The organism is Nocardia arthritidis, assembly GCF_011801145.1.
Taxonomy (GTDB): domain Bacteria; phylum Actinomycetota; class Actinomycetes; order Mycobacteriales; family Mycobacteriaceae; genus Nocardia; species Nocardia arthritidis_A.
Genome location: NZ_CP046172.1, coordinates 1,267,580 through 1,325,250 on the forward strand (window position 1 = coordinate 1,267,580; position 57,671 = coordinate 1,325,250).

General features: G+C 67.3%; 53 protein-coding genes (2 of these 53 running past the window's edge). 39 read left to right on the plus strand and 14 right to left on the minus strand.

Features of this window, described 5'->3' with window-relative positions:
• From F5544_RS05465 to F5544_RS05515, 11 genes are all read left to right on the plus strand, one after another.
• On the plus strand, positions 1–1,024 hold the 3' portion of the coding sequence (locus tag F5544_RS05465; protein WP_167472163.1) for a hypothetical protein. The gene continues 776 nt to the left of window position 1, outside the view; only the last 1,024 of its 1,800 coding nucleotides appear in the window; the start codon falls outside the window, past its left edge; the stop codon is at positions 1,022–1,024.
• Entirely contained in the window at positions 1,021–1,812 is a 792-nt protein-coding gene (locus tag F5544_RS05470) for an ESX secretion-associated protein EspG (protein WP_167472164.1), read from the plus strand. The genes F5544_RS05465 and F5544_RS05470 overlap by 4 nt, the downstream gene beginning before the upstream one ends.
• Before the next feature lie 98 nt (positions 1,813–1,910).
• The gene (locus F5544_RS05475) at positions 1,911–2,252 is read left to right on the plus strand and encodes a hypothetical protein (protein WP_167472165.1); all 342 of its coding nucleotides are present in this window, start codon (positions 1,911–1,913) and stop codon (positions 2,250–2,252) included.
• A 17-nt stretch (positions 2,253–2,269) separates the two neighbouring features.
• Positions 2,270–2,569 (plus strand): YbaB/EbfC family nucleoid-associated protein, encoded by a 300-nt coding sequence (locus F5544_RS05480; RefSeq protein ID WP_167472166.1) that lies wholly within the window; start codon positions 2,270–2,272, stop codon positions 2,567–2,569.
• Between the two features lie 159 nt (positions 2,570–2,728).
• A complete protein-coding gene (locus F5544_RS05485; protein WP_167472167.1) occupies positions 2,729–3,049 on the plus strand; it encodes a type VII secretion target in 321 nt (106 codons plus the stop codon).
• Positions 3,046–4,344 carry a hypothetical protein gene (locus F5544_RS05490; RefSeq protein WP_167472168.1) on the plus strand — a complete coding sequence of 433 codons (1,299 nt, stop codon included), beginning with the start codon at positions 3,046–3,048 and terminating at the stop codon, positions 4,342–4,344. Before F5544_RS05485 ends, F5544_RS05490 begins: the two co-directional genes overlap by 4 nt.
• A 10-nt stretch (positions 4,345–4,354) precedes the next feature.
• The gene (locus F5544_RS05495) at positions 4,355–4,672 is read left to right on the plus strand and encodes a PE family protein (RefSeq protein WP_167472169.1); all 318 of its coding nucleotides are present in this window, start codon (positions 4,355–4,357) and stop codon (positions 4,670–4,672) included.
• Positions 4,673–4,698: 26 nt separating this feature from the next.
• A complete protein-coding gene (locus F5544_RS05500; protein WP_167472170.1) occupies positions 4,699–5,694 on the plus strand; it encodes a PPE domain-containing protein in 996 nt (331 codons plus the stop codon).
• Positions 5,691–6,482 (plus strand): ESX secretion-associated protein EspG, encoded by a 792-nt coding sequence (locus tag F5544_RS05505; protein ID WP_167472171.1) that lies wholly within the window; start codon positions 5,691–5,693, stop codon positions 6,480–6,482. Before F5544_RS05500 ends, F5544_RS05505 begins: the two co-directional genes overlap by 4 nt.
• Positions 6,483–6,579: 97 nt before the next feature.
• Positions 6,580–6,891, plus strand: coding sequence for a WXG100 family type VII secretion target (locus F5544_RS05510; protein ID WP_167472172.1), 312 nt, complete (start codon positions 6,580–6,582; stop codon positions 6,889–6,891).
• Between the two features lie 41 nt (positions 6,892–6,932).
• On the plus strand, positions 6,933–7,235 hold the full coding sequence (locus tag F5544_RS05515) for a WXG100 family type VII secretion target (RefSeq protein WP_167472173.1): 303 nt from the start codon (positions 6,933–6,935) through the stop codon (positions 7,233–7,235).
• A 170-nt stretch (positions 7,236–7,405) separates the two neighbouring features.
• Here the strand turns inward: F5544_RS05515 and eccE (F5544_RS05520) are convergent, their stop codons facing one another.
• Positions 7,406–9,166 carry a type VII secretion protein EccE gene (gene eccE, locus F5544_RS05520; protein WP_238847100.1) on the minus strand — a complete coding sequence of 587 codons (1,761 nt, stop codon included), beginning with the start codon at positions 9,164–9,166 and terminating at the stop codon, positions 7,406–7,408.
• A 238-nt stretch (positions 9,167–9,404) separates the two neighbouring features.
• On the opposite strand from eccE (F5544_RS05520), the gene eccB (F5544_RS05525) reads away from it, so the two are divergent.
• The gene (gene eccB, locus F5544_RS05525) at positions 9,405–10,898 is read left to right on the plus strand and encodes a type VII secretion protein EccB (RefSeq protein ID WP_167472175.1); all 1,494 of its coding nucleotides are present in this window, start codon (positions 9,405–9,407) and stop codon (positions 10,896–10,898) included.
• Positions 10,899–10,943: 45 nt separating this feature from the next.
• On the opposite strand, the gene eccA is transcribed toward eccB (F5544_RS05525), so the two are convergent.
• On the minus strand, positions 10,944–12,761 hold the full coding sequence (gene eccA / locus F5544_RS05530) for a type VII secretion AAA-ATPase EccA (protein ID WP_167472176.1): 1,818 nt from the start codon (positions 12,759–12,761) through the stop codon (positions 10,944–10,946).
• Between the two features lie 355 nt (positions 12,762–13,116).
• On the opposite strand from eccA, the gene eccD (F5544_RS05535) reads away from it, so the two are divergent.
• From eccD (F5544_RS05535) to eccCa (F5544_RS05545), 3 genes are read left to right on the plus strand one after another with little or no spacing between them, the layout of a single operon-like run.
• Complete coding sequence (gene eccD / locus F5544_RS05535) at positions 13,117–14,568, plus strand: type VII secretion integral membrane protein EccD (RefSeq protein WP_238847101.1); 1,452 nt, start codon at positions 13,117–13,119, stop codon at positions 14,566–14,568.
• Positions 14,565–16,004: a type VII secretion-associated serine protease mycosin gene (mycP, locus tag F5544_RS05540; RefSeq protein WP_167472178.1), complete on the plus strand. Its 1,440-nt coding sequence runs from the start codon at positions 14,565–14,567 to the stop codon at positions 16,002–16,004. Before eccD (F5544_RS05535) ends, mycP (F5544_RS05540) begins: the two co-directional genes overlap by 4 nt.
• A gap of 7 nt (positions 16,005–16,011) precedes the next feature.
• Positions 16,012–20,070, plus strand: coding sequence for a type VII secretion protein EccCa (eccCa, locus tag F5544_RS05545; RefSeq protein WP_167472179.1), 4,059 nt, complete (start codon positions 16,012–16,014; stop codon positions 20,068–20,070).
• Here eccCa (F5544_RS05545) and F5544_RS05550 read toward each other — a convergent pair.
• Together F5544_RS05550 and F5544_RS05555 are read right to left on the minus strand one after the other, a co-directional pair.
• Positions 20,012–20,650 (minus strand): GNAT family N-acetyltransferase, encoded by a 639-nt coding sequence (locus F5544_RS05550; protein WP_167472180.1) that lies wholly within the window; start codon positions 20,648–20,650, stop codon positions 20,012–20,014. The genes eccCa (F5544_RS05545) and F5544_RS05550 overlap by 59 nt on opposite strands.
• Complete coding sequence (locus F5544_RS05555; RefSeq protein ID WP_167472181.1) at positions 20,647–21,456, minus strand: GntR family transcriptional regulator; 810 nt, start codon at positions 21,454–21,456, stop codon at positions 20,647–20,649. The genes F5544_RS05550 and F5544_RS05555 overlap by 4 nt, the downstream gene beginning before the upstream one ends.
• A gap of 359 nt (positions 21,457–21,815) precedes the next feature.
• On the opposite strand from F5544_RS05555, the gene F5544_RS46190 reads away from it, so the two are divergent.
• On the plus strand, positions 21,816–22,127 hold the full coding sequence (locus F5544_RS46190; protein WP_225729867.1) for a DUF4254 domain-containing protein: 312 nt from the start codon (positions 21,816–21,818) through the stop codon (positions 22,125–22,127).
• A 274-nt stretch (positions 22,128–22,401) separates the two neighbouring features.
• On the opposite strand, the gene F5544_RS47425 is transcribed toward F5544_RS46190, so the two are convergent.
• Positions 22,402–23,892: an AAA family ATPase gene (locus F5544_RS47425; RefSeq protein WP_428847164.1), complete on the minus strand. Its 1,491-nt coding sequence runs from the start codon at positions 23,890–23,892 to the stop codon at positions 22,402–22,404.
• A 2,937-nt stretch (positions 23,893–26,829) separates the two neighbouring features.
• On the opposite strand from F5544_RS47425, the gene infA reads away from it, so the two are divergent.
• The 8 genes from infA (at position 26,830) to truA (ending at position 31,689) form a co-directional block, all read left to right on the plus strand.
• Entirely contained in the window at positions 26,830–27,051 is a 222-nt protein-coding gene (gene infA / locus F5544_RS05570; RefSeq protein WP_003418601.1) for a translation initiation factor IF-1, read from the plus strand.
• Positions 27,052–27,222: 171 nt separating this feature from the next.
• Positions 27,223–27,336 carry a 50S ribosomal protein L36 gene (gene rpmJ, locus F5544_RS05575; protein WP_011207363.1) on the plus strand — a complete coding sequence of 38 codons (114 nt, stop codon included), beginning with the start codon at positions 27,223–27,225 and terminating at the stop codon, positions 27,334–27,336.
• 206 nt (positions 27,337–27,542) lie between these two features.
• Positions 27,543–27,914 (plus strand): 30S ribosomal protein S13, encoded by a 372-nt coding sequence (rpsM, locus tag F5544_RS05580; RefSeq protein ID WP_167472183.1) that lies wholly within the window; start codon positions 27,543–27,545, stop codon positions 27,912–27,914.
• A 10-nt stretch (positions 27,915–27,924) separates the two neighbouring features.
• The gene (gene rpsK, locus F5544_RS05585; RefSeq protein WP_167472184.1) at positions 27,925–28,338 is read left to right on the plus strand and encodes a 30S ribosomal protein S11; all 414 of its coding nucleotides are present in this window, start codon (positions 27,925–27,927) and stop codon (positions 28,336–28,338) included.
• Positions 28,339–28,358: 20 nt separating this feature from the next.
• On the plus strand, positions 28,359–28,964 hold the full coding sequence (gene rpsD, locus F5544_RS05590) for a 30S ribosomal protein S4 (protein ID WP_167472185.1): 606 nt from the start codon (positions 28,359–28,361) through the stop codon (positions 28,962–28,964).
• A gap of 131 nt (positions 28,965–29,095) precedes the next feature.
• Positions 29,096–30,154, plus strand: a complete 1,059-nt coding sequence (locus F5544_RS05595; RefSeq protein ID WP_067785162.1) for a DNA-directed RNA polymerase subunit alpha — start codon at positions 29,096–29,098, stop codon at positions 30,152–30,154.
• 49 nt (positions 30,155–30,203) lie between these two features.
• Positions 30,204–30,704 (plus strand): 50S ribosomal protein L17, encoded by a 501-nt coding sequence (rplQ, locus tag F5544_RS05600; RefSeq protein WP_167472186.1) that lies wholly within the window; start codon positions 30,204–30,206, stop codon positions 30,702–30,704.
• Positions 30,705–30,771: 67 nt separating this feature from the next.
• Positions 30,772–31,689 (plus strand): tRNA pseudouridine(38-40) synthase TruA, encoded by a 918-nt coding sequence (truA, locus tag F5544_RS05605; protein WP_167472187.1) that lies wholly within the window; start codon positions 30,772–30,774, stop codon positions 31,687–31,689.
• Between the two features lie 58 nt (positions 31,690–31,747).
• Here truA and F5544_RS05610 read toward each other — a convergent pair whose 3' ends face one another.
• Positions 31,748–32,197 (minus strand): Hsp20/alpha crystallin family protein, encoded by a 450-nt coding sequence (locus F5544_RS05610; RefSeq protein WP_167472188.1) that lies wholly within the window; start codon positions 32,195–32,197, stop codon positions 31,748–31,750.
• A gap of 156 nt (positions 32,198–32,353) precedes the next feature.
• Here F5544_RS05610 and F5544_RS05615 point away from each other — a divergent pair, with 156 nt between their 5' ends.
• The 5 genes from F5544_RS05615 (at position 32,354) to F5544_RS05635 (ending at position 37,801) form a co-directional block, all read left to right on the plus strand.
• Positions 32,354–33,184, plus strand: a complete 831-nt coding sequence (locus tag F5544_RS05615) for an LLM class F420-dependent oxidoreductase (protein ID WP_167472189.1) — start codon at positions 32,354–32,356, stop codon at positions 33,182–33,184.
• A gap of 119 nt (positions 33,185–33,303) precedes the next feature.
• Positions 33,304–34,710: an MFS transporter gene (locus F5544_RS05620; RefSeq protein ID WP_167472190.1), complete on the plus strand. Its 1,407-nt coding sequence runs from the start codon at positions 33,304–33,306 to the stop codon at positions 34,708–34,710.
• A 55-nt stretch (positions 34,711–34,765) separates the two neighbouring features.
• On the plus strand, positions 34,766–35,425 hold the full coding sequence (locus F5544_RS05625) for a response regulator transcription factor (RefSeq protein WP_167472191.1): 660 nt from the start codon (positions 34,766–34,768) through the stop codon (positions 35,423–35,425).
• Between the two features lie 46 nt (positions 35,426–35,471).
• Positions 35,472–36,896, plus strand: a complete 1,425-nt coding sequence (locus tag F5544_RS05630; RefSeq protein WP_167472192.1) for a sensor histidine kinase — start codon at positions 35,472–35,474, stop codon at positions 36,894–36,896.
• The gene (locus F5544_RS05635; RefSeq protein WP_167472193.1) at positions 36,893–37,801 is read left to right on the plus strand and encodes a TAXI family TRAP transporter solute-binding subunit; all 909 of its coding nucleotides are present in this window, start codon (positions 36,893–36,895) and stop codon (positions 37,799–37,801) included. The genes F5544_RS05630 and F5544_RS05635 overlap by 4 nt, the downstream gene beginning before the upstream one ends.
• Before the next feature lie 36 nt (positions 37,802–37,837).
• On the opposite strand, the gene F5544_RS05640 is transcribed toward F5544_RS05635, so the two are convergent.
• Positions 37,838–39,016: an FAD-dependent monooxygenase gene (locus F5544_RS05640; protein WP_167472194.1), complete on the minus strand. Its 1,179-nt coding sequence runs from the start codon at positions 39,014–39,016 to the stop codon at positions 37,838–37,840.
• Between the two features lie 93 nt (positions 39,017–39,109).
• Between F5544_RS05640 and F5544_RS05645 the strand changes: the two genes are divergently transcribed.
• Complete coding sequence (locus F5544_RS05645) at positions 39,110–40,000, plus strand: LysR family transcriptional regulator (RefSeq protein ID WP_167472195.1); 891 nt, start codon at positions 39,110–39,112, stop codon at positions 39,998–40,000.
• A 121-nt stretch (positions 40,001–40,121) separates the two neighbouring features.
• Here F5544_RS05645 and F5544_RS05650 read toward each other — a convergent pair whose 3' ends face one another.
• Together F5544_RS05650 and F5544_RS05655 are read right to left on the minus strand one after the other, a co-directional pair.
• On the minus strand, positions 40,122–41,123 hold the full coding sequence (locus tag F5544_RS05650; protein ID WP_167472196.1) for an NAD-dependent epimerase/dehydratase family protein: 1,002 nt from the start codon (positions 41,121–41,123) through the stop codon (positions 40,122–40,124).
• Between the two features lie 4 nt (positions 41,124–41,127).
• On the minus strand, positions 41,128–41,937 hold the full coding sequence (locus tag F5544_RS05655; protein ID WP_167472197.1) for an S-methyl-5'-thioadenosine phosphorylase: 810 nt from the start codon (positions 41,935–41,937) through the stop codon (positions 41,128–41,130).
• 119 nt (positions 41,938–42,056) lie between these two features.
• Between F5544_RS05655 and F5544_RS05660 the strand changes: the two genes are divergently transcribed.
• Entirely contained in the window at positions 42,057–42,380 is a 324-nt protein-coding gene (locus F5544_RS05660) for a metal-sensitive transcriptional regulator (RefSeq protein ID WP_167472198.1), read from the plus strand.
• A gap of 30 nt (positions 42,381–42,410) precedes the next feature.
• Here the strand turns inward: F5544_RS05660 and F5544_RS05665 are convergent, their stop codons facing one another.
• A complete protein-coding gene (locus F5544_RS05665; RefSeq protein WP_167472199.1) occupies positions 42,411–43,421 on the minus strand; it encodes a GAF domain-containing protein in 1,011 nt (336 codons plus the stop codon).
• A 167-nt stretch (positions 43,422–43,588) separates the two neighbouring features.
• On the opposite strand from F5544_RS05665, the gene F5544_RS05670 reads away from it, so the two are divergent.
• On the plus strand, positions 43,589–44,149 hold the full coding sequence (locus tag F5544_RS05670) for an NADPH-dependent FMN reductase (protein ID WP_167472200.1): 561 nt from the start codon (positions 43,589–43,591) through the stop codon (positions 44,147–44,149).
• A gap of 3 nt (positions 44,150–44,152) precedes the next feature.
• Here F5544_RS05670 and eccE (F5544_RS05675) read toward each other — a convergent pair whose 3' ends face one another.
• The gene (gene eccE, locus F5544_RS05675; RefSeq protein WP_167472201.1) at positions 44,153–45,802 is read right to left on the minus strand and encodes a type VII secretion protein EccE; all 1,650 of its coding nucleotides are present in this window, start codon (positions 45,800–45,802) and stop codon (positions 44,153–44,155) included.
• Positions 45,803–45,914: 112 nt separating this feature from the next.
• Here eccE (F5544_RS05675) and eccB (F5544_RS05680) point away from each other — a divergent pair, with 112 nt between their 5' ends.
• The 4 genes from eccB (F5544_RS05680) to F5544_RS05695 all read left to right on the plus strand — a co-directional run bounded on the left by eccB (F5544_RS05680) (position 45,915) and on the right by F5544_RS05695 (position 50,210).
• The gene (gene eccB, locus F5544_RS05680; protein ID WP_167472202.1) at positions 45,915–47,399 is read left to right on the plus strand and encodes a type VII secretion protein EccB; all 1,485 of its coding nucleotides are present in this window, start codon (positions 45,915–45,917) and stop codon (positions 47,397–47,399) included.
• A gap of 503 nt (positions 47,400–47,902) precedes the next feature.
• Positions 47,903–48,232, plus strand: coding sequence for a hypothetical protein (locus tag F5544_RS05685; RefSeq protein WP_167472203.1), 330 nt, complete (start codon positions 47,903–47,905; stop codon positions 48,230–48,232).
• Between the two features lie 13 nt (positions 48,233–48,245).
• Positions 48,246–48,581, plus strand: coding sequence for a DUF4288 domain-containing protein (locus F5544_RS05690; RefSeq protein ID WP_167472204.1), 336 nt, complete (start codon positions 48,246–48,248; stop codon positions 48,579–48,581).
• Positions 48,582–48,698: 117 nt separating this feature from the next.
• A complete protein-coding gene (locus tag F5544_RS05695) occupies positions 48,699–50,210 on the plus strand; it encodes a bis-aminopropyl spermidine synthase family protein (RefSeq protein WP_167472205.1) in 1,512 nt (503 codons plus the stop codon).
• Positions 50,211–50,442: 232 nt separating this feature from the next.
• Here the strand turns inward: F5544_RS05695 and F5544_RS05700 are convergent, their stop codons facing one another.
• A complete protein-coding gene (locus tag F5544_RS05700) occupies positions 50,443–51,078 on the minus strand; it encodes a hypothetical protein (RefSeq protein ID WP_167472206.1) in 636 nt (211 codons plus the stop codon).
• A 188-nt stretch (positions 51,079–51,266) separates the two neighbouring features.
• On the opposite strand from F5544_RS05700, the gene istA reads away from it, so the two are divergent.
• Both istA and F5544_RS05710 read left to right on the plus strand, forming a co-directional pair.
• Positions 51,267–52,814 carry an IS21 family transposase gene (istA, locus tag F5544_RS05705; protein ID WP_167472022.1) on the plus strand — a complete coding sequence of 516 codons (1,548 nt, stop codon included), beginning with the start codon at positions 51,267–51,269 and terminating at the stop codon, positions 52,812–52,814.
• On the plus strand, positions 52,811–53,626 hold the full coding sequence (locus F5544_RS05710; protein ID WP_167472021.1) for an ATP-binding protein: 816 nt from the start codon (positions 52,811–52,813) through the stop codon (positions 53,624–53,626). The genes istA and F5544_RS05710 overlap by 4 nt, the downstream gene beginning before the upstream one ends.
• A 687-nt stretch (positions 53,627–54,313) precedes the next feature.
• Here the strand turns inward: F5544_RS05710 and mycP (F5544_RS05715) are convergent.
• Complete coding sequence (gene mycP / locus F5544_RS05715; protein ID WP_167472207.1) at positions 54,314–55,666, minus strand: type VII secretion-associated serine protease mycosin; 1,353 nt, start codon at positions 55,664–55,666, stop codon at positions 54,314–54,316.
• A 41-nt stretch (positions 55,667–55,707) separates the two neighbouring features.
• Positions 55,708–57,186, minus strand: coding sequence for a type VII secretion integral membrane protein EccD (gene eccD, locus F5544_RS05720; protein ID WP_167472208.1), 1,479 nt, complete (start codon positions 57,184–57,186; stop codon positions 55,708–55,710).
• A 265-nt stretch (positions 57,187–57,451) separates the two neighbouring features.
• Between eccD (F5544_RS05720) and eccCa (F5544_RS05725) the strand changes: the two genes are divergently transcribed.
• Positions 57,452–57,671: the start of a type VII secretion protein EccCa gene (eccCa, locus tag F5544_RS05725; protein WP_167472209.1), read on the plus strand. The gene runs 3,815 nt beyond the window's last position; only the first 220 of its 4,035 coding nucleotides appear in the window; the start codon lies at positions 57,452–57,454; the stop codon falls past the right edge of the window.

Here is a 57,671-nt window from a genome sequence, read left to right on the forward strand (position 1 = left end):
TCTCGGCTACGGCATGCAGAGCATCGGCGACGTCCTCAACTACACGGGCGGCTGGCTGTCGGGCTTCAGCACCGAGATGAGTTCGGGTATCGACCGGATCGACCCGCACCCCAGCGAGACGCCCGCGCACTACCAGGCGCGCTTCTACGAGGCGATGAAGTCATCGGGCATCGGCGCGATGAACAGCGTTTATCTGCCGGGACTTTCGCACACCGACTCCAAGATCGCGGTGTTGAACGATCCGTTCTCACCGGTCAACCAGGATCCGGGTCCGCCCGGCCCACCCGGTCCCCCCGGACCAGGGGCGTTCGGTCCCGGGCCGGGCGGTCCCGGACTCAGCCCGGCGGCGCAGGCCGAGGCGGACCGGCTGCGCAAGCAGGCCGCGGATCTGCAAGCCCAGAACGCCGCGGAGCAAAAGGCTTGGGAGGAGGCGCGAAACGCGCAGGATCCGACGAAGCAGGGCGCGCCGGGCCCCGGGACGGACGGCAATCCCGCCAATCCGCACGATCCGAACGGCGGCCCGAACACCGTTCCGGCCGGCCCGGGCCTGGATGCGGCGAAGCAGGGCCTGGATCAGGCGATGCAGGGATTGAACCAGGGCCTGAACGCGGCCAAACAGCAGTACGACAAGGGCCTGATGGATCAGGCGAAAAACCTTGCGGCCGGGGTGCCTTCGACGCTCGACCCCAGCAAGCTGAGCAAGCTCGGCGGCCCGGGGCCCGGCCCGGGCAAGGGCATACCGAGCCTGACCCCGCTGTCCCGCGAGGCGCAGCAGGCCGCCAAGCTGTTCCCGCGCGCCACCATCAACGGCGTCAACGGCACGGCTCAGGGGGCGATCACGCGGGCCGGGCTCGCGGGCACCGCGCAGGGCGCACCGGGCGCCTCGGGCGCGCCGGGCGCGGCGGGCCGCGGCAGTGGCCAGGAGAAGGATCACAAGACGCCCGACTACCTCAAGCACCACGACCACCTCGAGGAGGCGCTCGGCCAGCCGCCGGTAGTCGCGAAACCCGTTGTGGAGAAATGACTCAGAGCTTGCAGAGGTTCCGCCTGACCGGACTCGAGTTCATGGCCGCCTGGACCGAGCTGAACGAGGAGTACGTCCCGCCGCCGCTCTCCTATACGGCACGCGCCCAGTACAAGGACGATCACGACCGTGAACTGCGTGCGGCGCGATCGGAGCTGCGGCGGCGTTGGGGGAATTGGCTGACGCCGGTCCTGGAGGACATCGCCCGGCCGGATATCCGCATCCTGGTGCGCGGATTGGACGGGGTGCGGCCGGACAATCCGCGGCGCTGCATCAGGATGCTCGGCGCCCGCAAGGGCGACCGGGCCTTCCTGATCAATCAGGAGATCGGTGAAACCACTTGGCACGCCAATGCTTTCACCATCACCGAACACACCGCGGTGGGATTGGCCGACGCGATCGTCGATGCGCTGCCGAAGGCCGAGCCGGGCAAGCAGCCCGATGTGGTGCTCGCCGCGCCGCGCACCGACGAAATCGATTACGAGTACGGCCAATCCGCCGTACTCGACTCCTTCGAGGACACCGTCGGCACGCGGGCGGCCTGGTTCGAGAACGCGCAGACCACCCTGACCGGAACCATCGAACTCGAACAGGCCTACTCCCGATTCGGGCCGCGCGGCAAGGTGCGCAGGTTCCTGCAATGGCGCGACCTCACCGACGACGGCCGGTACGCGCTGGTGCCCGGCAATCCGGTGACGGCCGTCGGCGCCGACGCCCGGCGCATGGTCGCACTGATCAATACCGAACTGGTCGAGATGGTTCGGGCCATCAAGGATGAGCGGGTGTAGCCCGCATCATCGATGCGTCATCGCCGTCAATAGCAGGATTGAGGGCGTGCCGACGCGCCGGTGATGCGCGAAGATGAAGGGTGCGGAAGGGAGTCGCGATGACTGAGGAACAGCCAGGCCCGGTCGAGTGGACCGCGGCGTCGCGCACCGGCGCCATCTCCGTGCGCACCACGGAACAGGGACTGCCTCTTGGCGTTTCGATCGAGCCGACGGAGCTGAAGGGCGATCCGCGGCAATTGGCGTCGGAAATCCTGCGCCTGTGCAAGCAAGCGGCCAACCGGGCGGGCATCGCGCGCCGCACGGAACTGGCGGCGGCGGGGGTGCCCGCGAGTTCGCTCGCGCTGATGGGCCTGCCGACCCCAGAAGAGGTGGCTCGCCAAGAGATCGCGCAGGAAGCAGAATACGAAACCGAGCCACAGAGTTGGCTGCGCTCGGTTTAGGGAGGAGCTGAGTCGCCTTGTACGAAACCATGGACGAGTTGATGGCGAGCGTCCAGAAACGGCTGTACCGGCTGCGCGATCTCGCGGACGACATGGGCGGCGTCGTGAGCAAGGAAACGGCGGAGGACGGTTCGATCACCGCCACCGTCGACGGTAATGGCGCTCTCGTGGATCTCGAGTTCTCGCAGGCGGTTTCGCGTATGTCGCCGGAGGTGTTCGAGCGGACGCTGGTGCAGACCGCCCATGCGGCGGCGCGGCGGGCGTTCACCGAGCGCGCCGAGCTGATCACCGCGTTCAACGAGGAGATGGCCGAATAAGTACCGCCTGTTCATCGATAGACATCGCGCGTTCACCGCGGGGTCCGTCACTTTTTTGTCAGCGAACCTTAAGTTTGTGCAAATTTCCTTCCGACGCTCGCGGCGCGGTTGGTATCTTCCCAATTGTTGGTGAAATGTATTACAGGATCGGGGAATTCGATGAGCGAAGTCGTAGCACACACTGATGCGATTCGCGCATACGGCGGCGCCTCCGCCGCCATGGCAGCCGGTGTCGCCACCGCGGGCGCCTTCGATCAGACCGCGACCATGGCCGCGGCCGTTCCGGTGTTCGGCCTCATCGGTCAGGAGTTCCTGGCCTCCTTCGCCTACGCGCAGGCGAACCATGTGAGCTCCGTGATGGAGCTGGCGCACGTCTACGCGGGCACCGCGAAGGCCGCGTTCGAGGGCGCCGCGGCGTACGACGGTTCCGAGGCCGTCCAGTCCGGCGAATTCGATTCGATCGGCACCCGAATCGTATGACGGCGCCACTGGACCACTCGATCCTCGAGTTGCTGCGCGGCAGCTCGCTCGCGCCGCTCATCGATCGTCCGGTCAACGACATCCTGCGGGATATGGGGCTCGGCCCGCTTCCGCAAATTCAAGGGCTGCCGCCACTTCCGGATATGCCCCCGATGCCGACCATCGACCTGAGCGCGCTCACCCGCCCGTTCACCGACCTGCAGAGCGCCTTCGGCACCGGCGTGCTCAACGCGACGGGCGGCAAGGGCATCGATCCGACCCAGGCGCTCACCGGCATCACCCAAGGCCTGCAGACCGCGACGCAATTGGGCATGCAGGCGTTGCAGATGGTCATGCAGCTCTGGCAGGGTATGGCGGCGCAGCAGGCCGCCGCCAAGGCCGGGCAGGCGGCGGACAACAGCGCCGACGTCGCGGAGCAGGGCATCGACCAGAAGGCTGTGCTCGGCGAGGCCGCCGGCTCCGTCGCGGTCGGCGGCGCACTGCTGGCGGCGATCATCGCGAAATACATCGCCACCATGATCGCGGCGTCCCCGTTGCTGGGAACACCTGGCGGACAATACTTTTTGATCGCGCAGACCGCGGAGAGCCTGGCCGAGGCCACCGCGACGGTGGCCAAGACCAAACTCGAGATGCTCGGGCACTCGGCGAATATGACCCGGGCGGGCCGCAAGCGGATGATCACCAACGCGCCCAGCGGAGTCGGCTCGTCGGCGCAGGATATTCAGCAGCTCATGCAGATGGTGCAGCCGCTGATGCAGTTCGCGCAGAGCGGAATGCAGAGCGCCACTCAGCTGGCGCCGCTGCTCGCGCCGAAGGTCGACCCGACCAAGGACAAGGACGCCGAAGCGGCGAAAATCAAAGAGGACAAGCTGCGGGCGGGCGATATCGCAGCGCATGCGGGCGGCCCCGGTCCCGGTGCGGTCAAATTCGGTGGCGGCCCCGGTATCGCGCCGGTGGCCGCGCCGCTGGCCCCGTGGGGCACCAACGCCGCGGGTTCCCTGCCCAGCGGACTCGGAAGCTCTTCGCCCGCAGTGGAATCCGCGGCCATGCGGGCTCCGGTGATCAATCCGCAGACGGCGGCGGCGTCGGGCTCGCCGGGCTATATGCCGATGGGCGGCGCGGCCGGTGCGGCGGCGGCCGCGCGCGGCGGCGACGCGGGCACGGTGCCGACCCACCTCATCACCGCACAGCACGGCGACGAGGTCGTCGGCAACATCGACGGGGTCTCGCTGCCGGTGGTCGGTGCGGCCGAGCACGTCACCGAACCACCGCCCGACAAGGAACTGACGCTCTGAGGAGGCCGTCATGGCAACTACCGGTGTGCGTTTCGACGCGACGGCGGCGCGCGACGCCGCGTTCCGGCTCGACGGGCTGGCCGATCGGCTGGAGAACGATCTGAAGGATGGTGTGCAGACGCTGCACGTCGCGCCGTCCGGCATCGACGAGGTGTCGCTGCGTGCGGCCCAGACCATGAACGACGTTGCCGGGTCGTACACCGACAGCGCCACCGCGGGCGTGCACGAACTGCGCAAGCTGGCCGCGACGCTGCGGGCGCAGGCGGACAGCTTCGGCCGCGCGGAAACCGAGAGCGCCGAGGCGCTCGGCGGCACGGAAGCCGTTTGAACCTGGAAGGCGAATACGGAGCCGCGATGATCGAACCACCGCAACCGGGTTTCACCGGCGTCGTCTGGGAGGCGCGTGAGCCCGACCGGCTCACCCGCGAACTGACCACCGGTCCGGGTGCGATTCCGATGGCCGAGGCCGGGGCCACCTGGACCCGGCTGGCCGCGAGCTTCGCCGCGGCGGGGGTCGAGTACGACCAGATCATCAACACCCTGCAGGGCGCCTGGGATTCCGGTACCAGTGGCGTTGTGCTGGACAAGATTTCGACGCTGCGCGACTGGCTGCACGATGCCGCGCGGTCGGCGGGCGAGAATGCGCTGCATGCCGAAAAGCAGGCCGCCGCATACCAACTCGCCCGGCTCACCATGCCGAACGCCCTCGACATCGAGGCCATCCAGCAGGCGCAGCGGGCACTGGAATCCATCGGCGCCGCGCTCGGCGCGCCGATCAGAGCCGTTGCCGCACAGACCGATTCGGACGCGGACCTGGCCAAGGCGGCCGCGTCGCGGGTGATGCGCACCTACGAGGCGGCCACCGAACCGCTCGCGACACCGTGGCACCAGGAGCAGCCGCCGACGGTGGCGACGCCGGTCGCGCTGGCGGCCGAACAGGCCGGTGCGCAACCACAGCCCACGGTGCCGACCGGGACCATGCCGGTCGGCCTGGTCGGCGGGTTCGCCCCACCGCAGATCACGCTGCCGCCACGGACGCTCACCGCATATCGCGCGCCGGTGTACGCGCAGGCCGCGCACACCACCGAAGAGACCGAGCACCATACGGTTCCGATCACGAGTCAGGCGGCGGCCACGACGGCGGCCACCCTGCCGCCCGGTGCGATGGTCCCCGGCGCGGCGGGCGTGCTGTCGGCGGCGCACGAGGAGGACTACGAGCCGCGCGCCTCGGCGGTCGAGCGCACCGATGCCATCGGCGCCGAACTCGGCATCGTCTCGGCCCCGTCGGTACTCGGCGCGCCGGAACCGCCGACGCAGACCGGGCAGGCCACCGCCGGGGGTGGCGCGTGACCACCGTGACCAACGACGGCCTGCTCGCCCTCGCCGACCGGCTCGGCGTGCAGACCCTGCCGCTGGTGCTTTCCGTTGGCCCGCAACAGGATTCGTTCGAGGCCTGGACCGAGGCGCAGCGCGATGCGGAAACGCGGCTGAAGGCCGCGGGCCTGATCGACGGGTACGGCGAGGTCACGCCCGAACTCGCCGACGCGCTGTTCACCCTGGCCCAGCCGGATACCGAGCTGATCGCCAGGGTCTTCACCGGTGCCGCACCGGTCCGGATCTGCGTGGCCCGGCGCGGCGAACAGCATGCGCTCGCCGTGCGCACCGGCGACGACTTCGACATCCGGACCGTGTGGGCCGACGGGTCCGGCGCGGTGCTCATCCGCCCGCTGCTGGACGCGCTCGGCCCCGGAAAGCCCGCCGACGTGGTGAATTTCAGCGCACCGTCGGACGAGTTGAGCGAGCGCCTTTCAGCGGCGCGTACCTCCGCCGACTTCACCGACGCGGTCTACGCGCTCGGCGTCGCTGAAAGAGACGCTCCCGCATACGGACTCGCCTTCGCGTCCTGCCATGCCTACGCCGAAATCGTGGCCTGTATCCACGAGGACGGCGTAATCACCCGGCCGCCCGGTGCGGTCGCGGTGTACGACACCGAGCGGGGCCGCATCGTCGCCGCGCCCGGTATCGCCCAGGACCAGCAGGTCTGGTCCACCGTCACACCGGGCACCGATCACCGGATCGCGCAGGCGATTTCGGCGCTGATCGAGCTCCTGCCCGGGGGGAGGTGGCTGCCGCAGTAATCCAAGAGGGGTGGAACAAAGCAGTTATCTCGCACTCGGGTGATGCCGCTCGGCGTCACCTTCCACGTAAACAACTTTCAGAAGGAAGGTGTGAACCATGGCTGGAGTAAGCCACAATCATGAGGCCCTGGTCGCCGGCAAGCTGATGCTGGACTCGGTCACCAATATGAAGACCATTCTCACTCGGCTCCAGGACGCCGTCGACGCGGCCCGGCCGGGTTGGAAGGGTCAGGCCGCGATCGCGTTCAACAATGCCGCCGACAACTGGGACAAAAAGGCCGAGGAAATGCGGCAGAAGCTCGACCGGATTTCCGAGCAGGTCGTGAACGGCAGCCACCAGTACGGAAATATGGACGAGGTCAGCGAAACCGAGCTGCAGCAAGTCGGCGGCGGCCTGCTCAACCTCTGATCGCTAATTAGCCAACAACCGTTCACGAGCAAGGAAGAATTATGAGCGACGGCGAAATGCTGTATGACCCGGCCTACATCAACCCGTTGGCCGATGCCCTCGGCAAGGGCCATGCCGATTTGATCACCGAAGAGGGCCACCTCGATCAGTACGGCTCCAAGCTGCAGTCCGCCTGGCAGGAAAACAAGGGTTTCATCGACGGTTTCCACCCCGTCATGAACGACTGGAAGAACCACCAGGACGAGATCAAGCAGGTGCTCAACCAGGTTGCCCGTCAGGTAGAGAACGCGCTGCACCGCGCCCTGTCGACCGACCACAAGGTCGGCGACGGCTTCGCGCAGTAATCGCGACTCGATCACACAACTGAATACCGATTGGCCGGCTGGGAGTTTCCCGGTCGGCCAATCGGCTTTTCCCGTAAACCCTTTCGTAAGGCAGCCGAGCGTCGCGGCGAGCAGTCACCTGGCAAACGCGGCCGATCAGGAACGACAAGCCCGGCCCGGCCGCGCGCGAATCAGCGTGCCGCGGCCAGCGATTCGCCGATGTACCACATCTCATCCGGCGTGGTGACCATATTCACCGTCGCCGCCGCGGTCGAGGTGCGCACCGTGATCAGGTTCGGCGCGGCCGAATCCTGAATCAGCACGATATCGGCGTCGAACGGCCCCGGCGGAGCCTCGGGCGCGCGGATGTGCACGATGGTGGCGCCGCCGGTGAGCGTGGTCGGCGCGATGCCGTCGAAGACCACGACGGTCGGCGTGCGTCCACCGCCGCCCGGCTGCGATGCGGGCGCCTGGTACTGGCCCGCGCCGCCCGCGTACCTGGGCGCCAGCGAGATCGAATGCGGCGCACCGACATTGGCGACCATGGAATTCCACGCCTCGGGCCGGTCGGTGTGCACGATCGTGTGCGCGCCGAGTGCGATGGCGCGCAGGATCACCTGCTGGGCCAGGTCCAGCTTGCCGATCACCTCGAGATGCCTTGTGCCGTCACCGATCAGCGGCACCGCGATGCCCTGGCCGAGATCGTCCGCGCCGATCAGCTGCCCACATCCCGCGGTGGGCACCGCGATTCCGCTGAGCGCCGTCAGCGGCCCGCGGTAGTCGCCCGCGCTCGCGGTATCACCCCGGCCCGCCTGAACCGGCAGACAGTCGAGCAGGGCCCGGTATTGCCTACCCGGGAGCGTGCGCAGCCCGGGTACCGGCGGCTCGTCCGGCGGCCGCACGGTATCGAAACGGACCAACGCGCCCAACCTGATCGGCGGCGGCGCGCCGTCGCGCTGCTCGTTGACGCCGCGCTCCCCGGGGCGCAGCCGCACCGTCACCGTCGTGCCCAGCGACGGCGTCGCCCAGATATCGGCGAAGCCGCGCTCGCCGATGAGCTCCGGGCCGATCTCATAGCTGGTCAGGTGAATATCGCCGTGCACAAGGGATTTCGGCGTCTCGGTGAAATCCGCGAGCGCGACGCCCCTGGTGAGCCTGCGCACCGCCGAGTTCATCTCCGCCGCGGTCAGTATGGAAACCGAGATGTCGAGTGCGGCAAGTCGATTGGCCACCCGGCGGGTCGCGATGATCGCGGTGCGCAACGCGCCCGTCCCGCCGCCGCCCCGATTGTCGACGGCCTCGGCATTCGCCAGCGGATCCAGCCGCAGCACCAGCCACACCGTGCGATGCGCGATGGCGGGCAGCGGCCCGAGGATCCGGTCGTACAGCTGGGCCACCGGTCCGTGGCCGACCGTCCGCGAACCGGTGCTTATCACATCGATCGAGGCCAGCCTGATATCGAATTGTCCTAGGCACTTACCGATTTCGGTGAGCGGAAGCACCTGGTCGGTGCTGAGCGAACCGCGCCGCAGCAGCGTCATCGCATCCGGCGGCGGGTCGATGCGCATCATGGTGGTGAGCAGATCGCCGTCCCAGCGCACGCCGTAGCTGCCGCCCTCGGGCAGCGGCACGTCGAGCGCGTCCGGCCCGGCGTCCTGCGGACCCGGTTTGGTGCGCCGCGAACGGAAGGCCAGCCAGCGGGCGAACATGCCGACGAGGTTGCGCGGATTGCGTTTACGGACCGGCGCCGCGCCGAGCGCGAATACGACGGCGCCGCAGAGCGCCACCGCCCAGATGGGCGCCCGCAAAGCCAGGGCAACCCAGGAGACCAGCGCCGCGAGCAGGCCGAGCGGGACTACAAGCCGCAGCGGAATCTGGCGAAAGAGCCAGAATTCTGGATCGCGCAGCGCGGTGTTCTCGGAGTTTTCCGGTTCGTTCACGGCCTCGTTCACGCACATTCGCCTGGTTCGAAATACTGATAACCGGCGCTGCCGGGTTCCTCTCGGCAATACAGTACCGCGCCACAACAATGTTCGCGGTACGGTATAAGCCTGACAACTGATTTCGCATGGACATGGGTAACTCATCGGGTACGGGCCGACGTGCCACGCCACCCGACCGCCGGTCGCCAGCGCGACTCGTGGCGCACCTAAGTCTGGCCTGAAGACGCGGAGAGGCGGAACAGCGCACGTGCCGGCTCAGCTGACCACCAGAGCCCAGGTCAATGGATACCGTTTCCTGCTGCGGCGGCTCGACCACGCGCTGGTCCGCCGGGATGTGCGGATGCTGCACGACCCGATGCGTTCGCAGTCGCGGTCGATGATCGTCGGCGCGGTGCTCGGCATCCTGGTCGTCGCGGGTATGGCGATCCTGTCGTTCCTGCGGCCGCAGGGCGCGATCGGCGATTCCAAGATCATCATGGGCAAGGAGAGCGGCGCGCTCTACGTCGTCATCGAGGACTCCGACAAGAACAAGGTGCTGCATCCGGTGCTGAACCTGGCCTCGGCCCGGTTGATCAGCGGCAGCGGCGATTCACCGAATTCGGTGAAGGAGAACAAACTTTCCGACCTGCCGCGCGGCCCGATGGTCGGCATTCCCGGCGCACCCGCCGCGCTGCCCGGCTCGGGTGCGTCCGACCGATCGGACTGGTCGATCTGCGAGACGGTGCAGCTGTCCAGCACCGGTAGCGCGCTCGGGTCGCCCGGGGTGGTCAGCGCCGTGCTCGCGGGCAGGCCCGTGCTGAACGAGCGGATCAAGCCGACCGCCCCCGACCAGGCCCTGCTGGTGCGCAGGCAGGACAAGACCTACCTGGTGTACGACGGCAAGCGCGCCGAGATCGATCCGGACAATTCCGTGATGGCCCGCTCGCTGAATCTCGGTGCGGTGCGGCCGCGTCCGGTCGGCCCCGGGCTGCTGAACGCCGCGGAGTCCGAGCCGCCGCTGGTCGCGCCGGATATCCCGCAGGCGGGCCAGCCCGGCCCCGGCAAGCTCTCCGATGTGCCGGTCGGCGGCGTCATCTCGGTCGGCGGCGTCGGCCGCGGCGATCAACCCCAGCTGTTCGTCGTGCTCTCCGACGGCGTGCAGCGCATCGGGGAGTTCGCCGCGCAGGTGCTGCGCACCGCGAATTCGCAGGGCATGCGCGAGATCAAGTCGGTGGCGCCGGACGTGCTCACCAATATGCCGGTGCTGCACGAACTTCCGCTCGACCACTTCCCGGCGACCGCACCGAGGATCCTGTCCGCCGAGGACGCCCCGGTCGCCTGCGTGTACTGGTCCAAGACCCAGCAGTCCGGCGGCGTCGCCGACGGCCCGACCGACCGCGCCGCGGTGAGCCTGCTGGCCGGATCCCGCCTGCCGCTGAACGATTCGGACAAGCCGGTCGAACTGGCCAATGCCGACGGCGTCGGCGACCACCTCGATATGGCCTACGTTCCGCCGTCCACCGGCGAATACGTCCGGATCACCGGTATGGAGCCGGCCAGCCCGCGCCGCGGCAGCCTGTTCTACGTCGCGGAAAACGGTGTGCGCTACGGCATCCCGGACGCGGATACCGCCGGGATACTCGGCCTGCCCGCCGCGCCGAAGCTCGCGCCGTGGGCCATCGTCGGCCAACTGGTCCCCGGGCCGACGCTGTCCAAGGACAATGCCCTGACCGGCTACGACGTTCTGCCGCAGGGTCGCTGAAACGCGAACGGCCCCACCGGTCGGTGGGGCCGTTGTTTCGGGCACTCAACCGAGCGTTGCCACGATGCCGCGCAGCGCGGCCTCCATATCCGGCGCCTCGATCCGCATCAGCGTCGACTCGTCCACCGCGGACAGGTCGACGGAATTGGCCAGCCGGAACTCACGTTCCTCCTCCGCCGATTCGATGACGTTGCGGATGAACCGGCCGTTACCGGCCAGGTCGATGCCGCGGCGTTGCTGACCGCTCTGATCGACGCGCTCGGAGTTGTACAACCCCTCACACGCCTTGATCAGCAGTTGCATTGCCTCCTCGGATAATTCGGAATCGCGCGAGCCGGCGATCAGCTTGCCGATCTGCCCGAGTTCGCTCGGCGTATAGGACGGGAACTGCAGCCGCTTGGCGAACCGGGACGCCAGGCCGTCATTGGCGGCGAGCAGACGATCGATCTCACCGTCGTAGCCCGCGATGATCACCACCAGGCGGTCGCGGTCGTTCTCCATCCTGGCCAGCAGCGTGTCGACCGCCTCGCGGCCGAACGCGTCACCGCCCTGCAGACCCGTCTGGATCAGCGTGTACGCCTCGTCGATGAACAGCACGCCGTCCATCGCGGAATCGATCAGCTTGTCGGTCTTGATCGCAGTACTGCCCAGATGCTGGCCGACGAAGTCCATGCGCTTGGCCTCCACCACCTTGTCGGTCTTCAAAAGCCCGACGCCGCAGTAGATCTTGGCGACGACCCGGGCGATGGTGGTCTTACCGGTGCCGGGCGGGCCGGTAAAGGCCAGGTGATTGCCGCGCGCCATGCTGGCCATACCCTTCTCGGCGCGGATCTTCGCCAGCTGCGCGGTCGCCTGCAGCTTGGCCACCTGGGTCTTCACCGATTGCAGGCCGACCTGCTTATCCAGCTCGGCCTTCGCCTCGGCCAGAATTCGCTTGGCCCGATCCTCGGTCTCGGCCTGCTGCAGCGCATCCAGCGACGGCGCGGTCGCCGGATCCCACTTGTCGGTGCGGGCCTCGATATTTTCCTTTGATGTGACGGTGATGCGGTAGGTGCGGTCGCGCATCGCGGTGGTGTTCTCCACGAAATCCGGTGCCTGCGAATACACCTTCTCGAACAGCGCCTGCGCTTCTTCCTCGTTGCCGGTCTCGCGCAGGCACAGGCCGCGGCAGAACATGGCCGTCGTCCTCGCCATCGGAATCGGGCCGGCCTCGGCCTGTTCCATCCGACGGATCGCCTCACCGAACAGGCCGAGCTGCGCGCACGCCGAACCCACCATCACGTGCGCGCCCGTCGCCAGATACGGGTCGTCGGTCCACTCGGCCGATTTGGACAGCACCGCCATCACATCCGGCCAGCGCTGCGTGTTGAAGTGCAGTACGCCGCGGACGTACGCCGAGATCCGGTCGTCCGGCTCGCGATCCGGATCCGAGAGCATCGAGCGCCGGTGCGCGGCGAGTTCGTCGAGCACCCGTTCGGCCTCGTCGTACTCCTTGTCCTGGATCAGCTGCGCGGCCTGCGCCAACCAGATCTCGGTGTAGCTGGCCAGCGGATAGTCGATGTAGAGCCCGGCGAGGAACCGCCCGGCCAGCGCCCGCGGCTCCAGCCCGAGCCTGCGTTGTTCGCGGAAAAGGGATGTGCCGCTGGTCTTGTAGAGGTTGAAGAGCACGTCGCGGGTGACTTCACCCGCGGCCGCTCTGCCGAGCCAGGCGTCGCACATCGTCGGGTCCCATTCGGTGGCCCGTTGGAAAGCCAGCTTCGCGTAGTCGAGATCGCGTGCGGATTCCTGACCGTCAATGGTCAGGCCAAGCGAGAGAACTCCGGCGTCGAAGGCGCGTTGTGCTTGGCGGTTGCCGGTTGTCATTGCAGTCGATCCCTAGAATTTCCGTGAGCCGATGCCCGTCCGAGCACCGGTGGACCCGTTGTGTGCGTTCGTTTTCCAACCAGCTTAATGGGCGCCGCCGGTGCGGACTCCGCCTTTGGAACCGCGCTCGGCCGGTGCGAATACTCCAGGTATGCAATAGCCGTCGCGTGTGCACACTCCGTCCGATAGATTAGGTTTTGCTGGCGGTAGGTCGCAACGTGCGACAGCCGACCATTACATTGCCACGATGCATGCGTAGGGTTCGAGGTAGGTTGCTGAAGCAAGTGGCTATATCAGTGTTTGGAACATTCGGAACAGGAAAGTCCGGCAGTTGACCGAGTCGTTGAGGAGCGGCTTGGGAGCCGCCGAGCCCGAACTGTGCCGGGTGTCCGTCATCGGGGGGAACACCCAGCTGGATGTCGGCCTCCCGGCCACGGTGCCGATCGCCACCTTCATCGGTGACGTCGTCACGCTGATCAAATCCCGCAATCCCGATATCACCGAAAGCGATGAGGGCGCAGCGCCTTTGCAGACCGAGCATTGGACGCTGGCCCGGCTCGGCCGGGACGCCATACCGCCGAGCCGCACGCTGACCGAGGCCGAGGTATACGACGGCGAACTGCTGGTGCTGCGGTCGGTGACCGCCAAGGAGTCGCCCGCGCTGTTCGACGATGTCATCGACGCGGTCGCCCGGCTCACCACCGTCGATTTCCGCGGCTGGTCCGCGTCCTCCGCGCGCTGGACCGGACTGATCGCCGCGGTCATCGCGGTGCTGTCGGCGCTGTTGCTGCTCGTCATCGACCGGCGGCACTCCGACGGGTTGATCGCTCCGTTCATGACAACGGGGGTTGCCATCGGCGCCGCGGTAGCCGCGGCGATCGCGGCGCGCAAATACGCCGACGCGCTCACCGCCGCCTGGCTGTCGCTGTGCGCGCTGCTCCTGTTCTTCGGCGGCGCGATGCTTTTCGTGCCGCACCAACTCGGCAGCCCGCATCTGCTGCTCGGCTTCTCGGTGACGTTGGTGGCCGCGACGCTGATCTACCGGGCCACGGGGGTCGGCGCGACACTGTGCGCGGCGACGGTGACCCTCGCGCTGTTCGGCGGCATCACCGCCGCGGTGCGGATGATCTGGGATTCGGATCTGCCGAAGATCGCGGCGGGCACCGTGGTCGCCGCGATCATGCTCATCTCCTTCGTGCCGCGGCTGGCCGCGGTGCTGGCCCGGCTGCCGGTCCCGCCGGTGCCGACCGCGGGCGCCGCGATCGATCCGGCCGACCACGAGCCGCGCCCGACCATCGAGGGCATCGGCGCCATCGGTGCCACCGCGCTGCCGTCGGCCGCCGGACTCGGTGAGCGCGCGCGTGCGGCCAACCACTACCAGACCGGCATGCTCATCGCGTGCTCGATCGCGGCGGCGCTCAGCGCGCTCATGGCCGTCGACCTGACCGGAACCCCACGCTGGCAAGGTATTTCGCTGGCCGTGATCGTCGCGGTGATCCTGTGCCTGCGCGGGCGCTCCTTCGCCGACCTGATCCAGGCGGGCACGCTCATCGCGTCCGGGTGCGTCATCGTGATCGGTCTGCTGACCGGTTTGGCGTTGGGGGACAGCGATTTCCTGTTGCTCGCCGCGGGCCTGCTGCTCCTGCTCGCGGCCGCGGTCGTCGGCTTCGGGGTGATCGGTCCGCATCTGGAGGTGACCCCGGTGACCAGGCGGCTGATCGAGATCGCGGAATACCTGATGATCTGCGCGATCATCCCGCTGGTGCTGTGGTTGATGGAGGTCTACGCGATGGCCAGGAACATATGACCGGTCGGGCGCTGCGGCCCGTCCGGCGGCGCGGCGCCGGATTGGCCTGTGCCGCCTGGGTTCTCGGTGCGTCGATCTTCGGTTGGCCCGCCACCGCGGGCGCGTACACCGGCGCACCCGCAATCGATCCCGGCGCGCTCGGCGCCGCCCAAGCGATCAGCGGCAGACCCGCCCCGCTGGAAGTGACGGAGCAGAAGAACACCTGCAACGAACCGGTGCTCTCCAAGGGTTCGCCCGCCGAGCCGCCCATCGCGCAGAAGGTGCTCAATTTGCCCGCGGCGTGGCAGTTCAGCCGCGGCGCCGGGCAGAAGGTCGCGGTTATCGATACCGGCGTCGCCCGGCATCCGAGGCTGCCACCGCTGGAGGCGGGCGGCGATTACGTTTCCGATACCGACGGCACCGTCGACTGCGATGGGCACGGCACCATCGTCGCGGGTCTCATCGCGGCCAGGCCCAGCCCCGGCGATGCGTTCACCGGCGTCGCACCCGACGCCGACCTGCTCACCATCCGCCAGCTGAGCCTGGCCTACGGCCCCAAGGCCACCAACGGCGGCCAGGCCCCGCCGGGTGCGATCCACAGCAGCGGCTACGGCAATGTGCTCACCCTCGCGGGTGCGGTGGTGCGCGCCGTCGATATGGGCGCCACCGTCATCAATATCTCCGAAGTCGCTTGCAGCGCAGCGGGAAGCGATACCGCCGACGCCGCGCTCGGCGCCGCGGTGAAGTACGCCTACGACCGCAATGTCGTCGTGGTCGCCGCCGCCGGAAATCTGCAGCAGGACGGCGCGTGCTCGAAGCAGAACGACGGCAGCGGCTGGGGCCGGGTGATCACGGTGGCCAGCCCGGCCTGGTTCACGCCGTATGTGCTCGCCGTCGGTTCGGTCGATCCCGACGGCAGCCCGTCGGAGCTGTCACTGCACGGTCCGTGGGTCGGCGTCTCGGCCATCGGCAGACAGATCGTCTCCCTCGACTCCAAACCCGGCGGCACCGGATTGGTCGACGGGTCGCGGGCCGAGGACGGTGTTCACCCCATCGAGGGAACGAGTTTCGCCGCACCACAGGTCGCCGGTCTGGCGGCGCTGGTGCGCTCGCGCTTTCCGCAACTCACCGCACCGCAGGTGATGGACCGGATCATCCGGACCGCGCACGCGCCGGGCCCCGGCCGCGACGACCGCATCGGCGCCGGGCTGATCGACCCGGTCGCCGCGCTCACCGCGCAACTGCCGGATCAGCCGGTCGCCGCGGGCGCGGACAAACCGCACCACATCGCCGCCCCGGTGGCCGAGCAAGGGCCGGACCCGCTGCCGCGCCGGGTCGCCGTCATCGGCTCCATCGCCTGCCTGGCCGCGCTGGGTATCGGTGCGGCACTTGCCATTCCGTTCCGGCGGCGCCGCCGCGAACCGGTCGACCTCGACCCCGACGTAACAGATCGATAGAGGACCCATGGTTACCGAAGGTTTCGTGCGCCGTCCCCGCATCGCCCCGCCTCGCGCGCCCGGCGGTGAGGTGGCACTGAACGCGCCGCCGGAGATCCAGCGCAACCTGCCGATGCCGCTGCTGATGAAGCTCATGCCGGTGGTGATGGTGGTCGCCGTCGTCGGCATGATCGCGTTCATGGTGATGATGGGTCGCAACCTGCTCGCCAACCCGTTCAGCATGATGTTCCCGATGATGATGATCATGTCGATGGGCGGCATGATGATGGGCATGCGGGGCGCGGGCCCCAAGAGCGCCGGCGAGCTCAACGAGGAGCGCAAGGACTACTTCCGCTACCTCGACCAGATGCGAAAAGAGGTGCGCCGCACCGGGAATAAGCAGCTGGAGGCGCTCACCTGGAGTCATCCCGAGCCGAGCGATCTGCCATCGATCGTCGGCACCCGCCGTATGTGGGAGCGCAGGCCCAACGATCCGGACTTCGGGCATGTGCGGGTCGGCGTCGGCAGCCATCGGCTCGCCACCAAGCTGGCTCGCCCGGAAACCGGTCCGCTGGAGGACCTGGAGCCGGTCTCCACCGTCGCGCTGCGCCGCTTCGTCCGCACCCACTCGGTGGTGCACCAGTTGCCCACCGCGGTATCGCTGCGGTCCTTCCCGGCCATCAACATCGGCGGCGATCTCGCCGAGGGCCGCACGCTGGTGTGCTCGATGCTGATGGAGCTCACCGCATTTCACGGACCGGACCACGTCGCCATCGCGATCGTCTGCGCCGACCCGGACACACCGGCCTGGTCGTGGGCGAAATGGCTACCGCACCTGCAACATCCGACCGCACGCGACGGAATGGGTTCGGCCAGAATGATGTACGGCTCGCTGGCCGAGCTGGAGACCGCCCTGTCCTCGGAACTGTTGGAGCGCGGCCGGTTCATGCGCAACCCGCAGCCGACTCAGGGCAGGCTGCACCTGGTCGTCGTCATCGACGACGGTTACGTCAACGGCACCGAGCGGCTGATCAGCGAATCCGGCCTGGATTCGGTGACCGTGCTCGACCTGACCGCGCCGGAGAACGGTCTGGCCGCGCGCCGCGGTCTGCAACTGGTGGTCGGCGACGGCGAGGTCAGCGCGCGCAGCGGCAGCGGTGTCGAGAAGTTCGCCACCGCCGACAAGGTCACCGTCGCCGAGGCCGAATCGTTCGCCCGCGGGCTGGCCCGTTTCCGGATCGCCACCGCGGCGCAGATCGTCAGCCTCGGCGACGAAACCCGTTCGGACCCGGGCCTGATGGCGCTGCTGAAGATTCCGGACGCCGCGCAGATCGACCCGGCCAAGGTGTGGCGCCCGCGCACGGCGCGCGAGCGCTTGCGGGTGCCCATCGGCGTGACGCCCGACGGCACCCCGGTTGAGATCGATATCAAGGAATCCGCCGAATACGGTATGGGTCCGCACGGATTGTGCATCGGCGCAACGGGTTCCGGTAAATCCGAATTCCTGCGCACGCTGGTGCTCTCCATGGTCACCACCCACTCGCCGGATGCGCTGAACCTGGTGCTCGTCGACTTCAAGGGTGGCGCGACATTCCTCGGCCTCGATCCGCTGCCGCACGTCGCGGCGGTCATCACCAACCTCGAGGAAGAGATCGCGCTGGTCGACCGCATGCGCGACGCGCTGGCCGGTGAGCTGAACCGCCGCCAGGAACTGCTGCGCTCGGCCGGAAACTTCGCCAACGTCACCGATTACGAGAAGGCAAGGGCCGCGGGCGCCGCGCTCGACCCGCTGCCCGCGCTGTTCATCATCGTCGACGAGTTCTCCGAATTGCTTTCGCAGAAGCCGGATTTCGCGGATCTGTTCGTGCAGATCGGCCGCCTCGGCCGGTCGCTGCACGTGCATCTGCTGCTGGCCTCGCAGCGGCTGGAGGAGAACAAGCTGCGCGGCCTGGACAGTCACCTGTCCTACCGCATCGGCCTACGTACCTTCTCCGCCAACGAATCCCGGGCCGTGCTCGGCATCACCGACGCGTACCACCTGCCGGGCATCCCCGGCTCCGGCTACCTCAAGAGCGACGCCGACGACCCGCTGCGCTTCAACACCACCTACGTTTCCGGCCCATACGTCTCACCCAGCGGCGGCAGGCAGGTGGACGGCAAGCTGTTCGGCGGGCAGTCCCCGACGGTATTCACCGCCGGCCTCGTCGAAATGCCGGAGCAGCCGGTCATCGAGGATGCGCCGGCGCGTCCGGCGCTGCCCGATCTGCCCCCGCCGCCCGGCAGTGCCGAGGCGGAGGCCGAGGGCATTCCGGAAACATTGCTCGGGGTCGTCGTGCGACGCCTCACCGGACACGGCCGTCCGGCGCACGAGGTGTGGTTGCCGCCGCTCGACGAATCGCCGACCGTGGATATGCTGCTGCCCGACCCGGATTGGCGTTCCCCGGTGAACCGGCACGGCCAGCTCTGGATGCCGATCGGCATCATCGACAAGCCGTACGAGCAGCGTCGCGATGTGCTCACCGTCCAATTGGGCGGTGCGCTCGGCAATGTCGCGGTCGTCGGCGGTCCGCAGTCGGGCAAGTCGATGACGCTGCGCACCCTGATCATGGCCGCCGCCGCGACGCACACCCCCGAGCAGGTGCAGTTCTACTGCCTCGACTTCGGTGGCGGCAGCATGGCCGCCACCCTCAACGGGGTTCCGCATGTCGGCTCGGTGGCCAACCGGCTCGACAGCGACCGGGTGCGGCGCACCATCGCCGAGATCACCACCCTGATGCGGCAGCGCGAGGAGCGCTTCGGCGAGCTCGGCATCGAATCCATGGTCGACTTCCGGCGGCGCAAGTACGCGCAGCTGGAGGCCAGGCTGATCAACGGCACCGAGCCCGACCCGAACGATCCGCTGGCCGCCGATCAATTCGGCGACGTCTTCCTGGTGATCGACGGCTGGGCGGTGATTCGCGAGGAATTCGAGTCGCTGGAGCCGCAGATCTATGCCATTGCGGCACAAGGCCTTTCGTACGGCATCCACCTGATGATCGCCGCGGCGCGCTGGGCCGAGATCCGGCCCGCGGTCAAGGATCAGATCGGCACCCGGCTCGAACTGCGCCTCGGCGATCCGTCGGACTCCGAAATGGGCAGGCGCACGGCCACTCTGGTGCCGGTCGGGCGACCGGGCCGCGGCCTCACCCCCGATCAGCTGCATATGCTCATCGCGCTGCCGCGGATGGATTCCATCTCCGATCCCACGACCGTCAACGACGGCATCAATGTCGCCAAGGCGCAGCTGGCGGAGATGTATCAGGGGCGGCGGGCGCCCGAGGTGCGCATGCTGCCGCATCAGATCAGCCGCGAAGAGGTGCTGGCGATCGGGCGCGCGCACGGTGTCGAGGTCGGGCCGACCAAGGTGCTCGTCGGGATCAGCGAGAACGAATTGGCGCCCTACGTCATCGATTTCGACGCCGATCCGCACTTCATGGCCTTCGCCGATACCGAATCCGGCAAGACGACGTTCCTGCGCAATATCGCCATGGGTATCGCGGAGAACTCGACCCCCGAACAGGCCAAGATCATCCTGATCGATTACCGCCGCACCATGCTCGGCGTGGTGGATCAGGATCGACTGGCCGGCTACTCCACCTCGTCACAGACCTCCGGTCCGATGATGGCGGAGCTGGCGCGGTTCATGTCCAAGCGCATCCCCGGCTCCGACATCACCCCGCAGCAGCTACGCGAGCGCAGCTGGTGGACGGGACCGGAGATCTTCGTGCTCGTCGACGACTACGACATGATCACCGCGGGCACCAATCCGCTGATCCCGCTGCAGGAATACGTGCCGCAGGCGCGGGATATCGGTCTGCACCTGATCATCACCCGCCGGGTCGGCGGACTGTCGCGCGCGCTCTACGACAACGTGATCGGCGCGATGAAGAACCTGTCGGTCGACACGCTGCTGATGAACGGTCCGCGCGACGAGGGCAGGCTCTTCGGTGAGGTGCGGCCGATGAAGCTGGTGCCCGGCCGCGGCATCCTCATCTCCCGTACCCGGGGACAGGAAATGGTGCAGATAGCCCATCTCCCACCGTTGTGAACACCGGCGGCGCGCTGCCGGGGCGGTGCTCCCGCCCCGCCAGCGCGGCCTCGAAATCCCAACTGTCGGTACATCTTTCGAATAGCGCGCAGGATGGTCCGGTGGCCACCGGACCCGCTATGCGCACCAGCTGGAATCCGGCCCGCCGGTAGTACTCGTGTAGCTCGGTGTTGGTGGTCCAGGCATCCAGCCGCACCCATGACCGTCCCTGCTCGAAGGCGAGCGCGCCCGCCTTCGCCAGCAGCCGGTGGCCGATGCGCTGCCCGGCGAAGCGCAGGTCGACGATCATGTAGTGCACGATCACCGCGTCGGCCAGCTCCCACGGCGACCAAAGCCCGGGATCGGCGCGGTCGTTCACCGTGATGGTGCCCGCGGGTTCGCCGTCCACCTCGGCGATCCAGGTTTCGCCCGCGTCGAGGGAACGGCCGACGGCCCTGGCGAAGATTTCGATCGGCTTACCGCGGCCGGCGACCGTCCACTGGTCCGAACCGCGTGCGGTGAGCCAGGCGGTGCGCTGCACCCGTAGTCGGCAGATCGTTCCAAGATCGCCGAGCGTCGCCTGGCGGAGCTCGATAGTCATGGCAGTGAGATACCTGGCCCATACGAAGTGCCGAGAGTCTTCTTGATTATGGCGGCACCCTCGGCATCGCCCAACTCGTAGGCGATCCGGTTGCGACTGGCGACCGACCGGTGTCTGGTCGCCCGGGTCACCCGCTCGTGGTTGGCGCCGATTCGCAAGTGGTCCAACAGGATTGTGCCCGCGGCCACGCCCAGCACGGCCGCCTCCTCCGCCGTCGCGGGGCGGGCGACCAGCGTGTCGCGGTGCGCGGTCTCGGCATGACCGCGCTCGGCCAGCCGCCGGGTCGTGCCCTCCGGAATGTCGTGTGGGGAGTCGATTCCGGTGGCCTCGGCCAGATCTCTCGGATAGAAGCTCACCTCCCAGGACCATGGCTCGTGATCTAGTAGTTGCACCACGGTGCGGGCCAGCACCCACGAGTCCTCCGGCACGCCGAGCCACAGCGCCACCTCGGCGGTGGCGGGCAACATTTTGGCGCTGAACTCCTTCGCCGGTTCGCGATGCGCGCCCCTGGCCAGTTCCTCGAAAATGTCGTGCGCGGATAGCGGGCGATCGGGTCTGATCGGGTCGGTGACAACGGATTCCAGCACTTCCTGATTGCGGACAATGGTGCCCCGGGAAGTTGCCGTATAGACCAGGTTTTCGGTGACCAGCAGCTGAATTGCGTTGCGAGCGGTGGTGATCGACACCTGCATTTGTTCGGCCAGTTCGGTGTGGCTGGGAAGTCGGTCGCCCGGCTGCCATTTGCCAGCGCGTATCTCCTCACGGAGGAGATACGCGATCCGGTGATAAGTCGGACCCTCCGGCATCTTGCTCCTCGGTTGGTCGTGCAGGTAACGAAGTGTACTCTTCGTGCCTTTCTACGGCCGGGTAACGCTTGACAGGGGCCTTCAGAGGTTTATTGTAATGAACGTCCTGATCCGGTGTTGTGCGGCGATGACGGCGAGGCAACGTGGCAGGTTCGGATACAACGGTCGTAATGGCTCTTCCCGGCACATCGCGGTGTGTCGAATCGGCAGTGCAGTCCGTGAGTCCAGGATTGCTGCCGACTTCCGATCTTCTGGTGCGGGCGTGTCGCGGGCACCGCGTCGTCGGTGGCCCGCTGCTATGGTTCGCCAGAGATTTGGCCGTACTACATGAGAGACGGCTGGTCGGCCGTGGCGGATCGGTGGACACCGATCCCACGGCGATCGTCGAAATCGAGCGTCGCAGAATCGAATTGGTGATGGCGATCGATGATTGGGTGGCGCGCACCGTACCGCGGCATCGCCTCGGTGCGACCCTGCATACCGAGACCGTCGGCGCGGTGATCGACCGCCTGGCCGAGTCGTCGGTGCGCGCGCACCACGCGTTGATGACGTTGGACGCCCACGACGACCGCCTACATGGGGCATGGCATCACCTCGCCGAATTGGCCGACGCCTACGACGATTTGGTGCGCGACGTGCTCGCCGGCCGTCGCCGCCTACCCGAGTGGTGATCAGCCAGTCCATGAGCGCCGTCCCCTCCGGCGCGAAATAGACACGGCCGGTTGGCAATTCATGCCGACCGGCCGTGTCCTGTTTCCAGTGTTGTTCGCACAAGTCTTTCGGCTTCTTGCGCGTGCAATTGCCTGTGCAAGAAGCCAATTGCTATGCGCGAGCGAATCGCCTACGGGCGCAAAGCCAACGGCCAGTGTTCGCACCGGTCCGGCTCCGGCAAACCGATAGCTCGCACCGACCGGTCGGGCCTATTGTCAAGTGCCCCTGGCGGATTCAGCTCCAATTGCGACGGTGATCGGTCGCGAAATCATCCGCGACCGTCGCGGCCAACTCGACATATGCCCGCTTTGTCGTCTTGTTCAACCTGTGCAGATCGATCTCCGCGCCCTCCGACATATGCGGATCGAACGGGATGATATGCACCGCGCGGCAACGCGACAGGAAATATTCGCGCAATTGTTGAATTCCGACATTCGGTGATCCGGCTCGCGGCGAATTGATCACCACCACCGCATTTCGCACCAAATGGTCGTGCCCGTGCAGCGACAGCCAATCCAGGGTGGCCGCGGCGCTGCGCGCGCCATCGATGGCGGGGGAGGAGATCAATACCAGCGAATGCGCCAGATCGAGCACGCCCGACATCGCCGAATGCATGAGGCCGGTGCCGCAGTCGGTGAGGATGATGTTGTAGAACCGCTGCAGGATCCGCGCGACGGCCCGGTACTCCTCCTCGCTGAACGCCTCCGACGCCGCCGGATCCCGTTCGCTGGCAAGCACTTCCAGCCGACTGGTCGACTGCGAGGTGTGCCTGCGCACGTCCGAGTAGCGCTGGATGGCCGGGTCGAGCAGCAGATCCCGCACCGTGGAGCGGGTCTGCAGCGGCACCCGCTGCGACAGCGTGCCGAAGTCCGGGTTGGCGTCGACGGCGATCACCCGGTCACCGCGGATCGAGGCGAAGGTGGAGCCGAGACCCATGGTGGTCGTGGTCTTGCCGACGCCGCCCTTCAACGAGAGCACCGCGATCCGGTAATCGCCGCGCACCGGTTGCCGGATCCGCGCCACCAACTCCTGCAAGCGCCGTTCCTCGGCCGACATGCCGGGGTTGATCGCACCGCGAGAGGCGTGATGCACCGCCTTGCGCCAGCCGGAACCCGGCGCCTTGGTCGCGCGCCGCATCGGCACATCGTCCAACGACGGCGGCGGCCCCTGCTGATACTGCGGCCCCTGCGGATACTGCCCCGCCCGGAACCCGCCCGTCGCCGGGCCGAGCCCGGGCACGCTCTGCACGTGCGGCCCGTACTGCCCCTGCTGATCAGGGCCAGGCGCATACGGCGGCGTGGGCCCGTAACCCGCTGCCGCACCAGAAGTTTCGCCCGGCGCGTAATGGCCACCCGGCTGACCGCCGCCCGGCGCCTGACCGACCGGCCCAGCTTGGTCGCTGGTCGGTGCGTATCCGGTCGGCGCGCCTTGGCTCCCTGGCCCGTGCGGGCCTGGTTGGTCGCTGCCTGGCGCGTATCCGGTTGGTGCACCTTGGTTACTCGGTCCGTGCGGGCCCGGTTGGTCGCTGCCGGGCACGTATCCGGTTGGCGCGCCTTGGTTGCCGGGTCCGTGCGGGCCTGGTTGGTCGCTGCCTGGCGCGTATCCGGTTGGTGCACCTTGGTTGCTCGGTCCGTGCGGGCTCGATTGGTCGCTGCCGGGCACGTATCCGGTTGGCGTGCCTTGGCTTACTGGCCCGTGCGGGCCCGGTTGGTCGCCGCCAGACACATATGCGGTTGGTGCGCTTTGGTTGCCCGGTCCGTGCGGCCCAGCTTGGTCGCTGGTCGGTGCATATCCGGTCGGCGTGCCTTGGCTCCCTGGCCCGTGCAGGCTCGGCTGGTCGCTGCCAGGCACGTATCCGGTTGGTGCGCTTTGGTTGCCCGGTCCGTGCGGCCCAGCTTGGTCGCTGGTCGGTGCATATCCGGTCGGCACGCCTTGGCCCCCTGGCCCATGCAGGCTCGGCTGGTCGGTGCCTGGTGCGTATCCGGTTGGCGTGCCTTGGTTGCCCGGTCCGTTTGGTCCGGGTTGGTCGCTGGTCGGTGCGTATCCGGTTGGCGTGCCGGGTCCGGGCTGGTCGCCGGTTGGTGCATACGGCGGCTGGTGGAATCCCGCCTGCGCATCCGGACCGCCGGGTGCGGCGGATGGTTGCCCGTATCCGGCCGGGACACTTGGGTTTCCGCTCACCGGTGGCTGATGGAATCCGGCGCCGCCCGGCGCGGACTGGTTCATGCCGGGCGTGTATGGCGGCTGTCCGGGAACGTACGGTCCCGTCGGCGCATACCCGACTCCGGGAGGGAGGTAGGAGGCGGGCTGATCGCTGACCGGCGCATACGGCGGAGCGGCCGGACCGGGCCCGTACGGATTCTGGCCGGGCGCTTGCGGATTCGGCGGACCACTCGCATAACCCGTCGGCCCGTACTGGGGCTGCCCACCACCATTGGCATCACGTGACGAATCGCCGGGCTGGTTCGGGGATCCGGGCAGATCACCCACATAACCCATCGTTCCGGCGGATGTATCACCGGCGGGCGCATAGTCGGCGGCCTTGGCCAACGCCTCCGCCTCGGTCGCCTCGTACTGGGCGGAAACTCGATGGCGGCCACCGACGCCCGAGCGTCCGGCGCCCGCATCGGATCCCGAGGTCACCCATCCGGAATCCGCTTGTCCGGGCGCACCGGATCCCTCCGGCGTCAGCGGTCCGGTCTGCCAACTCCCGCCGGACAGCCGCCCACCGGACAGTCGCTGCGGCTCCGCGGCACCATTCGGCCGCGCGGACTCGCCGCCGCGCGAAGTCTCATCTGCTCCATTACCCGCGTCGAATTCGGCCGCATCGGTTTCGCCGGGCCGAACCGGCACCGGGCCGGACCCCTCGGCTGCCGCGGACCGCACCGGTATCGAGCCGGGTGCGTCGCCGAATTCGACTGAGCCGGAGCCTATTTCGCCTGGACCGGCAGGGATGCCAGGTCCGGATCTGTGCGGCGCGGAGCGGTCCTGATCCGTACCGTGGCCGCTTTCCGGCGTCCCCGAACTTCCTTGCGCGCCAACGACTCCCGCATCGGGCCGCACCGCGCTGTCGGCTCCGGTCGCGGACTGGAATGCCGCCGAACTGTCGTGCGTGGCTCGGAATCCCGGACCGGTTTCGATCGCGCCGGATTCGGGTGTCCCTGGCCGCGAGCCCGGTCCGTCATCGAGTCCGGGTGTGCCAGGTGCGGATTCGCCGCGGGTCGGCGCAGCTCCCTCGACCGCTCCCGGCGATACCGGGCCGGCGGCGTCGGGCGTCGCACCGGAACGGCCTGCCTCCGTGGCGATCTCGCCCGACGGGTCGGCGAATTCGCCGGGGGGTGGCGGCAGTTCGAGATCGGGGCGGGGTGGCAGCGGGTCCGGCCGGTTGAGCCAGGCGGGCGGGGCCTGTGGTCCGGACTGCGGGATGCCCGGCTCGCCGCTCGGCGGAGTGACCCCCGGTGCGGCGGCCGGATTCGGTCGCGATGCGGAACCCTGTTCCGGCGCAGCGGAATCCGGCGTCACCAACCATGGCGGCGGTGCGTCGGTCTCCGGAGTTTCCCGGCCGCTCGGACCGGGTGTTGCCTGCTGTTCGCCGCTGGGTGAATGTGGTTGCCCCACGGGCGATTCCGGCAGCGGTGGCCGCGGCGGCAGATCCGGTCGCGCCGCTTGATAGCGGACCGTTGCCTCGGTGGACGGCGGCGGCTGCTCCGGCTGCGCGAGTTCCGCTGCGGGCGGCGTGAATTCGGCGTTCGGCGTCGGCCGGGTGCCGAGCGGCTGGAATGCGGCGGAGGGCTGTGACGGATGGCGCGTCGGCAGCGGATGGCGCGGCGGTTCCGGCTGCTGCTGCGGCCCGGACTGTGGCCCGCCCTGCTGCGGCTGTGGCCCGCCCTGCTGCGGCCCGGATGGACCCCACGGACCATCCGGCCTGCCGTGCGGTTCGGCATAGAACTGCGGCGGAGTGCCCTGCGGCCCCTGCATGGGCGGCCCCTGCGGCGGCATCGCCTGCGGCTGCTCCGGCTGCTCGTCGCGGCCCCGGCGCCAACCCTTGCGGCGCTTCTCCGGCCGGGAGCCCTCCTGGCGCTCCGGCTCGGCGGGCCGCGTCTTGAAACGTCCGCGCTTCGGCGTTTCCGGGATGAGGTCTTCGTGCGGCAGATTCTGGACCGGCGCCTCGTAACCGACCTGAGTGACTTCGCTCTCGGATAGCCACGGCGGCAGCATGGGGAGGCCGTCGTCTTTGCGACTCACTGCTCCACCTCGCTGGCACTCGGTTGCGCGTTCGCCATGGGCGCTGCGACGATGGTTCGCCCGCTGCGCTCGCTCACGCACTTCCCCCTGGTTCTGCTGGACCGGATTACCTGGACAGCGGCCAGTTTACGCGACACTCGTCACGATCCGTGGCCCAGCCTGTCGGCCTAACTTAGCCGACCAGCCGTTGTTTGTTGCGTCGATGGGAAATCGTCGAGGCCCGCCCCGCCGCATGTCCCAGCATCGTGCACGAGGTGTGCGTTTTTGCCGGATCCGGCGCGTCCCGGTAAGCTTGAGCAGCGGTGCATCTACGCGCCGACTGTTCGCGTGCGGCCGGAAAGGTCAACCGACTGGTTCACACCGGACAGCTACCAGCAATCTAACCAAGGTTGAGCCTAAACCGGGATCGCGGAGGACATGGCGAAGAAGGACGGGGCCATCGAGGTCGAGGGTCGAGTTGTCGAGCCGCTGCCCAATGCGATGTTCCGTATCGAGCTCGAGAACGGACACAAGGTTCTCGCGCACATCAGCGGGAAGATGCGGCAGCACTACATCCGTATCCTTCCCGAAGACCGCGTGGTCGTCGAGCTTTCGCCGTACGACCTGAGCCGCGGCAGGATCGTTTACCGCTACAAGTAATCCCCTGGGCGTTTGCGGGGGTCGCGACCTCCGCATCCCCGCCCGAGCGGCGATGTAAGACCCCGGTGACCAGCCGTTGTCATGCGGGCGACATAATAGAGACTTCCCCAGCCGTCGGCTGGGGAAAAACTGTGTTCACACCCCTGTGAACCACAACGAGATTGGACGGACGTGAAGGTTCAGCCGAGCGTCAAGAAGATCTGCGAGAAGTGCAAGGTGATCCGCCGCCACGGCCGGGTCATGGTGATCTGCGACAACCTGCGCCACAAGCAGCGCCAGGGCTGATCCCCGCCAAGCACCGAATCGCGGTTCGGATTGGCAACAAGAAGAAGAACTCCCAGCTCCAGCCGCACGCTGTGGAAATTCGGGTCTTTTCCCAGGAAATCAGCCCGAGGCGTGCACGCAAACCACCGGTACGGAGGCCGGTGCCCCAACCAAGAAGCGGGGAACGGACAGGGAGCAGACCTCCGCAACAGTAAGGAAGCTGCCACATGGCACGTCTCATGGGCGTCGACCTCCCGCGCGAAAAGCGCATGGAGATCGCGCTGACCTACATCTACGGCATCGGCCGTACCCGCTCCAAGGAGATCCTTGCGCAGACCGGCGTCAGCCCGGACCTGCGCTCGAAGGATCTCAGCGACGACGATCTGACGAAGCTGCGTGACTACATCGAAGCCTCGGATATGAAGGTCGAGGGTGACCTGCGCCGCGAGGTGCAGGCCGATATCCGTCGCAAGATCGAGATCGGCTGCTACCAGGGCCTGCGCCACCGCCGTGGCCTGCCCGTGCGTGGCCAGCGCACCAAGACCAATGCGCGCACCCGTAAGGGCCCGAAGCGCACCGTCGCAGGCAAGAAGAAGTAGGGGATAAAGGATGCCTCCGAAGAGTCGGGCCTCCGGCCCCAAGAAGACCCAGAAGTCGCGTCGCAGGGACAAGAAGAACGTCCCGCACGGCCACGCGCACATCAAGAGCACGTTCAACAACACGATCGTGTCGATCACCGACCCGGCGGGCAACGTCATCTCCTGGGCGTCGTCGGGCCACGTCGGCTTCAAGGGTTCGCGCAAGTCGACCCCGTTCGCCGCGCAGCTCGCTGCCGAGAACTGCGCCCGCAAGGCGCAGGAGCACGGCGTCAAGAAGGTCGACGTGTTCGTCAAGGGCCCGGGTTCGGGCCGCGAGACCGCGATCCGTTCGCTGCAGGCCGCAGGCCTCGAGGTGGGCACGATCTCCGATGTCACCCCGCAGCCGCACAACGGCTGCCGTCCGCCCAAGCGGCGTCGCGTCTAGCGGGAAAGGAATAGCGAAAAATGGCTCGTTATACAGGCCCTATCACCCGCAAGTCGCGTCGTCTGCGCGTCGACCTCGTCGGCGGCGACCAGGCGTTCGAGCGTCGCCCCTACCCGCCGGGCCAGCACGGCCGGGCGCGGATCAAGGAGAGCGAGTACCTGCTCCAGCTGCAGGAGAAGCAGAAGGCTCGCTTCGCCTACGGCGTCATGGAGAAGCAGTTCAGCCGGTACTACAAGGAGGCCAACCGCCTCAAGGGTAAGACCGGTGACAACCTGCTCCGTCTGCTCGAGTGCCGTCTCGACAACGTCGTGTACCGCGCCGGTCTGGCCCGTACCCGCCGTCAGGCCCGCCAGCTGGTCAGCCACGGTCACTTCCTGGTGAACAACAAGAAGGTGGACGTTCCCAGCTTCCAGGTGAGCCAGTACGACATCATCGATGTCAAGGAGAAGTCGCTCGGCACGCTGCCGTTCCAGGTTGCCCGCGAGACCGTCGGCGACCGGCCGGTTCCCGGCTGGCTGCAGGTGATCCCGGGTCGTCTGCGGATCCTGGTGCACCAGCTTCCGGAGCGCGCCCAGATCGATGTGCCGCTGCAGGAACAGCTGATCGTCGAGTACTACTCGAAGTAATCAGCTTCTGCTGCCGTCCCACCGTCGCTGTCGATCAGCCCCGGCTCCGGCCGGGGCCCCGATCGGGATGACGAGGGAATCCCCAAGACGTGGCGTCAAATAGTGGGCGCCCCAAAAGGAGGAAGATCCTAATGCTGATTTCACAGCGTCCGACGCTGACCGAAGAGGTCGTCGCCGAGAACCGCTCGAAGTTCACCATCGAACCGCTCGAGCCGGGCTTCGGTTACACCCTCGGCAACTCGCTGCGGCGTACCCTGCTGTCCTCGATCCCGGGGGCCGCGGTCACGAGCATCCGCATCGACGGCGTCCTGCACGAGTTCACCACCGTCCCGGGCGTGAAGGAGGATGTCACCGACATCATCCTGAACCTCAAGGGTTTGGTCGTGTCCTCGGAGGAGGACGAGCCGGTGACGATGTACGTGCGCAAGCAGGGCCCGGGCACCGTCACCGCCGGTGACATCGTGCCGCCCGCCGGCGTTGTCGTGCACAACCCGGATATGCATATCGCCACCCTGAACGACAAGGGCAAGCTGGAGATCGAGCTCGTGGTCGAGCGCGGTCGCGGTTACGTCCCGGCGGTGCAGAACAAGGCGTCCGGCGCGGAAATCGGCCGCATCCCGGTGGATTCGATCTACTCGCCGGTGCTCAAGGTGACCTACAAGGTCGAGGCCACCCGTGTCGAGCAGCGCACCGACTTCGACCGGCTCATCCTGGACGTGGAGACCAAGAACTCCATCAGCGCGCGGGACGCGCTCGCCTCGGCGGGCAAGACCCTGGTCGAGCTGTTCGGCCTGGCCCGTGAGCTGAACGTCGAGGCCGAAGGCATCGAGATCGGCCCCTCGCCGGCCGAGGCGGATCACATCGCCTCGTTCGGTCTGCCGATCGAGGATCTGGACCTCACCGTCCGGTCCTACAACTGCCTCAAGCGCGAGGGTGTGCACACGGTGGGCGAGCTCGTCGCCCGCACCGAGTCGGATCTGCTGGACATCCGCAACTTCGGCCAGAAGTCCATCGACGAGGTCAAGGTCAAGCTGCACGCGCTCGGCCTCTCGCTGAAGGACAGTCCGGCGTCGTTCGATCCGTCCAGCGTGGTGGGTTACGACGCGAGCACCGGGACGTGGAGCGACAGCGGCACGTTCAGTGACACCGATGGCGGCGAGCAGGACTACGCCGAGACCGAACAGCTCTAGGCCGACGGGGTAGGCACCCCGGCCCGGCCTCTCATAAGGAGAACCAACAATGCCCAAGCCCAAGAAGGGTGCCCGCTTCGGCGGGTCGGCGTCGCACCAGAAGGCGATCTTCGCCAATCTGGCCACGGCGCTCTTCGAGCACGGCCGGATCACCACGACCGAGGCCAAGGCCAAGGCCGTGCGCCCCTACGCCGAGAAACTGATCACCAAGGCGAAGGCCGGCTCCCTGGCCGACCGTCGCGAGGTGCTGAAGGTCATCCGCAACAAGGACGTGGTGCACGCCCTGTTCGCGGAGATCGGCCCGTCGTTCGAGGGGCGCGAGGGTGGCTACACCCGCATCACCAAGACGCTGCCGCGTAAGGGTGACAACGCGCCGATGGCGGTCATCGAGCTGGTCCGGGAGAAGACCGTGACCAACGAGGCCGACCGCGCCCGTCGCGTTGCCGCGTCGCAGAAGGCCGAGGCTCCGGCCGCCGAGGCGAAGACCGAAGAGGTCGTCGCCGAGGCGCCCGCCGCCGAAGAGGCCGCTGAGGACAAGAAGGACGCCTGACACTGCTCGCGTTCTGAACGAGCCCGCCGCACCCACTGGGGGCGGCGGGCTCATTCATATCCGAAGTATGGGAGTGGTTGATACCGTGCAGAATTCAGCGGATCAGTCGAATGCCGCCGAGCGCCCGACCGAGGAATCGGCTGTGCCGCAAGAGGTTTCCGCACCGGTGCGGGTGCGCCTCGATATCTCCTATGACGGAACGGATTTCATCGGCTGGGCGCGTCAGCCGGGGTTGCGCACGGTGCAGGGCGTGCTGGAGGAATCGCTGACCAAGGTCTATCGCGAACCGATCCAGCTCACGGTCGCGGGCCGCACCGACGCCGGTGTGCACGCGGAAGGTCAAGTGGCGCACTTCGATACGTCCGCCGAGTTCGACGCGGGCAAACTCGTGCACCGCATGGCGCGCTTCCTGCCGAAGGATGTGCGGATCAAGGACGCGCGGATCGCGCCGCCCGAATTCGATGCCAGGTTCTCGGCGATTCGCCGCCACTACGCCTACCGGTTGACCACCGCCCCGTACGGCGCCGAACCGCTGCGGGCCCGCAGCGTTGTGGCCTGCCGCCCCGGCGTCGATATCGCCGCGATGTCGGAGGCGTCGCGAAAACTGTTGGGCCTGCACAACTTTGCCGCCTTCTGTCGCCGCCGTGATGGCGCGACCACGGTCCGCGAACTGCAGCGCTTCGATTGGGTGCGCGAGGGCGAACTGCTCACCGCGTACGTGAGCGCCGACGCCTTCTGCTGGTCCATGGTGCGCAGTCTGGTCGGCGCGGTGCTCGCGGTGGGCGAGGGTAGGCGTTCGCCCGACTGGGTCGCCACGCTGCTCGCGGAAACCGAGCGCTCCAGCGCGGTCACGGTCGCGCCCGCGCACGGGTTGAGCCTGATCGCGGTGGACTATCCGGCGGATTCCGATTTGGCCGCGCGCAATGCGCAGACCCGCGAGATGCGCACGGTCCCCGGAGCCGTCGAAGGCTGCTGCGGCGACTGATAGGGAACCCCCGCGCCGCGACGGGAGGGGCACGATGCGGCGCGGGAGTCGTTCGGCGTCAGTTCTTGGACGAAGTGCCGGCCTCGATGGTGCGCGGCTGGCTGGATCCCTGGATCTCGATGCGCCGCGGCTTGGCCTTCTCGGCGATCGGGATGGTTACGGACAGGACGCCGTTGTTGTAGGTCGCGCTGATCTTCTCGGAATCGACATTGTCGCCGAGGCTGAGTTGGCGCATGTACGTGCCCGCGAACCGCTCGGAGGCGATCCACTGCACGTTTTCCTCGCTGGGTGCACTGCGCTGCGCACGCAGGGTCAGGGTGCCGTTGTCGACGCTGACATCCACTGAGCCTGGGTCGACGCCGGGCAGATCGGCGTTCAAGACGTAGTGGTCACCAGCCTTGAACAGATCCATCGGCATGAATCGCGGCGCGCGCGCGGAACCTGCGGTCTCACCGAGCAATTGGCGAGCGACAGTGTCGATGTCATGGAACGGATCAAACCGGAGCACAGCGAATCACCTCCCATTCGCTAGCGATGACGCCTGCCACGGCGACAGGCGCCAGAAGCTGTGCATGCCCTACATTAGCACTCTCGGATGGAGAGTGCTAAGACCTCTGGGAAAATTTCCCGGAATAGGTGCGGCGACAGCGGGGTTCGTCCAGGCATGACATTCGACAATCTCGGACGGTTCGGCGTGTGGCGGCGATATTCCGGGTTCACCCCGGAGCAGGCGCGGGAGCTGGAGGAGCTCGGTTACGGCACGCTCTGGCTCGGCACTTCGCCGCCCGACGAGCTTCCGGTAGTCGAATCCCTCCTGGACGCAACGGAATCCATTGCGGTCGCCACCAGCATCGTGAATATCTGGGCCACCGACCCCAAGCGGATCGCCGAATCCTTCCACCGGATCGAGGCGCGTTTTCCGGGCCGCTTCCTGCTCGGTATCGGCGCGGGGAATCCCGAGGTCAACTCCGCCTACCAGAAGCCGTACGACGCGCTCGTCGAATATCTCGACGCGCTCGACGCCGCGGGCGTTCCCAAGGAGCGGCGGGCCCTCGCCGCGCTCGGTCCGAAGGTGCTGAAGTTGGCCGCCGAGCGGTCGGCCGGTGCGCTGCCGTATCTGGTGCCGACGGCGCACACCGCGAGCGCGCGCGAAATCCTCGGTCCCGAGGCGCTGCTGGCCACCGAGCACAAGGTCGTCGTCGATGCCGATTTGGTGCGGGCCAGGCAGACGGCGCGGCCGCGCGTCGGAATGTATCTGGATCTGCGGAACTACACCGCGAACCTGCGCCGCTTCGGCTTCACCGACGAGGACCTGGCCAAGCCGGGCAGCGATCGGCTCGTCGACGCCGTCGTCGCGTCCGGTGATGTGGCGGCGGTTGTCGAGAAGTTGACCGAACACCTGCGCGCAGGCGCGAATCATGTCGCCCTGCAGGTTCTGAATCTGGACGAATCGGGCGCGCTGAAAACCCTGGCTCCGCTGCTGAAAGCGGTCTAGCCAGCGGTTTCGATCGTCCTAAGGGAACGTTAGAAAACCCGGCGCGAACTTCCGCCGAAGCTGTGAGGGCAGCCACACTCGTTCACTGACGCACCGCTGCGTTTGATGGAGGAGGTTCAGTGACTACGACACAGCCCACGGGCGAGCGCCGGGTCGTCGGGAATGTTTTGCGCGGTTCCATCGGCAATCTCGTCGAATGGTACGACTGGTACGTCTATGCCGCGTTCAGCGTCTATTTCGCGAAGGCGTTCTTCCCCAAGGGCAATGCGACCGCTGAGCTGATGTCCACCGCGGCGGTGTTCGCGGTGGGCTTCCTGATGCGGCCGATCGGCGGCTGGCTGCTGGGCCGCTATGCGGACCGGTTCGGCCGCCGCTCGGCGCTGACACTGTCGGTGACGGTGATGGCGGCGGGCTCGCTGCTGATCGCGGTGACGCCCGGCTATCAGACCATCGGGCTGCTCGCGCCCGCGGTGCTGCTGATCGCCCGTCTGCTACAAGGGCTTTCGGTCGGCGGCGAATACGCGACGAGCGCGACCTACCTGTCCGAGGTGGCATCGACGGGTAAGCGCGGGTTCTACTCCAGCTTCCAGTACGTGACGCTGGTGGCGGGTCAGCTGGTCGCGCTCGGTGTGCAGATCGTGTTGCAGCAGTTCATCACCGACGCGCAGATGACCAACTGGGGTTGGCGCATCCCGTTCCTCATCGGCGCGGCCGGCGCGCTCATCGTGATGTGGCTGCGGCGGCATATGGATGAGTCCGAGCAGTTCAAGGCCGAGGCCGAAACCGTTCCGCTGATCGGCAACACCAACGACGTGCTGTCCGCGATCGGCGTCGAGGCGGCGAAGCCGAAGGCGCAGCGCGGTTCTCTGCGCATGCTGCTGGATTATCCGAAGGAGTGCCTGCTCGTCGTCGGTTTGACGCTCGGCGGCACCGTGGCCTTCTACACGTACACGACGTACATGCAGAAGTTCATGATCAACACCTCGCATATCCCCAAGGGCACCGCGGCGTGGATCAATTTCGTTGCGCTGCTTGTGTTCGTGGTGTTGCAGCCGCTGGCCGGCGCGCTCTCCGACCGGATCGGTCGGCGCAAGCTGCTCATCTTCTTCGGTGTCGGCGGCACGCTGCTGACCGTGCCGATCATGTCGGTGCTCGCGCACACCAGGAATACGGTGGCGGCATGGGCCCTGATGATGCTGGCGCTGATCATCATCTCCGGCTACACCTCGATCAACGCGATCGTGAAGGCCGAGCTGTTCCCCACCAAGATCCGCGCGCTCGGCGTCGGCCTGCCGTATGCGCTGACCGTCGCCATCTTCGGTGGCACCGCGGAGTACATCGCGCTGTGGCTGAAGGATCACAAGCACGAGTCGGTGTACTTCTGGTATGTCGCCGCCTGCATCCTGGTCTCGCTGGTCACCTACCTCTTCATGCGGGAGACCTCGGAGGACTCGACCATCGACGCCGAGGGCGTCTCGGAAACCACCGCATCCGAGCCGAATCGTGAGTTCACACCCACTCACTGAGACCGCGCCCGATCCGGCCGTGCGCGCCGAGCCTTCGCTGTGCGAGGATCGGCGCGTGCGGCTTGCGGTGGTCGAAGATGACGACGGTGTTGGCGATGCGCTGGTAGAGGCGCTGAATGCCCGTGGTTATCAGGCCGAGCGCAAGCGCCGCGGCGCCGACCTGCTCACCGCGCACCGCGGTTATGACGCGGTGATCCTGGATCTCGGTCTGCCCGACGGCGACGGGCTGCAGGTGCTGCGGCAGCTGCGCGAGGTCAGTTCGGTGCCGGTGCTGATCCTCACCGCGCGCAGTGACGAGCGGTCCATCGTGCGTGGCCTGCGCGGCGGGGCCGACGACTATCTGGTGAAGCCGCCGCGCATCGCCGAGCTGATGGCCCGGTTGGAGACCGTGATGCGGCGCGCGGCGGTCGCGGCGCAGCCGGCGCGGTCCGAGGTGATCACCGGGGATGTGCGAGTCGACCTCGCGGCCCGGATCGTCGAGGTGGGCGGTGAGCCGATTGCCTTGACCCAGAAGGAATTCGAGTTGGTCGAGGCTTTGGTCGAACGGCCGGGCGCCGCGGTGAGCAGGCAGCAGTTGATGGATCGAATATGGGGGGATGCGTTCGTCGCGGTCTCGCGGACCTTGGATGTGCACATGACCGGCTTGCGCGCGAAGCTGCGCAGGCCGGGATTGATCACCACCATTCGCGGTTACGGATATCGGTGGGGGCAGTGACGACCGAGCTATCCAGGGGGACGGTCGAGCGGCGCGAGGCAGCGGGATGCGGCGGCGCCTGCTCATAGCCTTGACGGTATTCGCGGCCATCGCGGTGCTCGCCTTCGCGGTACCGCTGTCGTTGACCGTCGCCACCAGCCGGACGCAGGAACTGGTGCTCGGCCGCTCCGGTGACGCCGATCGTTTCGCCACCCTCGCCGATGCGGGCGAGGCGGCGGGCGATGTGCGCATGCTCAGCGATGAGGTCGGCAGATATCACGACCTCTACGGTGAGAACGTGCTGATCGTCAACGCCACGGGCGAGGTGAGCGTGAACGCGGGCGCCGATATCGACGATCCCGACGTCGCGGCAGCCGTGTCAGCCGCCCGGCGTAACCAGCGCCCGCAGGCCGCCGACCGGCTCACCCCGTGGAGCAGTCCCACCATGCTGATCGCCCGGCCGGTCGGCACCGGTCTGCAGGTCAACGGCGCGGTGGTGATCGAGGCATCCACCGCGCGGGCCCGCGCCGATATCGCCGAGGACTGGGCGGTGATCGCGCTCGGCGCCGCCGCCGCGATGGCCTTCTTCACATTGCTGGCGCTCACCCTGAGCCGCTGGGTGCTGCGGCCGCTGGCGGCGCTTTCGCACGCGGTCGCGGAATTGACCGCGACGCTGCCGAAGCCACGTCCGGACGCGCCCGTGCCGGTCTCCATCGCGCGCAGGCACGGCGGCCCGCCGGAGATGCGCAAGGTGGCCGAATCCTTCGACGTGATGGCGCTTGCCGTCGCCGATTCGGTGGACGCGCAGCGGCAACTGGTCGCCGACACCGCACATGCTATGCGAAACCCGCTGGCCGCCTTGACTATTCGACTCGATTCGCTGGAGTGCGATATTCCGGAGCGCGCGCGTGCCACCTTCCGCGGCGCCAGCGCCGAGGTGGATCGGCTCACCGCGCTGCTGGACGGGCTGCTCAACCTCGCCGTCGCGGAGACGCCCGCCGCATTCGACGTGGCGCACAACGGCGCGGAGGCCGATAATCATTGCGACGCGGTCCAAGTCGTCGCAGACCGGATCGATGCCTGGCATTCCGCATACGAGAGCGCCGGGCAGAAGCTGACCTCGGCGACCGTGATGGCACACGCCGACGTCGCGGTCTCCGCCGATGTGCTCGCGCAGATTCTCGATGTGCCGCTGAGCAATTCGAGCCGCTACGCCGGACCGGGCGCCCACGTCGTCGTCACCGTCGTCACCGATCTGGTGTGGGTGACGATCATGGTGCGCGACAACGGGTCCGGCGTCCCCGACGGTGAGATCGACAAGTTGACAACCCGTTTCTTCCGTGGCTCCACCGCGCCTGCGGGCGGTTCCGGGCTCGGCCTGCCCATCGCCGCCGCCCTCACCCAGGCCCGCGGCGGCACCTTGACGGTGGAAGCCGGGCAGCCGCAGGGACTTTCGGTGGTCATCCGGCTACCGGCGGTGGTACCGGAATGAACCGGCGGCGATTTCTCGCGGCGGCGGGACTCGCCGCGCTCGGGCTGGCCGGATGCGGGCCCGACGGGGGAGCGGGGCGAGTGCGGCTGGCCTCGGGCGAGGTCGGCGGCTTCTACGAGGCGTTCGCCCGGAAGATGGCCGCGGCGGCGGCCGCCGACGGCACCATCCACATCGATGTGGTGACCACCGCCGGATCGCAGGACAATCTGACGATGCTCGCCGGCGGCCGGGTGGATGCCGCACTGACACTTGCCGATTCGGTCGGCCGCTCCGATGAGCAGGTGCTCGCGCTCGGCCGCGTATACGAGAACTACCTGCAGATGGCGGTGCGCAAGGACAGTCCGATCCACGCCGTCGCCGATCTGCGCGGCCTGCGGTTGAACTGGGGCGCCGAGGGCTCCGGCGCCGCGCTCACCGGGACCAGGATCCTGCGTGCCGCGGGTCTCGACCCGGACAGCGATGTGGAGATAGTCCATCGCCCGCTGCGCGATTCGGTGTCGAGCGTGCTGAGCGGCGAGGCCGACGCGCTGCTGTGGGCGGGCGGCGTACCGACAACGCTGCTGGAAGTGCCTGCCCACCTGCGCCTCATCGATCTCGGCGACCTGGCCGCGCCGATGCGGGAACTCTTCGGACCCGTATACGACCGCGTCGACATCCCCGCGACCGCGTACCCGGGCGCACCCGCCGTGCGCACGATAGGCGTGACGAACCTGCTGCTCGCCTCGGCGGCGATGGCCGACAGCACGGCCGCCGCTCTGGTGGAACTGCTTGTGTACAAGGCGGATTCGCTGGTTCCGGCGGAGGCCGCGGGCACCCAGTTCCTGGACGGGCGCTCGCTGATCAACACCGGAACCATTCCGCTGCACCCCGGCGCGGCCTCGGTCTACCGGCGCTGGCACGGCTGAGAAGCCGAATGCCATGCGGGAACAGGTCTTCCGGGATCAGGGCCTGGACGCGGTGGCAATGGTTTTCTGGTAGTCGTCGATGATTCGGACCGCGTCGGCGCCCGTTCGCTCCTGTAGGTCGTACTGCCGGTTGGCGAGGACGATCGTGGAAGTCGGTTCGCGGCGGCGGTTTTCGTAGCGCATCAGGGCATCGGCCGGATCGTCGCCCACGGCGAGCTCGTCGGCGAGCACGCTCGCGTCGAGGATGGCCTGGGTGCCGCCGAGTGCGCCAACGGGGTACATCGGATGTGCGGCATCACCGAGCAGCGTCACGCGGCCGCGCCCCCACCAGGGCAGCGGGTCGCGGTCGACCATCGGGTATTCCAGAATGTCGGTGCTCGCCGCGACGAGTCCCGGCACATCCAGCCAGCCCAGGGCGAAATCGGCGACGTGGGGCAGCGCGTCGTCGGCGCTGGCGGCGCGGTTGAAGCCCGCATCGTCGTCCAGCCAGCCCGGTTCCGAAACCGTTACCAGCGCAACCCAATTCACCAGGGAACGGCCAGGAGCGGTACGGCTCGAGATCGGATAGGCCACCAGGCGGGTCGGGCCACCGTTGACGATCACCATGGATTGCCCGGTCAGGAACGAATCGGCTTCCGCCATGCCGCGCCACATCCGCAGGCCCGACCAGTGCAACCGCATCCGGTCCGGATGCAGCCGGGCGCGCACCGCCGAATGCAGTCCGTCCGCACCGATCAGCAGGTCCGCCATCTCGGTTTCGTGGCCGCCGCTGTTCCGGTCGAGGGTGGTTATCCGCACCGATTGTCCATCCTGACGCAGATCCGTCAGCTGGATACCCGTCCGCACGGCGTCGGCGCCGAGGCGTTCGCGCACCGCGTCGAGCAGCAGCAGCTGTAGTTCACCGCGGTGGATCGAATATTGCGGCGCCGCATTCCCCGCCGCGCGGCCGCGGGATTCGGTCAGGATCCGGTTGCCGTGCCGGTCGCAGTAGATGTACTCGGCGGTCGCCACGCCGGTCGCGGCCAACCGGTCGCCGAGGCCGAGTTCGGTCAGCACCGCCACCGCCTCCGATTGCACGTTGATGCCGACGCCGAGCGGCGCGATGGTGCGCGCGCTTTCGATGACGGTGGCCTCGATTCCCTTGGCGTGCAGGCTGAGTGCCGCGGTCAACCCGCCGATTCCGGCACCGGCGATGACGATGTTCTGCTCTCCCATGATTCTCACTCCATCTGTCGCTTGTTCTCAGCGTGCGCCTCGGGATTCCAGCAGTCCAACAGCTGGTTGTGATCGGAACTAGCATTGCTGGATATGGAGTTACGCCGCTTGGAATACTTCGTCGCCGTCGTGGAGGAGGCGAACTTCACCAGAGCCGCGGACCGGGTGCATGTGGCCCAATCGGGTCTGAGCGCCCAAATCCGCAAGCTGGAGGGCGATCTCGGGGCCGTGCTGCTGGACCGTTCCGCGCGGGACGTCGTCCCGACCGAGGCGGGCCGGGCCGTGCTGCCGTACGCGCGGGCGGCGCTGCAGGCTTATTCCGATGCGCGGCAAGCGGTCGCGGAGCTGACCGGGCTGGTGCGCGGCCATCTGCGGCTCGGGGTGACCGCATCGGTATCGGCATTCGACCTGCCCCAACTGCTCGCCGATTTCCACCGCACGCATCCGGGGGTGGAGATCACGCTGTCCGAGAACGGTCCCGAACTGGCGCTGGAGCTATTGCGTTCGGGCAGACTCGATCTCACGCTCGTCGGGCTGGGTCCGGCGCTGCCCGACGGCGTCGTCGTCGAGATCCTCGCCGACGAGCCGGTGGTCGCGGTGGCGGCAGCGGCCGAGCCGGAGGGCGCGGCCACGCTGGCGACACTGGCCGAACGCGATCTGATCTGCCTGCCGCCCGGCGGCGGCCTGCGCGCCGAATTCGATTCCGCCTGTGCGCGTGCGGGTTTCGCGCCCAGGGTGGTGTTCGAGGCGGGTGACCCGCATATGCTGGCCCGGCTGGCCGGGTGCGGCCTCGGCGTCGCGATCCTGCCGCTGTCCGTGGCGCGGCGGCATCCGGACGTTCGCGCGACGCCGATCCAAGGACTCAGCCTGCGTGCGCGCATCGGCCTGGCGCACCGCGGTGAGCCGACGGTCAGTCCCGCGGCCAGAGCGTTTCTGCGTCATATTCGGAATGCGTTGCAGAGCGCGAACTCCGGCGATGCTTAGCGCTTCATCAGCCGGATTGATCGCGTGGCAACCCAAATCAGCGAGCATCGCGTAATGATTCGATGAGGGGTTGTGGCGGGGTGACAGGCGGTTGTCGGGTTGGTCCAGCCGGAACGCGATCTCACTCCGAGTCGGAAGCCCTCGACGCCGCACCGTATTCCGTGAAAATTTCGACCGTACCCGCGCTCGGCGCGAAACCCAGCGCCCGCTTCGCCTTTTCGACCGAGGCAACGATATGCCGCACATCGGCCAGCTGGTACCGCCCGGTGACCACCGGCGTCGGCCCGCCCCGCGCCTTGGCCATGATCGATGCGACCTCCCACAGCGTGATCGGTTGCCCCGAGCCGATATTCAGCGGAACGAAGCCGGGTAAACGCCGGTCCACCGCGGCGACCAGCGCCTTGACGGCATCGCGGCGATGGACGAAGTCGCGCACCTGTCCACCGTCCTCCGGCACCCGCGGTGGTCGTCCGGCGTCGAGTTCGTCGCGGTATCGGGCCGCCCAGCCGCCGCGGGCGCCGGGCCCGTAGATGGCGTGGAAACGCAGCGCCGTCACCCCGCCGCCGGTCGCCAAACCCCAAGCGAACGAATAGTTTTCCTGCGCGGCCTTACTGGATCCGTACCAGCCGCGCGGCCGCTGCGGTGCGTCCTCGGTGACCGGTTCCCAGGTGAGTATTTCGCCGGTACGCGGTGCGCGGTGATCGTAGAGGCCGCGGTCGAGATCGGCGCGGCGGCGCAGTCCGGGGAAGTACGTCGCGCCGCCGCGGTCCCGGTAGCGCCCCTCGCCGTAGACGACGATGGACGATGCGAGCACCAGGTGCCGCACCCGCGCCCGCTCCATCGCGCCGAGCAGGACGGCGGTGCCGAGGTCGTTGTGCGCCGCGAATCCGGCCGGGCCGGTGGCATCGGTTATCGCGGCCAGGTGGCAGACCACGTCGACGCCGCGCAGCAGCGGCTCCAGCGCCGCGGCATCACGCAGATCTACTCGCGAAATGCCTTCCGGCGGTTCGGTACTCGTCCCATCGAGCAGGTCGGCGGCGACGACCTCGTGCCCGGCGGCGGCCAGCGCCGGGCGCACCGCCGAACCGAGGAATCCGGCGGCCCCGGTCACCAGCACGCGCATGAGCTCAGGGTAGTTCGAACGGCAGCGACACTCCGGTGTGGACACGGCAGCGATCGCAGGTGTCGGTGCCGGCGACCCCGGATACCGCGCGGCGGATCAATTCCTTGAACGGCACCATATTCTTCTTGAATTCGGCGAAGACGTCGAGTGCGTGCACACCGTCGCCCTCCTCCAGGCCCGCATCCAGGTCGGTGATCAAAGCCACTGCGGCGTAGCACATTTCGAGTTCACGAGCGAGTACCGCCTCCGGATGGCCTGTCATGTTGACCAGTTCCCAGCCCTGCCCGGCGAACCAGCGGCTCTCGGCGCGGGTGGAAAAGCGCGGGCCCTGCACGACCACCATGGTGCCCTGGGTCTTCATGGGCAGCGCATCGGTGGCGGATTTGATTGCGGCGGCGCGCAATTCATCGCAGTAGGGGTCGGCGAAGGAGACGTGGACACCGCCGCCGTCGAAGTAGCTCTGCGGGCGGCCCGAGGTGCGATCGACCAGCTGGTCGGGCACCGCGACCGTGCCGGGACCCCAGTCGGCGCGCAGGCTGCCGACCGCGCACGGCGCGAAGATCCGGCGCACACCCAGCGAGCGCAACGCCCACATATTGGCCCGGTACGGCAGGGTGTGCGGGGCGAATTCGTGCTGTTTGCCGTGCCGCGGCAGGAAGGCGACGGGACGGCCTGCCACCTTCCCGACCGCGATCGGCGCGCTCGGCGCGCCGTAGGGGGTGTCGACCTCGACCTCGGTCGCGTCGTTGTCGAAGAAATCGTAGAAACCGCTGCCGCCGATGACTGCGAGGGCGGGCCGGGAAAGCGAACTCATGGGCAGATTCTCCCGTCTCGCTCCCCACACCCGCGCAACGGGTGCCCGTGACCTGACAATTCGCCCGTCTCCCTGTACCCTATGGGGGTATAAATCGGCAGGCAGCGAGGAGATCGTCGGTGACAACACCCACCCAGGACCACGGCGCACACGACCACTCCACGCACGGCTACATCACCGCCAAAGACGACTACCTCAAGCGGCTGCGCCGGATCGAGGGCCAGGCCCGCGGCCTGCAGCGGATGGTCGAGGAGGAGAAGTACTGCATCGATATCCTGACGCAGGTCTCCGCCATGACCAAGGCGCTCCAGGCGGTCGCGATGGGTCTGCTCGAGGACCACATCAGCCACTGTGTCGTCGACGCGGCCGTCGCCGGTGGCCCCGAGGCCGAAGCCAAGATCAAAGAGGCCACCGACGCCATCGCCAGGCTGGTGCGTTCGTAGGGGCGATACCGGCCCACCGGATCCGCGCCTTCAGCGAATGCGCGTTGCGGGTGGCGAAGAACTTCTGATCTCCATTTGCACCAGTGCGAATTCGGGAACCTCCGCATCCGGGGTGCCGCCGGGCAGCGGGGTGATCTCCAGATCCGCCGTTATCCAGGAACCGTTTTCGGCGGCCAGCCGGATATCGGTGAGCGTCGCGAGCTGGGCTCCGGACCGAATCTCCTCGCGCGCGGCCAGAATTCGGGCGCGATCGGCCGGATGCGGGATGGTGCGCTCGTCGGCGCCGGACCAGCGCAGTCCCGGCACCGGTTCGCTGACCCAGCGAATGAGACGCACCTGGGCGGTATCGACGATGGCGAGGTACAGATTCGGCTGCCGTTCCCGCAACATGTCCAGCGTGCCCGCCTCGAATGACTTCGATTGTGGCGCAACGCTTTCGGTCACATCGGCGGCGACACCGAACCATTGCGTCCTGGTGGCGTCCGTACCGCCGTTGCGCGCGGCGAGCAGAATCGAGCGCGGACCGGCCAGCGACCGCACGGTCGCGACGCCGAGCCAGCGTGAATCGGGGCTGGAGCGGGCCAGTGTCGCGGTGAATTCCAGTGCGCCGTCGAATCTTTCGATCGTCTCGTAGGACTGTGCGCCCAGCCAGCTGATCGGCTCGGTAGCGAAATGCGGCCCGAGCCCGGCGGGCAGGGTGTCCACCCGGCGGGTGCGCGCGTCGATGGTGAACGGCGCCGCACCCACCTGCGCGGGCGGCTCACCGTCGCCCACCCACAACTTGACCGCGTGCACCCGGGTATCCCGGCCGAGCACCGGCACCGCAAGCAGCCGCCGTCCCGACCAGGCGTGCCGCGACTGCGGCAGCTGCTGATCGATCGGCGCACCGGATCCGTACACCGCGCCGATCACCGGCTGCAGCCGGGACGGAACCGCCCGTTGAATGGACTTCCAGGCCCGCGGCGCCGTCCCCGCGGCGATCATCGACCAGGTGCCGGCGCGACCGAGCGTCTCGATCAACAGCCAACTCCCGGTGAGCATCGCCGACCCTCCCTCCCTCGAAGTCAACCCCCACAACACTATGGGCATCAGACCGATAGCCAGTGAATATGGTGCACGATCGGCGTCGCGAAGCCGCGCAAGGGGCGCACTCGGCGTCCCCGTGCGCGAGTTCCGCGGCTGCTGCCCGGGTCGATTAAGCTCGCGCCGTGGATACTCCGCTGCGGCTAGAGGTGATCGTGGCCAGCGTCCGGCCCGAGCGTTTCGCTCCGGTCGTCGCCGAATGGTTCCTGCGCACGGTGCGGCAGCGGCCCGAATTCGATACGGGCGTCATCGATCTGATCGATACGCCGCTGCCCACCGACCTCACCGAAACACCCGAGGTCGCGGACTATCGGGCGCGGTTGGCCGCCGCCGACGCCTTCGTGGCGATCACCTCGGAGTACAACCACGGGTATCCGGCGGCATTGAAGACCGCGTTCGACACCGCGAAACACGAATGGCGGGCCAAGCCGATCGGATTCGTGGCGTACGGCGGGCTCTCCGGTGGTCTGCGCGCCGTCGAACAGCTGCGTCAGGTGGTCGCCGAAATACATATGGTCTCGATCCGCGAGACCGTCAGCTTCCATCAGGCCAAGCGGCAATTCGACGCTCGCGGCGAGACCTCGGACGGCGCCGCGATCGATGCATCGGCCCGCATGCTGCGTCAATTGGCTTGGTGGGCACGCACTTTGCGCGAGGCCCGGGTGAAAGATCCTTACCCGGGCTGACATTCAGTTCGGGCTGCCCGCCAGCTGCCTGCGCCCGCGCGGCTGGCCGATATAGGTGGCCTCGCGCGGAATGGATACCAGGGTCAGATCCACTTGCGCTGTGCCCGTTCGCAATACGACATGATTGCCGATCGCGCCCGGCTGATGGACCGACAGATCCGGCCGGGTCGCGGGCCAGCCCATCGGATCACCGGTGACGTAGATGGTGGTGACACCGGCGTGCGGCGCGGGCGCGAGCACACCGTCCACCACCGTGGCCGTGAATCCCGCATCGGACTGGTGGGTTTCGACCGCGATGGTCAGCCGCTCCGGATTGCCGATGGTGGTGACCAGATTTTCCCAGGCATGCGCCCGGTCGGTACGGATGAGGATGCGCTCGCCGACCGCGAGCGCGCGGAACACCAGCTGCTGCGCCAGGTACAGCTCACCCGCCACGTACACGGTGGAGATACCGGTGCCGACGATGCGCACCGCGACGCCGTTGCCCTCGTCGTCCGAGCCGATCAGCTGGCCGCAGCCGGAGGACGGCAGGTGCAGCGCGCCGACTACCTCGATCGGGTATTCGATGGTCGGCACGGTGCCGTCCAGATCGGGCACCGCGATCGGCAGGTGGGCCAGCAGCCCGTCGCGGTGACGTCCGTTCATCGACACCATGCCCTTGAGCTTGCCGCGTTCCGGCAGCTCCCGTGCGGTGAGCCGCCAGGCCGCGCCGATGCACACCGTCTCCGCGGAACTGCCCGGCCGCAGCCGGACCGCGACCGAGGTGCCGCGCGACGGCGCAACCCACAGCTGCGCAAGCAGATCCGAGCCGAGTCGCTTGGGATCGACGGCGCTGCCGATATTGACGCTGTTGCCGATCTCGGCATAGCGCCAGCGATGCGTGAGCGCCCGCGGATCGTAGCCGCCGGTGATCTGCAGGACCGCCTTGCGAATTTCCGGCGCGGTGAGCACGCGGGCATAGCAGTCGGCGTCCTCCAGCGCGCGAACGATCCGCTGCGTCGCGATGGTCACCGCGCGCGACGCGCCCTCGTCGCCGCCGCCGCGCCGGGCCGCGGCCTCCGGACAGACCAGCGCATCGAAGCTGATGGCCAGCCACACCGTGCGATGCGCGGTGGCGGGCAACGGGCCGAGCAGCGATTCGTAGATCGGTCCGGCCGGAGTGCCGGAGCGGCTGCGGTGGCCGTGGCTGATGATGTCGATGCCGCTGAGCAGAATGTCGTGCTGGTTCAGGCATTTCGCCAGTTCCGGCAGCGGAAGCAGATGTGAGGCGTGCACGGTCGTCCGGCCGATTCTGGTGAGCCCGCCCTTCGGCGCGAGCACCTCGACAACGGTCACCACCCGGCTGCCGTCCCAGTACAACCCGAGCGAACGGCCGTCGGCGCCGCGGAAGTCGACGGTGTCGCCGAGCTCGTAATCGCCCCTTGTCACATAGCGCCACGCGGTGCCGATCCAATCGAGCACGGTGCGCTTGGCGATGGGGATCAGCGGCAGCAGCGCCGCGACGATTCCGATGGCGAGCGCGGGCAGCGGGCCGAGCCCCCCGATCAATGCGCCCGCACCGGCCACGAGCCCGATCACCTGCGCCACCAGCAGATTCGGCAGCGAGATGCGCCCGAGGAGCGGTCGAGGTCCCGCCCCGACAGGTTCGGCCATCGTTGTCCCCCAAGTACCCGGGCCCGACCGTTTCCTGGCGGTCGAGCTGAACAAGAGTCCTCGGGAACTGTACTGTGTTCGGCGAACGCGAGCACTGTTCGGGGGAGGAATAATGCCTTCAAAACCCACCACCCGGTGGCAGGTGAGCGGCTACCGATTCCTGGTGCGCCGCATGGAACACGCCCTGGTCCGCCGGGACGTGCGAATGCTGCACGATCCGATGCGCTCCCAGTCGCGTGCCTACGCGGCGGGGTTGATCATGGCGTTCGTCGTGCTCGCCGGATGCGGCGTGCTCGCACTGCTGCGGCCGCAGGACAAGATCGGCAGCCACACGATCCTGATCGGCAAGGATTCCGGCACGGCGTACGCGGTGATCGACGGCGTGGTGCATCCCGCGCTCAACCTCTCATCGGCCAAGCTCGCCGCGAACAAGGCGGAGGGCCCGGTCACCGTCAAGGAGTCCGAGCTCGGCAGCAAACCCCTCGGCTCGCTCATCGGCATCCCCGGCGCACCCGGTGCGATCCACTTCGACAAGGACGGCAAGGGGCAGACGTGGACGGTCTGCGACGCCCCGAAGGGTGACACCGGAACCGACCGCGTGGTGACGGTGATCGTCGGCGGCATCGAGCTCGGGGACAAGGCGTCGAATCTGCCGAAGGACAAGGCGCTGCTGGTGCAGGGCAAGGATTCGGTCTACCTGATCTACAACAACCGGCGCGCCCGCGTGAATATGAAGGATCCGGCCGTCACCTACGCGCTCAACCTCGCGAACGCGACGCCGCGCCCGATCAGCGAAGGGCTGCTGAACGCGATTCCGGAGTACCCGGCGATCGAGCCGCCGACGCTCACCGATGGCGGTGGCGTTCCGACCTACGCCATCAACGGCCACCGCATCGGTGACGTCGTCCAGGTCACCACCAGCGTCGGCACCACGGAGAATTACGCGGTATTGCGCGATGGGTTGCAGAAGGTTTCGCCGTTCACCGCGGAACTCATTCGCGCCGCCAACCCGCCCTCGTCCACCAACTCGATGATCGACTCGAGCACGCTCGCCAAAATCAGCCAATTGCAAACGCTGAAGGTGGACACCTACCCGGAGGTCGCACCGCAGCTGATCAGCGCCAGGGAAGCCCCGGACAGCTGCATCTCGTGGAAGCCCAAAACGGCCGTCGCCAAGGACTCCTCCGGCGATCGCGCCGAATTGACGGTGATCACCGGCGTGAACCTGCCGCTGGCCGATAACGCGAAACCGCTCACGCTGGCGCAGTCCAACAACAAGGGCCTGCTCGCCGACCAGTTCTACATGAAGCCGGGCACCGGAGCGTACGTGCAGACCACCGGCATCGAGCCGGACAGCCGCCGCAAGGACAGCATTTTCTACATCGCCGACACCGGCGTCCGCTTCGGCATCAAGAACACCGATTCGGCGAAAGCCCTGGGCCTGGAGGACGTTCAACCCGAGCCCGCCCCGTACCCGATCGTCGGCCTGATCGCCATCGGCCCGACCCTCGGCCGCGAGGAGGCCCTGGTCGCCCACGACGGCGTCGCCGCCGACCCCAACCCCGGCAAAACCCTGGTCGCCGACCCGAAGAAGTAGTGCTTTTCTTCGGAGCTGCTTCGAACCGGCTTTGCCTTTCGGCACTGCCGTAATCCGGTTCGAGAAAAATGCGATTCGATGGAACCGCCGACGGTGTCGGCGCGTCAATGTATGTGACGGAACAGCTTTCGGATCTGATCAGCTCCTGCTGACTCGATGCGTCGGATGAGCCGTTGCAAGACAACAGGTTTCGAGCTTCGGGGGAATGATGCGCGGGCGGCTGCCACCGGGATTGGGGAGCGGGCACTCCCCAACCCCGGAACCACACGCAGGTGCGGTTGTCGGCAGATCACGACTCAGGACGAACGATTCCATGAAACACATCCGCAGGCCGATCGCTGCGCTGGCAATGGTACCCGCATCGGCCATCGCCGCAGCGGTGCTCGTATAGGAGCGACGTCGGCACCTGCGGCATAGACCCGGGGGCTCGGAGCGGGCACTCCTGATTCCCCGGTGAACACCGTGATTTCGCGGTGTTCGATACACCCGATGAAGGAAAATCCATGAAACACATCCGCAAGTCCATTGTCGCCACACTGATCGTATTCGCGTCCGGTGCGATCGCGTTCGCAACTCCGCAGGTCGCCGCCGCGGTCCCGGCCGCGGATACCGTCGGTGCGGTGCAACTGGCCGAGTACGGCGGCAATTGCACAGCCGGTGACAACCTGGGCGACAAGGCCGACTCGTTCATTTCTCGTTGCCGAAAGGGTTCGATCAGAAGGGAATTCCCGGGTCAGCTGCTGCAGGCGACACTGGGCGAAATCAAGAAGGGCACCAGCGCCGACTACAAGAAGGCATGGAAACTGCTCAACGACAATCGATTCAAGAAGTGACCAGGAGGAAGCAATGGTGAGTCGGAGTCCGTACATCGCGGTCGTCGTCTATGAGTCGACCTCGGATTCGCCCGGCTACGAGCCGATGTACCAGGAGGACTTCGTCTTGCTGTACGCCGGTTCGGAGGATGAGGCGCGCAAGCTGGCGCACGAGGCCGCGGTAGCGCAGGAGACGACCTACGAGAACGAGCGTGGCGAGTTGATCAAGGTCTCGCTCAAGCATGTTGTCGATGTGAACCAGTCGCTTACCGACGATCTGTCGAAGGGGGGCGATCTGTACTCGCGGCATTTCCGGGATTACGAATCCTATCGCCGGATCGAATCGCTACTGGGGGATGCTGAGCTCTGAACGTCGTCGCGACGGTGGCCCAGCCTCCCGCTGCCGGTTCGACGAACCGGCAGCGGGAGCTGGATCGTGGCGGTCCCGCCTGGCGTCGGGTAGAGGTGCGGCGACTATCGTGGCTGGGTGAGCGACTTCGACCATTCCGAACCCGAGGTACCGATCGAGCAGGTCGGAGCGGTTGTCGCGGCGGCCGGGGTGGGTGGGCGGCCGCTCAGGGAGGTCGTCCGTGCGTTGGCGGTGGGGGAGCACACGCTTGCGGAACTGGTTCGATCGCTCGGAGTGCCACGGCGCAGCGTCGAGGAGGTTCTGTCGGCGCTGGGGGAAGATCTGTCGCGGACGGGCGAGAGCTTCCGGTTGGATGCGAGCCGGGTCGACGACTATGCGGTGCGATTCGATTTCGCGCAGCTCGAGCGGACGGCGCAGGTGGATCCGCTCGCGGCGCGACTGGCCGCGCACGCGGAGACGGTTCGGCTCATCGAGGAGCTGATCGAGCGGGCGCCCGCCGCCCGCCAGGATATCGACCACGTCTCCGCCACCGCCGAAACCGTTGTGCGACGGGCGCTTTGGCTGGAATCGACCTTCGACACCCGCGGCGCACACGTGCTCTTCGTCGGCGATCACGACCTCACCTCCATCGCCACCGCACTGATCTGCCGCGACGCGCAGATCACCGTGGTCGACCTGGATGAGCGGATCCTGGAATTCATCGCCGGCGAGGCGGCCCGGCTCGGCGTCGCCGCCCGCTGCCTGTTCGGTGATTTCCGCCTCGGATTCCCCACGGCGGCAACCGGATTCGCCGATCTAGTGGTGACCGATCCGCCGTATACCCCCGAAGGGGTGAAGCTGTTCCTCGCCCGCGGGCTGGAAGGTCTTGGCGACAAAGAGAATTCACGCCTCTTGCTGGCGTACGGATTCAGCGCGCGCCAACCCGCACTGGGACTCAAGGTGCAGAACGCGATTCGCGAACTGCACCTGACCGTCGAGGCGATGCTGCCCAGATTCAACCGATACCTGGGCGCACAGGCCGTCGGCAGCGCCGCCGACTGGTACGCGCTGCGGCCGACATCCAAGAGTTGGCGCACACTGGATTCCGCCGCGGCCGCGAACATCTACACCCACGGCCCCCAATCCCTCGAAGGCGCATCGGGCCTCCCCGATGACATTGCGAAATACCTACTGGCCCAATCGGATCAGCCGATCCTGGTAGGCGACGGCTGGTCGACGACGCACACCGCCGAACACCCGAAACTCACCCTCGCCACCCTCCTCGCAAAGGGCATCCCGCCAGTCCACGGCCGCCGCGGCCCCATCGACCTCGTCGCGGACCTCTCCAAGGATCCAGGCGCCTGGCTACTGCGCGTCCTGCTCGCGGCCAACTGCCGAAACATCGTCGCGGTAGTCCCCGACACCCACCCCGACCTGCGCGGCCAAGCCCTGAAATCATTGATATCAACCAAATTCCGTCTCCGAGTCGAACACGCCACCCCACGCCCAGGCTTCGCAATCGTCCACGCCGAATCCACCACCCCACCACCCCCGCCGACGCAACGGTCTCCGACCTCCTCCACCGCGCCCACGGCAAAATCGGCAACGCCTGGCGCGAAGCCCTCATCCGCCACGCCCCCACCGCCCTGACCAAACGCCAAGCAAAAGACCTAATCCAAGCCACCACCCCAGCCCCCCTGCTCGCCCTCCCCCTGATCGAACTCCCACGCCACGACATCGCCACAGTATTGGCCGACGTGCGCACCTCAGCCCAGGCCGCCCATTGAGCTGAGATCGCCGAAACGGCTACCCCGCAATCCGATTGGATGTTCACGGATCGGAGCGTTCAGCTGTACCAGATCGGCATTCGCGGGCCGATCGTTCAGGATCGGGGTCCTTGCCAGGCGAATTGAGTAGACCAGGTAATCCCTGCCGTACGGTCCACCAACGTCAATTCGAAGTCCTGGGAAGAGATATCGGCGCCGAGCGGCACAGGGTATTGGAATACAGCTCGCACCTGGGTCGCCGACGTATTGACAGAAGGCGACATTTGTATCGACCCGGCACTCGATCGCAGCATGGCGTCGACCTCGTACTCCCACATCGAGGGCGCGTCAGCGGCGGCCACCGCCGCTACATAACTGACCTCGAAACCGATTGGGTCCAACGTGATCGGCGAAACCCACGACTGGATCGAACTGCCCGCCTCGGCGACGAACACCGGATCGGTCAGCATGGCCAACCTCCCATCAGAAGCATCGACCGGCGCGTCGACACGCGCACTGAGCGGCCAGGAGAATCCCGCCGTCCACGACACACCGGCGGTTTGGTCATCAATCGACAACTCGACTTCCATCGGCTCCACGCTCGGATCGAAATCCGACAAGGTGAAGGTTGTTTTGGCATGCGTCTCTCCAGCATGCTTCGCCCATCCCACCTCGGTTTCCTTGCCCTCGACTCGAACCGTCGCCGTGGCCGCATAATTCAACAACGACGGCGCCGAATCGTCGACCGCCAATGCCTCCAGCGAAAACCGCAGCCTGTCGGCTGCCAGGAGGAAGGGACCACTTCGGAGCCGGTTTTGCCATGAGTATGGGACCACCCTGTTTGCCACTGATGGGACCACCTGACTAGCGGTTTTGCCAGTTATGGGACCACCCGGCGTGGCTTCGGGGCTTCCGGTCGCTCGGCCGCTGTATTGGCCAGATGAGCTACCGGGAGGTTTCGGTGATCGAGATCAGGGAGATGCTGCGGCTATGGCTGCAGGGTCGCGGCTTGCGGGAGGTGGCCCGGCTGTCGGGCACTGACCGCAAGACGGTGCGCCGGTATGTCGAGCGAGCGCAGTCGTGTGGCGTGGACCGCGACGAGGGTGTGGAGCAGTTGACCGATGAGCTGCTGGCGGCGGTGATCGCCGGGGTTCGCAGGTCTCGACCGAACGGTAAGAGCGATGTGTGGGAGACACTCGCCGGTCAGTCCGAGCAGATCAAACAATGGCTGGATCAGGGCCTGACCCTGACCAAGATTCATATTCTGCTGGCCCGCCGTGGCGTGGTGGTGTCGTATCGGACGTTGAACCGTTACGCCACAACGGAATTGGGGTTCGGGAAGCGGCGCACGACCGTGCGGGTGGCCGACTGCGAACCCGGTGCGGAAGTGCAGGTCGACTTCGGCCGGCTCGGGTTGCTGACCGACGTCGAGGGCCGTCGCCGGGTGGTGAAGGGTCTGATCTTCACCGCGGTGTATTCGCGGCACATGTTCGTCTTCCCGACCTACCGGGAAACACTCAACGACGTCATCGCCGGATTCGAAGCGGCGTGGGTGTTCTTCGACGGTGTGTTCGCTGTCGCGATCCCGGACAATATGAAAGCCATCGTCGACCGGGCGAACGCGACAGATCCCCGGTTGAACGATTCGTTCCGCGAATATGCCGAGTCTCGTGGGTTCGTGGTTGATCCGGCGCGGATCCGCAGCCCGCAGGACAAGCCCCGCGTCGAACGCTGTGTTCCTTACGCACGGTCGAATTTCTTTGCCGGAGAACAATTCCGAGACCTGGCCGACTGCCGGGAACGCGCGCAGCGGTGGTGCCGGGAGACCGCGGGAATGAGAATACATGGCACCACGCGACTACGTCCGGCCGAAGTGTTCACCACCGACGAGCACCCGAAGCTGAAACCGTTGCCCGACACTGCCTTCGATATTCCGACCTGGGTGAACCCGAAGGTCGCCCCGGACCGGCATGTTCAGATTTGTCAGGCGCTCTACAGCATTCCCGGTGATCTCGTCGGGCAGCGCCTGTCCGCCCGCGTCGACTCGCAGACGGTGAAGCTCTACTTCCGTGGCGAGTTGATCAAGGTCCACCCCCGAGTCGGAGCCGGTCGCCGCCAAACCGATCCGGCCGACCTGCCCAGCGAGCTCACCGCCTATGCGATGCGAGACCTGAATACGTTGCAACGCAAAGCATTCGATCACGGCGCTCATGTCGGTTCCTATGCGGCGGCGGTCCTCGAGCATCCACTGCCCTGGACGAAGATGCGGCAGGTCTACCGGCTGCTCGGGCTGGTGCGCCGCCACGGCGCCGACGCCGTCGACGATGCCTGCCGCCGAGCACTGGACGCCGAGGTCGTCGACGTCGGCGTCATCGACCGCATGCTCACCCGCGCCACCACCGGTCAGCAGCTGACGCTGCTGCCGCCACCGGCTCCGTCCCGGTTCGTCCGTTCCACCACCGATTTCGCGGTCAGGAGGCCGTCATGAGCGCCACTCGCCGTCCCGCCGCCGACCCGGCGGTCAAACCGATCGAGATCACCCCGGAGCTGAAGTCGCTGATGCGCAGGCTCAAGCTCGGCCAGCTCCTGGACACCCTCCCCGAGCGGTTGGCGTTGGCACGGTCGAATCGGCTGCCGCACCACGATTTCCTGGAAATGCTGTTCGCCGACGAGGTCGCCCGCCGCGACCGGCAATCCGAGCAACGCCGCGCCAAGACCGCCCACCTGGACCCGCAGATGCACCTGGCGGCATGGGACGACTCGACCGCGGTCACCTTCGACCGCGAACTCTGGGCCGAACTCACCTCGATGAGGTTCCTCGCCGACGCCTACAACGTATTGATCATGGGGCCGGTCGGGGTCGGAAAGACGTTCCTGGCCAACGCATTAGGACACATCGCGGTCCGCCGCCACCACACTGTTCACACCGAACGCGCCGACAAACTGTTCAAACGACTGCGCGGAGCACGCCTCGACAGCAGCTACGAAGACGAGATGCGCAAACTGCACCGCGTCGACTTGCTGATCATCGATGACCTGGCCCTGCACCGACTCGAAGCACCCGAGACCAACGACTTCTACGAACTGATCGTCGAGCGCCACCGCAAGGCCTCCACGGTGATCACCAGCAACCGGGAACCTCCGGAGATCCTGACCATGATGGCCGACCCACTGCTGGCGCAATCGGCGATGGACCGGCTCCAGTCCGCGGCCTACGAACTCGTCGTCGAGGGCGAATCCTACCGGCAACGGCAGAAGCCCCGCCGCGGCAAACCAGCCGATCCGGCCCACTCGGATTGACCAACAGCCCGATCGTCGGCCACCATCAGCACACGGCCCGCGACCGGACCCAACCCGGTCCCATGCTCATGGCAACCCAATGGTCCCTTCAGGCTGGCAGGCGACACGCAGCCCGCCAGGCACTCTCAGCACAGGTGTTACCCAACTGAGAATTCCGTTGCCGCCGTCGGAAACGAATGCTGGTGGCACGCAGACCGCAAGCACGCGGTCATTTGCGAAGTTCCGCTCGCTATCTGTCATGGTTGCGCCCCTCCGGATCGCATTCAGTAGGTGAGATGAGCCGGGTGAGTTGCCAGTTCAGCTGACATGGAGGCCGAGCCGGAACGCAGGGCTCGGTCTGTGCTGACAGAGATCAGCGACCTTGCCAGGGGTTGGCCGACGTGCGAACGTCGGTTGCATCCGCGCCCCAGCGCTGACCGAATCCGCTGTAGAGCAACGGAAGTCGAGAAATCCTCTGATCGGTTGGAACCGGTCCCGGGTCGGCTGCGTCGAACCTTAGTGCCGGTACAAGTTTCGGGTCAGCCGAAATGGTGATGGGGCATGAATGCTGTTGTGATCCAACATCATTCGAGTCACTCGCTGCCGATGTCTTGTCGTTTGCCGGTGGCCGACTGAATTGCCGGGTTGGTGATTGCACCGCGATGGGGTCTCGGCGGTTCGGCCGAGGCCCCATCGTCGGTCTGCCGACTACATCTCGTCGGATCTGACTCCGAACTTGCGTCGGATCGGGAAGGACGCGAGGTAACCGAGAATCAGTGTGCCTGCGATGATTCCGGTGCCGATCAGCGCGACATTGCGTGCGCTGTTGTCGGGCGGCGGCGGCGCGGCAGGCGTCGCCAGTTGGTTGGTTTTCGGCGGGGCCGGGAGTTTGGGTTGTAGTGGGGCACTGGATACCTCGGCGGTCAGTGCCGCGATCGGATCCACCGAGCCGTACCCGACGTACTGGTTCCAGCCGCCGTACGGTGCGTGGGCGGTCGCCTCGATTCGCTTGATCACCTCGCCCGCACTCAGCTGCGGGTAGCGAGCTCGGACAAGCGCGACAACGCCGGAAACCAAGGGCGCGGCGAAACTGGTTCCGCTGATCGAGGTCTGCTGGTTCTGGAAATTCCTACCCGTTGCGAGGCCGTCGGATAAGGGGTTGAGCGAGACGAGGTTCTCCCCGGGCGCGGCCACACCTACCCACGGACCGGGCACGGTGAAGGTAGAGGGAGCACCGTTATCGCTGATCGAGCCGACCGACAGCACATAGTCGTCCCAGCGGGCAGGGCTGACATTGACCACCACGTTTTTCCACGAGTCGGCTGTCGGATTCAGCGGATCCACAACGGTATTCACCGGTTTGCACGGTTCGGTGTCGTTGTTGCCCGCCGCCGCGACCACGACCACATTGTTCTGAAACGCGTATTGCACCGCGGCACCGACATCTCCGTCGAGGTCGTTACTGGGCCCGCACCAGTCGATCGAAATATTGATGACCGTGGCGTGCATGTCGACAGCTCGTCTGATCGCGGCGGCGATGGTCGACAGCCTTCCGAAACCGTCGGGGAGGCTATCCGGAGATTTGTTCTGTGCGGCGCCCTTTTCCTGATACGCCTTACTGGTCTGCCGGATGCTCAGGATCCTGGCTTCCGGAGCGACACCGGAAAACCATGAGCCATCTACCTGAGACGCAGCGATGAGTCCCGCGACAAAGGTGCCGTGCGCATCGCAGTCCTCGGTGCCGTCACCGGGATTCGCGACGAAGTCACCGCCGGGAATCAACCCCGGCAGTCGTTTGTGCCGTGCGACACCGGTATCGATCACCGCGACGAGCTGACCGGCACCCTTGGAAAATTGCCATGCGCGCTCCAGGCCGAGGGACTTCCATGCGGCCGGGGGCGTGGGCGCATCACCGCCGGTGACAATGTCCGCGCACTTCGAATTCGGCGGAAACTCGGTCGCGACCGGCGGCACTGCCGGATCTCCGGGCGGTAGCAGCGACGGATTCACCGCAGGGGGATGATCCGCCTGCGCCACACCGACTCCGAACGACCCACTCATCCCCAATACGATCGCCGCGGCGGCGATCCTGACCACCCCGTTCACAGGTTCCGGACAACGGAGTAGAGATCGGTCACCCAGAAGACGAGCGGCAAAACCGCTGCGACGAAGGCGTATTCGAGGAGTTCGACGCCGCGGCGCATCGGGGGTGTCGCCGTTTGGTTCGGGATGATGATGCCGAGGATCAGGGCCGCGAGAAGGATGAGCAGCGCCGCGCCGAAGATGGCGAGCGGCAGCACGGTGATGTCCTTGGGTCCGAAGCTGGCGCCGATCAGCATGATCAGCACGATGCTCGCACCTCCCGCGATCAACACGACGGCCTGTTCGGCGCCCGCATAGGTGCGGCTGCGGAACATCAGCACCACCGCGCAGACCAGCGCGAGCGCGATGCCCTGCCAATACGGGTCACCCGAGCCGGGATCGGTGGCCGCGAGCGCTCCGGCGGCCGTCACGAGCGTGGTCGCGGCGACCAGGCCTGCGAGGTACATCCGCGCCCGTTCGGCCTTGGCGCGCAACACATCCATCGTCGGCAGCGCGCGATGGTCGTCCGGATCGTCCTCGGTGGGGTCGATCGGCGTGCCCGGCGACGGCACCGGCGGCAGCGGCAGGCTCGCCAGCACCATCGATATCCGCGGCGACAGCGAGAGCCCGGCGAGACCGAGCGCCGCGACGCCCGCGCCGATGGCCCGGTTCTCGACATGGGCGAGCAACCCGACCAGCGCGGCGGGCACCGCGTATATCGCGAGCGTGCTCGTGCCGATGAACAGCGCGAGGCCGACGCCGGTGACCCGCCACGCGAGTACTGCGGTCGCGCCGACGAGCACCGAGCCGAGTAGGAAATGCGCCCAGCCGTAATCGCCCGGCACGAAAAGCATGCCCGCCGTGAACGCGGTCGGCAGCGCGCAGCCGCCGAGTACCAGCGCGGTGGCGGTGTCGCCGTACATCCGGCTCAACACCATGCCCGCGACGACGAACAGCACCGTCACGCCGAGCGCGATACCGCCGCCGACCCACCCGGGCAGACTGCCGGGCGCGGTCAACAGCCCGAAGCAGCCGACCAGCATGGTCAGCGCCGCGAGCACCGAACCGGTGATCCTGGCGATCTTCGGGGTCCAGGTGCGGTAGTGGTCGGCGTCGGCGATCGCGACGTTGTACATGATGTCGTCGAACAGCGGCGTCGGCGCGGTGTGCGACGCGCTCTCCAACATGAGCAGCTCACCGTCGCGGACCCCGTGCTCACCGAGGCTGAGCGAATTGGAGAACGGGGGATGTCCGATGCGGGCGAGCACCCATTCGGCCGGCTCGAAACGTTCGCCCTCGTTGTCGAAGTCGTTGGTCCGGCTGTGCTGAGCGACCATATCGACGACGCTCGGGATGACCAGCGCGACCGGCACGTCGACCGGGATCGCCATATCCACCTGCGTGTGCTTGGCCAGGATGGTCACCCTGGCCAAGTCCGGCGCGCGCACTATGCCGCGCGATGATTCTTCGTCGATGTGGTCAAGTCGCGCGTGCGTCAAGCTTCCCCCAACTCGTCTTCTACCTCGGGTTTCCGCTCGCTCGCCGCGGCGGGGCCGAGCTTGCGAACCCACCGTGCGGGCAGCAGAATGCTGGCTGAACAATACGACATGTCGGCTGTGACCTCTACACTGAGGCCAATCTGCGGCCGCCAATTACCAATGGTCGTCGAAGCACAGCTCGGATAGAGGGGGATTCTCTTTTCATGAGGGAGCGAAGCGACTGCCAGCGCGCCGTGCGCATTCCCGGGTCGAGTGAGGCCCGGAAATGAGCACGGTCCGGTTCCAGCGGCGTGCGCGCCGGGAGATGCCGCGCTCTCCCGGCGGTGAGGTGACGCTGCAGCCGCCACCCGAAATCCCCAGGGTGACGCCGGGCAATCTGTTCCTCAAGATGATGCCCGTCGTCATGATCGTCGGCATGGTCGGAATGATGGCCCTGCTGTTCAAGACGAACGGCGGTTTCGGCTCGAATCCGACCAGCCTGATGT

Coding starts and splice junctions, on each gene's coding strand:
- F5544_RS05635 (WP_167472193.1), top strand. CDS start 36,893: ATGAACCGGCGGCGATTTCTCGCGGCGGCGGGACTCGCCGCGCTCGGG.
- rpsD (WP_167472185.1), top strand. CDS start 28,359: ATGGCTCGTTATACAGGCCCTATCACCCGCAAGTCGCGTCGTCTGCGC.
- F5544_RS05485 (WP_167472167.1), top strand. CDS start 2,729: ATGAGCGAAGTCGTAGCACACACTGATGCGATTCGCGCATACGGCGGC.
- eccB (WP_167472202.1), top strand. CDS start 45,915: ATGCCTTCAAAACCCACCACCCGGTGGCAGGTGAGCGGCTACCGATTC.
- F5544_RS05500 (WP_167472170.1), top strand. CDS start 4,699: ATGATCGAACCACCGCAACCGGGTTTCACCGGCGTCGTCTGGGAGGCG.
- eccA (WP_167472176.1), bottom strand. CDS start 12,761: ATGACAACCGGCAACCGCCAAGCACAACGCGCCTTCGACGCCGGAGTT.
- eccE (WP_167472201.1), bottom strand. CDS start 45,802: ATGGCCGAACCTGTCGGGGCGGGACCTCGACCGCTCCTCGGGCGCATC.
- F5544_RS05490 (WP_167472168.1), top strand. CDS start 3,046: ATGACGGCGCCACTGGACCACTCGATCCTCGAGTTGCTGCGCGGCAGC.
- F5544_RS05690 (WP_167472204.1), top strand. CDS start 48,246: ATGGTGAGTCGGAGTCCGTACATCGCGGTCGTCGTCTATGAGTCGACC.
- mycP (WP_167472178.1), top strand. CDS start 14,565: ATGACCGGTCGGGCGCTGCGGCCCGTCCGGCGGCGCGGCGCCGGATTG.
- F5544_RS05555 (WP_167472181.1), bottom strand. CDS start 21,456: ATGCCGGAGGGTCCGACTTATCACCGGATCGCGTATCTCCTCCGTGAG.
- F5544_RS05685 (WP_167472203.1), top strand. CDS start 47,903: ATGAAACACATCCGCAAGTCCATTGTCGCCACACTGATCGTATTCGCG.
- mycP (WP_167472207.1), bottom strand. CDS start 55,666: ATGAGTGGGTCGTTCGGAGTCGGTGTGGCGCAGGCGGATCATCCCCCT.
- F5544_RS05475 (WP_167472165.1), top strand. CDS start 1,911: ATGACTGAGGAACAGCCAGGCCCGGTCGAGTGGACCGCGGCGTCGCGC.
- rpsK (WP_167472184.1), top strand. CDS start 27,925: ATGCCTCCGAAGAGTCGGGCCTCCGGCCCCAAGAAGACCCAGAAGTCG.
- F5544_RS05650 (WP_167472196.1), bottom strand. CDS start 41,123: ATGCGCGTGCTGGTGACCGGGGCCGCCGGATTCCTCGGTTCGGCGGTG.
- F5544_RS05470 (WP_167472164.1), top strand. CDS start 1,021: ATGACTCAGAGCTTGCAGAGGTTCCGCCTGACCGGACTCGAGTTCATG.
- eccCa (WP_167472179.1), top strand. CDS start 16,012: ATGGTTACCGAAGGTTTCGTGCGCCGTCCCCGCATCGCCCCGCCTCGC.
- truA (WP_167472187.1), top strand. CDS start 30,772: ATGGGAGTGGTTGATACCGTGCAGAATTCAGCGGATCAGTCGAATGCC.
- F5544_RS05550 (WP_167472180.1), bottom strand. CDS start 20,650: ATGACTATCGAGCTCCGCCAGGCGACGCTCGGCGATCTTGGAACGATC.
- F5544_RS05615 (WP_167472189.1), top strand. CDS start 32,354: ATGACATTCGACAATCTCGGACGGTTCGGCGTGTGGCGGCGATATTCC.
- F5544_RS05655 (WP_167472197.1), bottom strand. CDS start 41,937: ATGAGTTCGCTTTCCCGGCCCGCCCTCGCAGTCATCGGCGGCAGCGGT.
- rpsM (WP_167472183.1), top strand. CDS start 27,543: ATGGCACGTCTCATGGGCGTCGACCTCCCGCGCGAAAAGCGCATGGAG.
- F5544_RS05495 (WP_167472169.1), top strand. CDS start 4,355: ATGGCAACTACCGGTGTGCGTTTCGACGCGACGGCGGCGCGCGACGCC.
- F5544_RS05645 (WP_167472195.1), top strand. CDS start 39,110: ATGGAGTTACGCCGCTTGGAATACTTCGTCGCCGTCGTGGAGGAGGCG.
- F5544_RS05665 (WP_167472199.1), bottom strand. CDS start 43,421: ATGCTCACCGGGAGTTGGCTGTTGATCGAGACGCTCGGTCGCGCCGGC.
- F5544_RS05630 (WP_167472192.1), top strand. CDS start 35,472: ATGCGGCGGCGCCTGCTCATAGCCTTGACGGTATTCGCGGCCATCGCG.
- F5544_RS05515 (WP_167472173.1), top strand. CDS start 6,933: ATGAGCGACGGCGAAATGCTGTATGACCCGGCCTACATCAACCCGTTG.
- F5544_RS05710 (WP_167472021.1), top strand. CDS start 52,811: ATGAGCGCCACTCGCCGTCCCGCCGCCGACCCGGCGGTCAAACCGATC.
- F5544_RS05510 (WP_167472172.1), top strand. CDS start 6,580: ATGGCTGGAGTAAGCCACAATCATGAGGCCCTGGTCGCCGGCAAGCTG.
- F5544_RS05595 (WP_067785162.1), top strand. CDS start 29,096: ATGCTGATTTCACAGCGTCCGACGCTGACCGAAGAGGTCGTCGCCGAG.
- infA (WP_003418601.1), top strand. CDS start 26,830: ATGGCGAAGAAGGACGGGGCCATCGAGGTCGAGGGTCGAGTTGTCGAG.
- F5544_RS05640 (WP_167472194.1), bottom strand. CDS start 39,016: ATGGGAGAGCAGAACATCGTCATCGCCGGTGCCGGAATCGGCGGGTTG.
- rplQ (WP_167472186.1), top strand. CDS start 30,204: ATGCCCAAGCCCAAGAAGGGTGCCCGCTTCGGCGGGTCGGCGTCGCAC.
- istA (WP_167472022.1), top strand. CDS start 51,267: ATGAGCTACCGGGAGGTTTCGGTGATCGAGATCAGGGAGATGCTGCGG.